The 57,671-nt window shown below is 67.4% G+C and carries 49 protein-coding genes (2 of these 49 only partly in view); 37 read left to right on the top strand and 12 right to left on the bottom strand.

Annotation, left to right across the window (positions count from 1 at the left end; genetic code table 11):
- A protein-coding gene (locus C9412_RS06425; protein WP_107230859.1) for a DNA repair protein crosses the window boundary here: on the top strand, positions 1-69 show its 3' portion. It extends 2,850 nt beyond the left edge of the window; the window shows 69 of its 2,919 coding nt (coding positions 2,851-2,919); its start codon lies beyond the left edge, outside the window; its stop codon occupies positions 67-69.
- A 61-nt stretch (positions 70-130) separates the two neighbouring features.
- On the opposite strand, the gene C9412_RS06420 is transcribed toward C9412_RS06425, so the two are convergent.
- A complete protein-coding gene (locus C9412_RS06420; protein ID WP_258190045.1) occupies positions 131-1,042 on the bottom strand; it encodes a formylglycine-generating enzyme family protein in 912 nt (303 codons plus the stop codon).
- A gap of 709 nt (positions 1,043-1,751) precedes the next feature.
- Here C9412_RS06420 and C9412_RS06410 point away from each other — a divergent pair.
- Complete coding sequence (locus C9412_RS06410) at positions 1,752-2,801, top strand: DUF6708 domain-containing protein (protein ID WP_107230857.1); 1,050 nt, start codon at positions 1,752-1,754, stop codon at positions 2,799-2,801.
- Positions 2,802-3,002: 201 nt separating this feature from the next.
- Here the strand turns inward: C9412_RS06410 and C9412_RS06405 are convergent, their stop codons facing one another.
- Positions 3,003-3,914, bottom strand: coding sequence for an SUMF1/EgtB/PvdO family nonheme iron enzyme (locus tag C9412_RS06405; RefSeq protein ID WP_181358746.1), 912 nt, complete (start codon positions 3,912-3,914; stop codon positions 3,003-3,005).
- 206 nt (positions 3,915-4,120) lie between these two features.
- Positions 4,121-4,795, bottom strand: a complete 675-nt coding sequence (locus C9412_RS06400) for a hypothetical protein (RefSeq protein ID WP_146160176.1) — start codon at positions 4,793-4,795, stop codon at positions 4,121-4,123.
- Between the two features lie 293 nt (positions 4,796-5,088).
- On the opposite strand from C9412_RS06400, the gene C9412_RS06395 reads away from it, so the two are divergent.
- The 6 genes from C9412_RS06395 to C9412_RS06370 all read left to right on the top strand — a co-directional run bounded on the left by C9412_RS06395 (position 5,089) and on the right by C9412_RS06370 (position 13,321).
- Complete coding sequence (locus tag C9412_RS06395; protein WP_258190042.1) at positions 5,089-5,970, top strand: M15 family metallopeptidase; 882 nt, start codon at positions 5,089-5,091, stop codon at positions 5,968-5,970.
- A 102-nt stretch (positions 5,971-6,072) separates the two neighbouring features.
- Positions 6,073-6,333, top strand: coding sequence for a PAAR domain-containing protein (locus C9412_RS06390; RefSeq protein ID WP_107230853.1), 261 nt, complete (start codon positions 6,073-6,075; stop codon positions 6,331-6,333).
- Positions 6,334-6,375: 42 nt separating this feature from the next.
- Positions 6,376-7,812, top strand: coding sequence for a hypothetical protein (locus C9412_RS06385; RefSeq protein WP_107230852.1), 1,437 nt, complete (start codon positions 6,376-6,378; stop codon positions 7,810-7,812).
- 15 nt (positions 7,813-7,827) lie between these two features.
- Positions 7,828-11,547 (top strand): type VI secretion system membrane subunit TssM, encoded by a 3,720-nt coding sequence (gene tssM, locus C9412_RS06380; protein WP_107230851.1) that lies wholly within the window; start codon positions 7,828-7,830, stop codon positions 11,545-11,547.
- Positions 11,544-12,527, top strand: a complete 984-nt coding sequence (gene tagF / locus C9412_RS06375) for a type VI secretion system-associated protein TagF (protein ID WP_107230850.1) — start codon at positions 11,544-11,546, stop codon at positions 12,525-12,527. Before tssM ends, tagF begins: the two co-directional genes overlap by 4 nt.
- Positions 12,528-12,529: 2 nt before the next feature.
- Complete coding sequence (locus C9412_RS06370) at positions 12,530-13,321, top strand: OmpA family protein (protein ID WP_107230849.1); 792 nt, start codon at positions 12,530-12,532, stop codon at positions 13,319-13,321.
- A gap of 51 nt (positions 13,322-13,372) precedes the next feature.
- Here C9412_RS06370 and tssA read toward each other — a convergent pair whose 3' ends face one another.
- Positions 13,373-14,431 carry a type VI secretion system protein TssA gene (gene tssA / locus C9412_RS06365; RefSeq protein ID WP_107230848.1) on the bottom strand — a complete coding sequence of 353 codons (1,059 nt, stop codon included), beginning with the start codon at positions 14,429-14,431 and terminating at the stop codon, positions 13,373-13,375.
- Between the two features lie 234 nt (positions 14,432-14,665).
- Here tssA and C9412_RS06360 point away from each other — a divergent pair, with 234 nt between their 5' ends.
- From C9412_RS06360 to C9412_RS06305, 12 genes are all read left to right on the top strand, one after another.
- Entirely contained in the window at positions 14,666-17,449 is a 2,784-nt protein-coding gene (locus C9412_RS06360; protein ID WP_258190040.1) for a type VI secretion system Vgr family protein, read from the top strand.
- The gene (locus tag C9412_RS06355; RefSeq protein ID WP_258190039.1) at positions 17,446-18,330 is read left to right on the top strand and encodes a DUF4123 domain-containing protein; all 885 of its coding nucleotides are present in this window, start codon (positions 17,446-17,448) and stop codon (positions 18,328-18,330) included. Before C9412_RS06360 ends, C9412_RS06355 begins: the two co-directional genes overlap by 4 nt.
- A 4-nt stretch (positions 18,331-18,334) precedes the next feature.
- Positions 18,335-18,826: a DUF3304 domain-containing protein gene (locus tag C9412_RS06350; protein ID WP_258190038.1), complete on the top strand. Its 492-nt coding sequence runs from the start codon at positions 18,335-18,337 to the stop codon at positions 18,824-18,826.
- A complete protein-coding gene (locus C9412_RS06345) occupies positions 18,823-19,308 on the top strand; it encodes a DUF3304 domain-containing protein (protein ID WP_258190037.1) in 486 nt (161 codons plus the stop codon). The genes C9412_RS06350 and C9412_RS06345 overlap by 4 nt, the downstream gene beginning before the upstream one ends.
- A 72-nt stretch (positions 19,309-19,380) precedes the next feature.
- A complete protein-coding gene (locus tag C9412_RS06340; RefSeq protein ID WP_258190036.1) occupies positions 19,381-21,213 on the top strand; it encodes a DUF2235 domain-containing protein in 1,833 nt (610 codons plus the stop codon).
- A 2-nt stretch (positions 21,214-21,215) separates the two neighbouring features.
- Positions 21,216-21,830: a hypothetical protein gene (locus C9412_RS06335; RefSeq protein ID WP_146161736.1), complete on the top strand. Its 615-nt coding sequence runs from the start codon at positions 21,216-21,218 to the stop codon at positions 21,828-21,830.
- A 121-nt stretch (positions 21,831-21,951) separates the two neighbouring features.
- Entirely contained in the window at positions 21,952-22,569 is a 618-nt protein-coding gene (locus C9412_RS06330; RefSeq protein ID WP_107230892.1) for a decarboxylase, read from the top strand.
- Between the two features lie 122 nt (positions 22,570-22,691).
- Positions 22,692-25,466, top strand: coding sequence for a type VI secretion system Vgr family protein (locus C9412_RS06325; protein WP_107230846.1), 2,775 nt, complete (start codon positions 22,692-22,694; stop codon positions 25,464-25,466).
- A gap of 2 nt (positions 25,467-25,468) precedes the next feature.
- Entirely contained in the window at positions 25,469-26,332 is an 864-nt protein-coding gene (locus tag C9412_RS06320) for a DUF4123 domain-containing protein (RefSeq protein WP_107230845.1), read from the top strand.
- Positions 26,268-26,849, top strand: a complete 582-nt coding sequence (locus tag C9412_RS06315; RefSeq protein ID WP_146160177.1) for a DUF3304 domain-containing protein — start codon at positions 26,268-26,270, stop codon at positions 26,847-26,849. Before C9412_RS06320 ends, C9412_RS06315 begins: the two co-directional genes overlap by 65 nt.
- Positions 26,836-28,533, top strand: a complete 1,698-nt coding sequence (locus tag C9412_RS06310; protein ID WP_181358747.1) for a DUF2235 domain-containing protein — start codon at positions 26,836-26,838, stop codon at positions 28,531-28,533. Before C9412_RS06315 ends, C9412_RS06310 begins: the two co-directional genes overlap by 14 nt.
- Positions 28,534-28,589: 56 nt before the next feature.
- The gene (locus tag C9412_RS06305) at positions 28,590-29,369 is read left to right on the top strand and encodes a CDP-diacylglycerol diphosphatase (RefSeq protein WP_107230891.1); all 780 of its coding nucleotides are present in this window, start codon (positions 28,590-28,592) and stop codon (positions 29,367-29,369) included.
- Here the strand turns inward: C9412_RS06305 and C9412_RS06300 are convergent.
- Positions 29,366-29,965 (bottom strand): GNAT family protein, encoded by a 600-nt coding sequence (locus C9412_RS06300; protein ID WP_107230842.1) that lies wholly within the window; start codon positions 29,963-29,965, stop codon positions 29,366-29,368. The two genes, C9412_RS06305 and C9412_RS06300, sit on opposite strands and share 4 nt — an antisense overlap.
- Before the next feature lie 216 nt (positions 29,966-30,181).
- Between C9412_RS06300 and C9412_RS06295 the strand changes: the two genes are divergently transcribed.
- On the top strand, positions 30,182-32,908 hold the full coding sequence (locus tag C9412_RS06295) for a TonB-dependent receptor (protein WP_107230841.1): 2,727 nt from the start codon (positions 30,182-30,184) through the stop codon (positions 32,906-32,908).
- A gap of 109 nt (positions 32,909-33,017) precedes the next feature.
- Positions 33,018-33,650: a hypothetical protein gene (locus C9412_RS06290; protein ID WP_107230840.1), complete on the top strand. Its 633-nt coding sequence runs from the start codon at positions 33,018-33,020 to the stop codon at positions 33,648-33,650.
- 7 nt (positions 33,651-33,657) lie between these two features.
- Here C9412_RS06290 and C9412_RS06285 read toward each other — a convergent pair whose 3' ends face one another.
- The gene (locus C9412_RS06285; protein ID WP_107230839.1) at positions 33,658-34,302 is read right to left on the bottom strand and encodes a hypothetical protein; all 645 of its coding nucleotides are present in this window, start codon (positions 34,300-34,302) and stop codon (positions 33,658-33,660) included.
- 187 nt (positions 34,303-34,489) lie between these two features.
- On the opposite strand from C9412_RS06285, the gene C9412_RS06280 reads away from it, so the two are divergent.
- Positions 34,490-35,650: an amidohydrolase family protein gene (locus C9412_RS06280; RefSeq protein WP_107230838.1), complete on the top strand. Its 1,161-nt coding sequence runs from the start codon at positions 34,490-34,492 to the stop codon at positions 35,648-35,650.
- A 70-nt stretch (positions 35,651-35,720) separates the two neighbouring features.
- Here C9412_RS06280 and C9412_RS06275 read toward each other — a convergent pair whose 3' ends face one another.
- Positions 35,721-36,602, bottom strand: a complete 882-nt coding sequence (locus C9412_RS06275) for a LysR substrate-binding domain-containing protein (protein ID WP_107230837.1) — start codon at positions 36,600-36,602, stop codon at positions 35,721-35,723.
- A 112-nt stretch (positions 36,603-36,714) separates the two neighbouring features.
- On the opposite strand from C9412_RS06275, the gene C9412_RS06270 reads away from it, so the two are divergent.
- The 5 genes from C9412_RS06270 (at position 36,715) to C9412_RS06250 (ending at position 42,263) form a co-directional block, all read left to right on the top strand.
- A complete protein-coding gene (locus C9412_RS06270; RefSeq protein ID WP_107230836.1) occupies positions 36,715-37,416 on the top strand; it encodes an ankyrin repeat domain-containing protein in 702 nt (233 codons plus the stop codon).
- 52 nt (positions 37,417-37,468) lie between these two features.
- Positions 37,469-38,926: an amidohydrolase family protein gene (locus C9412_RS06265; protein ID WP_107230835.1), complete on the top strand. Its 1,458-nt coding sequence runs from the start codon at positions 37,469-37,471 to the stop codon at positions 38,924-38,926.
- 133 nt (positions 38,927-39,059) lie between these two features.
- Positions 39,060-40,115 carry a histidine kinase gene (locus C9412_RS06260; RefSeq protein ID WP_258190033.1) on the top strand — a complete coding sequence of 352 codons (1,056 nt, stop codon included), beginning with the start codon at positions 39,060-39,062 and terminating at the stop codon, positions 40,113-40,115.
- Positions 40,112-40,843 carry a LytTR family DNA-binding domain-containing protein gene (locus C9412_RS06255; protein ID WP_107230833.1) on the top strand — a complete coding sequence of 244 codons (732 nt, stop codon included), beginning with the start codon at positions 40,112-40,114 and terminating at the stop codon, positions 40,841-40,843. Before C9412_RS06260 ends, C9412_RS06255 begins: the two co-directional genes overlap by 4 nt.
- Positions 40,844-40,940: 97 nt before the next feature.
- Positions 40,941-42,263 (top strand): acyl-CoA thioesterase/bile acid-CoA:amino acid N-acyltransferase family protein, encoded by a 1,323-nt coding sequence (locus tag C9412_RS06250; RefSeq protein WP_107230832.1) that lies wholly within the window; start codon positions 40,941-40,943, stop codon positions 42,261-42,263.
- Positions 42,264-42,270: 7 nt separating this feature from the next.
- Here C9412_RS06250 and C9412_RS06245 read toward each other — a convergent pair whose 3' ends face one another.
- The gene (locus tag C9412_RS06245; protein WP_107230831.1) at positions 42,271-43,200 is read right to left on the bottom strand and encodes a LysR family transcriptional regulator; all 930 of its coding nucleotides are present in this window, start codon (positions 43,198-43,200) and stop codon (positions 42,271-42,273) included.
- 93 nt (positions 43,201-43,293) lie between these two features.
- Between C9412_RS06245 and C9412_RS06240 the strand changes: the two genes are divergently transcribed.
- Positions 43,294-44,487: an MFS transporter gene (locus C9412_RS06240; RefSeq protein WP_107230830.1), complete on the top strand. Its 1,194-nt coding sequence runs from the start codon at positions 43,294-43,296 to the stop codon at positions 44,485-44,487.
- A gap of 315 nt (positions 44,488-44,802) precedes the next feature.
- Here the strand turns inward: C9412_RS06240 and C9412_RS06235 are convergent, their stop codons facing one another.
- Together C9412_RS06235 and C9412_RS06230 are read right to left on the bottom strand one after the other, a co-directional pair.
- Complete coding sequence (locus C9412_RS06235) at positions 44,803-45,456, bottom strand: response regulator transcription factor (protein ID WP_107230829.1); 654 nt, start codon at positions 45,454-45,456, stop codon at positions 44,803-44,805.
- Positions 45,449-48,478: a sensor histidine kinase gene (locus C9412_RS06230; RefSeq protein ID WP_107230828.1), complete on the bottom strand. Its 3,030-nt coding sequence runs from the start codon at positions 48,476-48,478 to the stop codon at positions 45,449-45,451. Before C9412_RS06230 ends, C9412_RS06235 begins: the two co-directional genes overlap by 8 nt.
- Positions 48,479-48,574: 96 nt before the next feature.
- Here C9412_RS06230 and C9412_RS06225 point away from each other — a divergent pair, with 96 nt between their 5' ends.
- The 7 genes from C9412_RS06225 (at position 48,575) to C9412_RS06195 (ending at position 55,354) form a co-directional block, all read left to right on the top strand.
- Positions 48,575-48,907, top strand: coding sequence for a hypothetical protein (locus C9412_RS06225; RefSeq protein WP_107230827.1), 333 nt, complete (start codon positions 48,575-48,577; stop codon positions 48,905-48,907).
- 50 nt (positions 48,908-48,957) lie between these two features.
- Positions 48,958-49,401 (top strand): AraC family transcriptional regulator, encoded by a 444-nt coding sequence (locus tag C9412_RS06220; protein WP_107230826.1) that lies wholly within the window; start codon positions 48,958-48,960, stop codon positions 49,399-49,401.
- Positions 49,398-50,054: a hydrolase gene (locus C9412_RS06215; protein WP_107230825.1), complete on the top strand. Its 657-nt coding sequence runs from the start codon at positions 49,398-49,400 to the stop codon at positions 50,052-50,054. The genes C9412_RS06220 and C9412_RS06215 overlap by 4 nt, the downstream gene beginning before the upstream one ends.
- A 2-nt stretch (positions 50,055-50,056) precedes the next feature.
- On the top strand, positions 50,057-50,482 hold the full coding sequence (locus C9412_RS06210) for a DoxX family protein (protein ID WP_107230824.1): 426 nt from the start codon (positions 50,057-50,059) through the stop codon (positions 50,480-50,482).
- Between the two features lie 119 nt (positions 50,483-50,601).
- Entirely contained in the window at positions 50,602-52,449 is a 1,848-nt protein-coding gene (locus tag C9412_RS06205) for an amidohydrolase (RefSeq protein WP_181358750.1), read from the top strand.
- Entirely contained in the window at positions 52,428-53,711 is a 1,284-nt protein-coding gene (locus C9412_RS06200) for an alginate export family protein (protein ID WP_107230822.1), read from the top strand. The genes C9412_RS06205 and C9412_RS06200 overlap by 22 nt, the downstream gene beginning before the upstream one ends.
- A complete protein-coding gene (locus tag C9412_RS06195) occupies positions 53,705-55,354 on the top strand; it encodes an MFS transporter (protein ID WP_107230821.1) in 1,650 nt (549 codons plus the stop codon). The genes C9412_RS06200 and C9412_RS06195 overlap by 7 nt, the downstream gene beginning before the upstream one ends.
- Positions 55,355-55,936: 582 nt before the next feature.
- On the opposite strand, the gene C9412_RS06190 is transcribed toward C9412_RS06195, so the two are convergent.
- A complete protein-coding gene (locus C9412_RS06190) occupies positions 55,937-56,761 on the bottom strand; it encodes an alpha/beta hydrolase (RefSeq protein ID WP_107230820.1) in 825 nt (274 codons plus the stop codon).
- 186 nt (positions 56,762-56,947) lie between these two features.
- Between C9412_RS06190 and C9412_RS06185 the strand changes: the two genes are divergently transcribed.
- Positions 56,948-57,334, top strand: coding sequence for a hypothetical protein (locus tag C9412_RS06185; RefSeq protein ID WP_107230819.1), 387 nt, complete (start codon positions 56,948-56,950; stop codon positions 57,332-57,334).
- 74 nt (positions 57,335-57,408) lie between these two features.
- On the opposite strand, the gene C9412_RS06180 is transcribed toward C9412_RS06185, so the two are convergent.
- Positions 57,409-57,671, bottom strand: the final stretch of a protein-coding gene (locus tag C9412_RS06180; RefSeq protein WP_107230818.1) for a DUF2968 domain-containing protein. 448 nt of this gene lie beyond the right edge of the window; 263 of the gene's 711 nt are visible here — the last part of the coding sequence; its start codon lies off the right edge, out of view; its stop codon occupies positions 57,409-57,411.

The following is a 57,671-nucleotide window of genomic DNA, read 5'->3' as shown; positions in this document are numbered from 1 at the left end:
CCGACGTTCGCGATGATGGATCCCCCGGGACTCTGGCTGGACCGGGACGATCAGACCATGCTTGCATGAGCACTGGAGGGCGGCAGAACTTTGCCGCCCGCCTAACGCCTCCGATGGGTGTGCCTAGGCCTCAGTTCTGGGAGACACAGCGAAACCCGTGGCTCCTGTTCTGATTGGAATCGATCTCACTGCCATCGATATCCTTATTCTTCGGGGGATCCGGAAGGCGATGATCGCGAGTAAAGGTCATTGAAAGCAAGGCGAGCGAATCACCACCGCGATTGCTATTCCCTCGGATGACCTTCTCTGTGCCGCTCTTTGGGCCGGAAGGATTTCTGGAGTCGCCGCCAGAGTAAGCCTCCTCATACCAATCTTGGACCCATTCGTAGCCGTGATCAATCATGTCGTACAGTCCAGCGGGATTGGGAGGAAACCTGCCCAGGGCGACTCCGCTACCATCCTGGTGCTGGGAATAGCTTGCGACATTGCGACCATCTTCGACTGTGCCTGTATCGGTCGGATACACAACCATCTTTCCGCCTGAGCGCGCTGCGAATTCCCACTGCGCCTCGGTGGGAAGTGTCAGCTTCCGGCCAGATGCCGCTCCGGCCCACGTGCAGAAGTCCACAGCGTCCTGCCATTTCACTCCTGCAGCGGCTTTGAGGTCAGCGCGATATCGCCTTGCGTCGAGATCGGAGGTGCCCACCCTGGAGCGGCCAGTCGCGTCCGTAAAAGCATCAAAATCCTCAATCGATACTTTGTGGGCCATGATCGAAAAGCCGTCCAGCGTGATATTACGGAGGACGTCATCATTCATTGCTCCGCTGTAGGGCAGTTTGTCCTCGTTGTGTACGGGGCCAAAATCGCCCATGAGGAACGTGCCGCCCTTGATCTGAACCAGGTCCGAAATGATCTTCTGCTGCGTTTCAGCACCTGAGCCGCGTTCTGCCTGGGGGGATGACCTTTCCTCCTTGGCGCACGCCGAGGTAGTGAACGGTAGGATGGCTAACAGGACAGCTGTCCGAAGCGAGAACATAGACATGAAGGATTCCTTTGGCCGAGGCTCGCATATTAGCAACGGTCACATTGCCGTGAGTGAACGCTGTGCCGGGGCAATGGGTCCTTCTGTGACGGGCGTCTTCAGGATCGCCGCATCTTGCCCGTGAGGGCGAGTGCAGAAACGGGAATGGGCAGAAACGTCATGGCTGCGAATGCAAGCGAATCCCGCCGCGACTGTCGTTTCCTCGAATGACCTTCCCCGTTCCTTTCTTCGATCCGAGAGGGTTGCTTGCATCTCCTGCGGTGAAGCCTTCCTCATACCAGTCTTGGACCCATTCGTAGCCATGGTCGGTCATGTTGTAGAGTCCAGCCAGATTGGCAGGGAGCCTGCCCAAAGCGGTCCCGCTTCCGTCTTGGGCTTCACCTCATCGCACGCCTGCCTTTCAGCTTCATCGCTATCGGGCGTTGGGTGGCAATGTCCACCTGCCGTATTCCTACATGGCCGAACGAGATCGGGCATGATGATGCAGCTACTGAAAAGGATCGCTCGTACCGGAGTTGGCGGGACAATCCCAAGCTTGGCTTCCTGAAGAGAACATGGCCACTGATCTGTACCGCGCTTGGCGTTGGGGTGGGCCTCTATATCATCTACTTGAACGAGCGATTGTTGGGATGAGTGTTCGTCAACACGGGATTGATCACCGGGTGCCGTCCCGGTGCAAATTTGCTTTCACGCACATGGAAGATTGGCGATGAGCCAGTTCGCAGGTTGGCTTGCGCAGCGATATCGCAACAATCGTCCATTGACGGAGTACGAGGTCGCCGCAGACGTTCGTAGATTCGATTCGTCAATCATGACGCCGCTGGACCAAGGCATCATCTGCCTCGACGACGAGTGTATTGAGTACGTGGATCGCCATTTCCTGTATCGCGGCTGGGCTGCAATGTGGGGCGGGGTAATTTTCGGTCTTGTACTCGCATTCGTTCTGGCGATCGTGTATGCAACCTTGGAAATGCATGCCGAAGGAAAGTCCGTAAGTCAGGAGATGACGATCACGGTCGGTGTGCTTGGCGTACTCATGTTCGGTTTCGTCGTCTTTAATCATTGGATGCTTCTCGGCAGAGACATCTTCAGATATCAGTATTACCCGGTCCGATTCGATCGGCGTGAGATGATGGTCCACATCTTTACTGGCGGGAGGGAAGGTATCGTTTCGGCGCCGTGGTCAGATGTCCACTTCGTCATCGGGAGGGACAAGTCCGCGGGGCCTGATGATGCGGCAACTTATGACCTTCGGGGCCTGGTCATGGATGGAGACAATGTGGTCCACACCTTTGCAGTCGGCTCGGATAGCGGCAGCAACCCAGGCATCACTCTCGCACACTGGGAAATGATCAGGCGCTTCATGGAGGAAGGCCGCTCCGCGCTTCCGTTCCCGCCGTTGCAGCTCTACACCTCCGTGGTGCCGAGCTTCCGCAATGCCTTCATCATTCATGTCTCTTCTGCGGGCGCAGGGTTGATGTGGATTGCGCTGCCGCTCACCTTGCCCTGGGCGCTGTTCCGCTTCCTGGCGATGAAGCTGTGCAGGAAGCCGGTCTGGCCAGCGTCTGTGCTCGGACGTGGAGCATCTTCGACTTCCGGAATGCCCCCGCTCCGCGCACCTGCTGTCTATGGGCGCGTGAATCGGGAAGGAGGGCGGGCGGACGAGATGGAGCGCTTCTGGAAAGAGTCGATTGCGGCCGCGAAGGCTCGCAATGACGAGGTGCGGAGGCAACTCCAGCAGGAGTCAATCAGCGCCTGAGATATGACCATGGCGAAGTCGTGGCATCCAGGACCGGGTCCAACTCGGCTGCGTCGGATGGTACTTAGCTGCCGACGTTCGCAGTGATGGACACCTCAGGACTCTGGCTGGACCGGTACGCTCAGACCCTACTTGCGTGAACACTGGAGGGCGGCAGCAATCTGTTGCCCGCCAGATGCATCCGACAGGATCGCTCAGCCCTCAATCCAGAGTGGCGCAGCGGAACCCATGGCTCACATTCTGATTCGCATCGATATCACTTCCGTGGGCATTCTTGAACTTGGGTGGGTTCGGAAGTCGACGATCACGCGCAAACGTCATTGAAGTGTGTACGAGAGAGTCGCCGCCCCGCTTGCTGCTCCCACGCAAGACCTTCTCGACGCCATTCCTGGGGCCGGCAGGATTACGGCTATCACCCCCGGAGTACTCTTCCTCATACCAATCCTGTACCCATTCATAGCCGTGGTCTATCATGTCGTACAGTCCGGCCGGGTTGGGAGGGAACTTACCCAGAGAGGTTCCGCTGCCGTCATCGTACTGGGGATAGCTCGCGACATTGCGACCATCATCGATACTGCCTGTATCGGTCGCAAATACAGCCATTTTGCCTCCCGAGCGCGCCGCAAATTCCCACTGCGCCTCGGTTGGGAGCGTAAGCTTCCGGCCTGATCCCTTTCCGGCCCACGTGCAGAAGTCCATGGCGTCCTGCCACTTCACTCCGGCGGCAGCCTTGAGGTCAGCACGATACAGATCAGCGTCGATTTTTGACGTCCCTACTTTGGGGCGGCCGGTTGCGTCCGTGAAGGCATCGAAATCCTCAATCGATACCTTGTGGGCCATGATCGAAAAGTCGTCCAGCGTGATCCTGCGGAGAACGTCATCATTCATTGCTCCGCTGTAGGGCAGTTTGTCCTCGTTGTGCACGGGGCCAAAATCGCCCATGAGGAACGTGCCACCCTTGATCGCAACCAGGTCCGAAATGATCTTCTGCTGCGTTTCAGCACCGGAGCCGCGCTTCGCCTGGGTGGGGGATGTTTCCACCTGGGCGGATGTGGACGTGGTGAATGAAAGGATGGCCAACAGCACTGCAGTGCGGAGGGTGGGCGTGGACATGAAGGATTCCTTTGGTCGGGCCATGCTCGCTGGAAGTGGATGCAGCGCGCCAAACGACCGCCGCGCTGCGGTGCGAGTACGCGCAGGCGATCACCTTGATGTTGGGTTGCCGCTGGGCACGGACTCGCTTGTGAGATCCCACGCAGGCTGCGTTTATGCGATCGGAATGAGCCGAGTCGAGCATGGCTCGACTCTACCCGTACGCGTCACATCGCCGGGCAGGCCGGGTCCTTGCCGCTCACCGCTGCACAGATCCTGCGGCGGCAATCCACCCCCTTCAACGAAGCAGGGCTCGGGCAGGCGCGCAACTGGGCCTGGATGTTCGATTCGGTGGAGGCGGACTTCTTGCTGGCCACGCGCTCGAAGGCCGCGCGCTCGTCTTCGGTGCGCTTGCGCTGGTCGGCCTCGATCTGCGCGATCAGGTCGTCCATGTTCTGCGGTTGGCTCTTGGCCTTCGCCTTGGTCTTGTCTTCTTCCTTGATGATGCCCAGCAGTGTGCCGAGCAGGTTTTCATCCTGCTTGCCCTTGCTGCCGGCCGCTGGAGCAGAGCTGCGGCTGCTGCTGCGCGCTGCCGGCGCCGCGCCACGTGAAGACGCCGCGGGCGCTGCGGCAGCGGTCGAGGCACCGGCAGCGGCCGTCGCGGCAGCAGCTTCGGCCGGAGCGGTCGCGTTCTCCATCGGTGCAGGTGCGGGCAACGCCGGATCACCCGCAGCGGCCGGTGCATCGACGATCATCGCGGCGCCATCACGGGGCGTACCTGCCGGAATATCCGGATGGCCGGTGGCATGGGGCGTTTCCGGGGCCAGGGAATACTCGCCGGGCTCGCGATAGTCATCGCTGCCGGACATGCCCCAGACGGTCAGCCCGGCGATGACCGCCACGGTCCCTGCGATGGCCAGCCATAGGCCGAGGCGACGGTTGCCGCCTGACGATGCGCGCGCAGCACGGGGCGACGCGGTTGCCTGCCGGCCCTCCATGTCTGCCAGAATACGGCCCGAATTCGGGGCCTGGCCTTTTGCCTGCGCTCCCCCTGAGAGCAGACTTGGCCGATTGATTCCGCCATTATTCAAGTGCATCCAGCCCTTGGTTTGAGTCGGCATCTGCCGAAGCGAATTTCCGCATTCTTAGTGAAAGGCGGTGGGGCGTCAACCAGATTACGTGTCAGGGAGGACCGGTGTTGCCAATCGTGGTTGCTGCCATTGCCGCTGTAGTGCTTGTAGCCGTGGTGTGCTGGGTGTTGTTGTTTCCCGAAACGGTGGAATCGCTGCGCCAAGCGCTGGCGCGCCGGCTGGGTGGATTCCGTCGCAGGGCGGGCCGGGTGGGGGATAAAGTCGGTCACGGCGTGACCCGGGTGCGCAGTGGGGTTCGTGAAGAAGCCGGTGCCGCACACAGTGCCCTTCGCCGCCATTGGCCGATTATCGCGATCGCGGCCGCAGCGCTGTTGATTCCGCCAACTGTGATATTGATCACACGTCAGACGGTGGTGCTCGAAGATTTTCGCGGCGATGATTTAGCGGAGTCGAGTTCGATGGTGGCGCAGTTGCTGCGGGGCGAGCGTCTGACCCCGCCGCCACCGCCGCCGCCGGAAGTATTCACCACCGCCGAGGTGCGTCGTCTGCGGCCCGAAATCGTGACGGCGGATCGCAAGTGGGACCAGATCGATGCCGATCTGCAGCAGCGCGTGCTGGCCATCTACGAGGTAATGCGCCGCCAGTATGGCTATGAAATGGTGTTGATCGAAGGCTATCGCAGCCCGCAGCGGCAGGCCGAGCTGATGGCCGGGGGCAAGGCGACACGCGCTGGCGCATGGCAGAGCTGCCACCAGTACGGGCTCGGTGTGGACAGTGCGCCGATCCGCGATGGCAAGCTGCAGTGGGACATGAACGACGAATGGACCAAGCGCGGTTACTTCCTCTACGGCGAGCTGGCTGAACAGGCTGGGCTGGACTGGGGTGGAAACTGGCGCAGCATCAAGGATTATGTTCACGTGGAAATGACATCGCGTTGCCGCGCGGCGCGTGCGGCCAAGCGTGAAGAACTGTCACGCCAAGGGTGATAACCACCGGGCGGTACTGGTATGGTTACGGCGATGATCTGGGTCGCCGGGGAACAGGGGGCGATGGAGCGCCAGGTCACACAGGATCAAGGAGCATGATGGATGGCACGACCGTTTATCGTCGTCGGTGACAAGCTCAGCCACGGAGGCAGCGTGGTGGCAGGCACCGGCCAGACCGACATCAATGGCAAGCCGGTGGCCCGGGTGGGCGACCGCGCCGTGTGCGCCGTGCATGGCGCGACCACGATCGTCAGTGGCGATGCCACGGTGATGATCGACGGTCAGCCGGTGGCGCGCGATGGCGACCGCACCGCGTGCGGGGCGACATTGATGGCCTCACAGGTCACTACCGGCCTGCGCTGAACGACGCGGTCGACGGGAGCAGCGCATGGAGCACGGCAACTGATGGCGGGATGGCTGGGCAAGGCAGCGTCGGTGGTGATGGTCTTCATCGCCACCTGGGGCGCAACGATTCTTTATTGGCGCAACAGCGGCACGGTACCGACCGGCATGCAGATGCTGGCCTATCTGGGCCTGCTGCCGGTAGGCCTGAGTGGCGCCGGCTTCATGCTGCGCAGTGCGGCGCGGCGTGGTGCCGATGCAGCACTGGCCAAGGCCGGCGATGACGCGCCCGGTCCGGTAACGAGCGCGACCCGTCACGCGGCAGAGCCTGCGCAGCAGGTGCCGGCCGTTGCGCTGCTGGCCGGCGAACTGAAGCTGGGCGTCGACCTCGACCCGCAGGCGCTGCTGGCGGTCGCGGCAGCGCCGCCACGTCCCGCCCTCGATGGCCGCTTCCGCGACAACTACAACCTGCCGCTACGGATGAGCGCTGCGCCGGGCCTGGACGAATTCGAGGTGCTGCAGGTGCGCCAGGACGGTATCGATACCGCCGCGCACGAGCGACGGGCGCTGGCGCTGCTGCAGCCGGTGCTGGAGCGCCTGCTGGAGGTCGCCTTCACGGCGCTGCCGGAGATCGAAGCCTCCGAAGAAGTGGTGGTGGCCGGCCTGCGCCGCCGCGATGAGCAGCGTGTGGAAAATGTGCTCACCCTCGAATTGCTGGTGCCGGGCAGCTGGTCCGATGCGCTGCGGCCGTGGGTGCAGGACTGGCTGCTGCAACAGGCGCGCGCGGCAGGCCTGGATGCGCGCCGCTTCGACGTATGCGTCACCACGCTGGACGGTACGCGCGAAGTCTGGCCGCACGTGCAGCGGGTGATCGACGCGCTGCATGCGTCGTCCACGCCGCGTTGGCATCTGCTGCTGGCGGCGGCGTCGAGCATCGATCCGGGCATCGTCTCGGCCTGGGAGGCCAGCGGTGTGCTGGCGACGGCCAAGGATCCTGACGGGCGCGTGCCGGGTGAGGGCGCCTCGGGTGTCCTGCTGGCCAGCACGCACGCCGCGCGCGAGGGGGATGGCCGCCTGTGGCGGCCGCAGCTGGTGCGCGCCGAACAGATTGAAGGCCAGCGCCCGGCCGAGCAGCGCCGCCAGCTGGCGGCGTTGGCAAGCCAGTGGCATGCGGCGCTGGGCGCTGACAGCGGCCAGGCCCGGTTCGTGCTGCACGACGCCGATCATCGCGGCGACCTGATGGTGGATGCCGCCGCCATCGCCGCAACCCTGGCCCCCGATCTCGATTTCAGTCCGCAGAGCCTGGCCCTGGCGCTCAGCGCCGGCGAGCTGGGCCCGGTGCTGCCGGTGGCCCAGCTGGCGCTGGCCCACGCACAACTGCAACGCCAGAGCGAACCGGTGCTGCTGCTCGGCGTGGCCGACAACCAGCAACGCCTGTTCGGCCTGGTCGACCCACTTCCTTCCCCGACGCTGGCGGCCGATGCGCCGTCGGCCTCCTGACCCCTGGATCCCTGCATGAGTTTGAGCAATTTCAGCTACTACCTGCGCGATTACCGTCTGTGGATGGTGATCGGCCTGGTCGGTGCCGCTGCGCTGGCCCACTACGGTGAGGCCGAGGCGCGGCAGATCGGCATCTGGGTGGCCATCGTGCTGGCCGGCCTGCTGGTGCTGGCACTTCTGGTCTGGATCATCAAGCGGATCCTCGCCCGGCGCGCGGCCAAGCGCGTGGAGGCGATGGTCAAGGATGAGGCGGACAAGGCGGTAGCCGGTGCCCAGCCGGCGCAGCGCGCCGATACCGAGGCGCTGCGCTCGCGGATGATGGATGCGGTCAAGCAGATCAAGTCCTCGCGGATGGGCGTGCTGAAGGGCAACGCCGCGCTGTACGAGCTGCCGTGGTACGTGATCATCGGCAACCCGGCGGCCGGCAAGAGCACCGCCATCCTCAACTCCGGGCTGCAGTTCCCGTTCGAGGACAACCGCGGCAACGTGGTGCAGGGCATCGGCGGTACCCGTAACTGTGACTGGTACTTCACCACCAACGGCATCGTGCTCGATACCGCCGGCCGCTACTCGGTCAGCGTCGAGGACCGCATGGAGTGGCTGACCTTCCTTGGCCTGCTGAAGAAGAACCGCCCGCGTGCGCCGATCAATGGCGTGATCATCGCCGCCAGCCTGGCCGAGCTGTCCGGCAGCAAGCCGGAATTTGCCATCGAGCTGGCCAAGAACCTGCGCCAGCGCGTGCAGGAAATCACCGAGCGCCTGGAAGTGTTCGCGCCGGTGTATGTGCTGTTCACCAAGGCCGACCTGATCGCCGGTTTCAGCGAGTTCTTCCGCAACCTCGATCCGGGCGAGCGCGAGCACGTGTGGGGCGCCACGCTGCCGTTCGATGTGCAGCAGCAGGGTGACGCGCTGGCCGCGTTCGACAGCCATTTCGATGAGCTGGCCGAAGGCATCAAGGAGATGAGCCTGACCCACATGGCGATGCAGCGTGGCCGTGAAGTGTCGCCGGGCCTGCTGTCGCTGCCGCTGGAGTTCGTCGGCATCAAGCCGGCGCTGCGCACCTTCATCGCCACCCTGTTCGAGGACAACCCCTACCAGTTCAAGCCGGTGTTCCGCGGCTTCTACTTCTCCAGCGCGCTGCAGGAAGGGCGCTCGGTGCATCACGCCTCCGAACGCGTCGGCCGCCAGTTCAACCTGGAGCGTGGCTCCAACGTGGACGAGGCACCGACCGGGCACACCGCGTTCTTCCTGAAGGACCTGTTCCGCAAGGTGATCTTTGCCGACAAGGAGCTGGTGCGGCAGTACTCCAGTCCGCACCAGAACCGCCTGCGCTATGGCGTGTTCCTCGGCGCGGTGGGCGTACTGGCGTTGGCACTGGGCCTGTGGACGTGGTCCTACACCACCAACGCGCAGCTGGTGGCCAATGCCACCAAGGATCTGGACCAGGCCGTGCGCGTGCAGAAGGACCGCATGGACCTGAAGTCGCGCATCGATGCGTTGCTGCTGCTGCAGGACCGCATGGAACAGCTGGACCGCTACGGCAAGGACGGTGGCATCACCACCCGCCTGGGCCTGTACCAGGGCTCGGCGATCCGCGACAAGCTGCTGCGCGAGTACAACCACGGCATGCAGCAGGTGATGCTGGCGCCGACCGTGGCCAACCTGGAGAACTACCTGGGCCAGGTGGTGGCCGAGCGTGACAAGCTGGGCCAGGGCAACAGCACCGCCGCCGAAAGTGAGGTGCTGTACCAGAACGCCTCGCCGACCAGCACCAACGACGCCTACAACGCGCTCAAGACCTACCTGATGCTGGGCAATCCCAAGTATGTGGAAGGCGCGCACCTGTCGCAGCAGCTGACGCTGTTCTGGCGCACCTGGCTGGAAGCCAACCGTGGCCAGATGAGCCGCGAGGAAATGGTCCGTGCCGCCGAGAAGCTGATGACCTTCTACGTGGCACAGGCCGACGCGCCGAGCTGGCCGCAGGTGCAGAACAAGGTCACCCTGGTCTCCGACACCCGCCAGGCGCTGGGCCAGGTGATGAAGGGCCAGCCGGCGATGGAGCGGGTGTATGCGCAGATCAAGGCGCGCGCCGGTGCACGCTTCACCACCACCACGGTCGACAACCTGATCGGTGTCGAGCGCAATGGCCGGATGATCAACGGCAACTACGCGATCTCCGGTGCGTTCTCGCGCAAGGCGTGGGAAGACTATGTGCAGGACGCGATCAAGGAGGCGGCCAACACCCAGCTCAGCACCACCGACTGGGTACTGGGCACCACCGAGCAGAGTGACCTTTCGCTGGCCGGCAGTCCGGAGCACGTCTCGCGTGAGCTGGTCAACATGTACAAGAACGACTACGCACGCGAGTGGAGCAAGTTCGTGCAGGGCCTGAGCGTGGCCGAGTTCAGCACCTTCGATGAGGCCGTGGCGCGCATCAACAAGCTGGGCGACGCCAGCAATTCGCCGCTGCGCATCCTGCTTGAGCGCATCAACGAAGAGACGGTGTGGGACAACCCGCAGGCGCTGGCGCGTTCGAGCAAGGCGCGCAAGGGCTTCGTGGCCTGGTTCCAGCGCACCATCCTGCGCAAGGACCCGGCTGCAACAGCGGCGGCCCAGCCGGTGGGACCGATCGGCAAGGCCTTCGAGGGCATCGCCCGCCTGACCAGCGAGCGTGGCGACCAGCCGGCGGTGATGACCGCCTACTTTGAAACGCTGGCCAAGCTGCGCGCGCGCCTGAACGCGATCAAGAGCCAGGGCGAGATCGGTGTGGGTACCCGCAAGCTGATGCAGGACACCTTCAGCAACGAGGGCTCCGAGCTGAGCGTGGGCCTGGCACTGGTCGACGAGCAGGTGCTGACCGGGCTGGACGAGAAGCAGCGCGAAGCCCTGCGCCCGCTGCTGCTGCGCCCGCTGACCCAGACCTTCAGCGCGTTGATCCCGCCGACCGAGGCGGAGGTCAACAAGACCTGGAAGGCGCAGGTCTACGATCCGTTCAAGGCGCGCATCGGCCAGCAGTACCCGTTCAACCTGAGCTCCGATGTGGACGCGGCACCGAGCGACATCGCCGGCATCTTCGGTGCCAGCGGCAGCATCGCTGCGTTCAACAAGGAAGCCCTGGGTACGTTGGTGATCCAGCGCGGCCCGCTGCTGGAGACCCGGCGCTGGGCCGGGCAGGGCGTGAACCTGTCGGCCGAGCTGGTGGCCAACTATGGCAACTGGGTCAGCGGTTCGGCGGCCGGTGCCGCGCAGGACACCACCATCTTCGAGATGCTGCCTTCGCCGGCGGCCGGTGCGCTGGAATACACCATCGAGATCGACGGTCAGGTGCTGCGTTACCGCAACACGCCGCCGCAGTGGACGACCATGCAGTACCCGAACGTCGGCCAGGTGCCGGGTGTGAAGATCACCGCAGTGACCGGCGACGGGCGTACCGTCGAAGTGTTCAGTGCGCCAGGCTCCAATGGTGTCAACCGCCTGATGTCGGCCGGCCAGGTCGAGCGCCTGGATGATTCGAGCCGGATCACCTGGACCGGCAATGGCGTGTCGGTCCCGGTGGAAATGCGCATCGTGCGCCGCGCCGGCGAAGCGGCACAGGGCGGCGGCGACTGGCAGCGCGGGCTGCAGTTGCCCGAGCGTGTGGCAGGTGGCGAGCCTGCTGCGCCGCAGGCGCCGGCTGCCGGGACGCCGGCTACGGCCCCCGCCGCACCGGCCCCGGCCGCAGGAGGTGCGCGATGAGCCGGGTGGTCAGTGCCGGGGTCTCTTACTTCGGCAAGGTGCCGTCGCGCGGCGATTTCGTCCGTGCGGCCGACAATCACCAGCTGCTGGGCTGGCTCGATCGCTGGGCCGGTGAGAGCCTGGAGTTGCTGAGCCAGAGCCCGGACTGGAAGCAGCGCTACGACGAGGCGCCGGAGATCCACTACGCCTTCCTCGGTTCACGCAGCAAGATGGTGCTGTGCGGCCACTTCCTGGCCAGCCGCGATGCGTCCGAACGGCGCTTCCCGCTGCTGTCGGCGCTGCGCCTGGATGCGCCCGAGCCGTTGCCGTTCATCGGCCGCAGTCCGTTGGCGATGTCCAACGCCTGGTCGGGCCTGGCCCGGCTGGCGCGCCAGGCTTACCAGGACAGCGATGCAGCGCAGGCGCTGGCGCAGCTGGCCGATGCCCGCTTCAGCATCAGCACCGACCCGGGCGACTACAACGGCAGCTTCCAGGACTTCCTGGAAAGCACCACCGTGGCCGACCTCGAACAGCGGCTGCGCGACTCCGGCCATGGCGACGTGGCCCTGCGCCAGGTCCTGCCTGCCCTGGGCCTGCTGCTGCAGCCGGTACTCAGTGGTGGTGACGTCAACATCGACAAGGCCCTGGTGTTCCCGCTCGTGCGCGAGCCGGCCTACCGCCCGTTGGTGGCCGCGTTCTGGCTGGATCTGCTGTCCAGTTTCGTCGCCCGCGGCGATTTCGAGCTGGCCGTGCTGATCCGCAACGACGCCGCACCGAGCATGATCGTCGGTTTCAACGGCGCCGATCGGCAGGTGCTGCGTGCGGTGCTGGACCCGGCTGAAGCCGGCGATTTCCTTATCCGCATCCAGCATTCGGAGTGGGTGGACGACTACCTGCGCGGCGACTACAACCTCAACCGCTTCGGCAGCTTCCTCGATCGTGACGACCTGGCGCTGGCCACCGCACGCAAGCTGTTTGGCGAGACTTTCCTGGGAACCTGACGATGCGCCTGTGCAATTCTTTCCATCTCGTGCTGCCGCTGCTGCTGGCCGCCGCACCACTGGCTGCCCAGAACGCGCCGGCTGCGGCAGCTGCAACGGCGGCCGGCGAACGGCCGGTGGTGATCGAGGGCGTGGTGCCCGATCAGGCGACCAAGGCCAAGCTGCTCAACAACCTGCGGGCGGTGTACGGGGCCGAGCGGGTGGTCGACCGTATCCAGGTGGAAACCATCGCCACCCCCCCGAACTGGGGTGACTATGTTGCCGGCATGATCAACCCGGGTCTGAAGCGGGTATCGCCGGGCAAGCTGGAGGTCAATGGCCAGGCCGTGCGCATCACCGGTGAAGTGGGCAACGAGGCCCTGCGCCAGCAGGTTGCCAGTGACCTCAGCCTGGCCAGCAACACCAGCTACACGGTGACCAATGCGCTGAAGGTGGGCTCGCAGCAGAATGTGCTGGACCAGACCCTGGCCAACCGCATCATCGAGTTCCAGAGTGGCAGCGCACGCCTGACGCCCTTCGGCATGAGCATCCTTGATGAGATGGTGGCCAAGATGGCGCAGATGCCGGACAGCCGCTTCCTGATCATCGGCCATACCGACAATGTCGGTCAGCGCGAGTCGAACCTGACCCTGAGCCACGCACGCGCGTTGGCGGTGAAGAACTACATGATGGCCAAGGGCATCCCGGGCAGCCACATGGACGTGCTGGGCAAGGGCCCGGACGAGCCGGTGGCCGACAACACCAGCAACGATGGCCGCGCACGCAACCGTCGTATCGAGTTCAAGATCCAGTAATGGCAGTGGGGAGCGGGGCAGGCCCGCTCCCTTGCTGAAAGCGCCGCCGGCTCAATCGTCCGGATTGACGTCCAGCATCTCTTCCATCTGCTCCAGCGTGCCGTGGTCCTTGATGACCCGCTTGAGCCAGACGTGCAGCGGCATCTCGCCCCAGCGCGCGGCCTTTTCGGCCAGATAGGCCACCGGGCTGTGCGGTTCGGTGCGGCGGAAGAATTCGGCGACCTGGCGCAGCTGCTGCAGCGCTTCCTTGCGTGAGCCGGGCGCGCCTGCAGGACCGCGCACCGCAGTGGCCGGCGGCGTGTCGAAGCTGATCGGCGCCTCGGCAAAGCCGGTGTCACCGGCGCCATCGGGCGCGGCTTCGGTCTCGCCGTCCAGCAGTACACCGGCATCGCGGGCGAAGCGCTGCACGGTGCGCTGCAGGTGCTCGAGCTGCTCGCGTACCGCGCTGAAGCTGGGGCCGTCCAGGCCCAGCCGGTTGTCCACTGCGGCCTGCAGTTCGGCCAGCGCCTGGCTGCAATCGGGCAGGTCATCGGCCAGCTGGCGGTAGAAGCCGTGCTGGGTATCGCGGCGGGCGGCATTGAGGATGTCCAGGCCGGGCCGGCCATCGTCATCCTCGCCACTGTTGGCGCGCGCGTGCGCATGCTCGAAATCGGTCAGGCTGAAGCGCCCCTGCGGCGCGGCGATGATCGGCACCGCACGCAGCCACTGCAGCGAGTTGGTCAGCAACCAGCTGAGGTTGCCGATGCGTTCCTCGAAGTCACCATCCGGTGCCTGCGGATGCACCGACTCCCAGTAGCGATCGCACAGGCCGGCAGTGACCCGGTATCCCGCCGCCAGCCCCTGGAATCCTTCCAGCTGGGTGGCCGCTTCGCTCAGCCAGCCGGCCAGGCGCAGATCCTTGGTACGGGTCTGCAGCAGGTCGTTGGACTCGCGCAGCACGCTGCTCCAGTCGGCGTACTTGATGTCGGTCTGCCACGCACCCTGGTCCAGGGTCGGGTCGTCGGCGCGACGGTTTTCGATGATCCGATCGAACTCCGCCGAGAACGACAGGTCTTCACCGGTCGGGGCGTGGTCCGAAATCGGGGCCAGCAGGGCTTCCTGATCCAGCATGGCAGGTCTCGTTGGGGACTGCCGATGATTCTAGCCGTTGAATGTGAATGCCGTTGCGGGTTCGGGGAAAGTCCCAATGCCTGAATACGGCTTCCCGGCGGTTATGTGACGGAAAGCGCAGTTTATCGCGTCATTCTGCGTCGTGATTTTGACGAACACCTCGATCTGGTAGATTTGAAGGCTGGAAACCGGCGCCGTGTACCCAGAGTCTGGCGTCTCCACTCTGGAAATGGCATGGATCAGCTGAATTACCTGATGACGCAGGCCGCCGATCTTGGTGACGGCCAGCGCTTGTATCGTCTGCAGTCCGGTGCGTTTACCGCATGCACCGTGGAACGCTGGCGTGGACGTGACGCGCTGGGCGAGGACGCATGGACCGAGGTCGATGTGCTGGCCACCGACGCGGGTGTGGCATTGGCTGCGCTGCCGGCCACGCGCGCCACCCTGGTCACCCAGCTCGCCGACGGCGGGCAATGGCAGCGCAGCGGCCTGGTGGCTGATGCCGCCCGGCTCGGCGGCGATGGCGGGCTGGTGCGTTACCGGCTGCGCCTGGTGTCCTGGACCTGGTGGTTGCAGCATGCACGCCACAGCCGCGTGTTCCAGGAGCAGAGTGTTCGCGCCATTGTCGACACCGTGCTGGCCGGGCACGCCGATATCGCACGCTGGCGTTGGGCCGAAGGCGTTGACGCCTTCCTCGGTACGCGTGTGCGCAGTTACTGCGTGCAGTACCGCGAAAGTGATCGCGATTTCCTGCAACGGGTGCTGGCCGAAGAGGGACTGGGCTGGCGGCTGTATGCCGACGAAGAGGCGCCCTGCGGTAATGCCATGGAGATCTTCGCCGACAGCGTCGCGCTGCCCGAAGATGCTACCAGTGCGGGAATCGGCGTGCGTTTCCATCGCAGTGATGCCACCGAAACCAGCGACAGCGTGCAGGCCGTTGGCCTGTGCCGGCGCCTGGCCAGCACCTCCGTCAGTGTGCAGAGTGACGATTACCGCCAGGTCCGTGCGCTGGCAGGGCAGTCGCCGATGGACGGGGGTGGCAGCGAGTCGGCGCGCGAAGATTTCGATGCCGTCGGCGCCTATGCCTTCAGTGACAGTGCTGCCGCCTCGCGCCAGGCCCGGTTGCTGGCACAGGCGCGCGAAGCGCACAGCCGGCACTGGCAGGGGCACGGCACGGTGCGCGGCCTGCACTCGGGCAGCTGGCTGCGCCTGCAGCAGGCCCCCGGTGCCACACCGCCGGAATTGTTGCTGGTCAGTGTCGATCACGCCGGCATCAACAACCTGCCTACCGACCTGCGGCGCAGCCTGGAGGATGCGCTGGGCGTGGCGCCGGCCGAGGGCGAGGACGCCGCGCTCTGGCAGCAGGCCGAAGCGGTGGGCTATGGCAACCGCTTCGATGCGGTCGAGCGCAGCCTGCCGTGGCGGCCACGGTTGCTCGATGGCACCGGCGCGCGACTGAATCCACGCCCGACCGTGCCCGGCTACCAGACCGCCGTGGTGGTGGCTGGCCAGGGCAGCACCGGCAAGGACCTGCATGCCGACAGCCACGGCCGCGTGCGCGTGCGCTTCCATTTCCAGCAGGGGCAGGGCGATGGCGCCCATGACAGCGCCTGGCTGCGTGTAGCGCAGCGCTATGCGGGCCCGGGGGTCGGCAGTCAGTTCCTGCCGCGCATCGGCCAGGAGGTGCTGGTGGGCTTCCTCGACGGTGATATCGATCGGCCCCTGGTGCTGGGCGCGCTCTACAACGGCCGCGGCGAAGCAGGTGTGGCGCCTACGCCTGCCGGAGCCAGCACCGAAGGCGACGTGTCGGCCTACGCCCAGGCCGCCGATGCACGCAACAGCGCGCAGGCCAATCTCAGTGGCGGCCAGGCGCCGGCCTGGCATGCCGGCGGTGCCGGTGACCAGGCGCATCGCCAGGGCGGCGCGCTATGGGGTATCCGCTCGCGCGAATGGGACGGTGGTGAAGGCAGCAACCATCTGCTGTTCGACGATTCCAACCAGCAGCTGCGTACGCAGCTGGCCAGCAGCCAGCAGGTTTCGCAACTGACGCTGGGCCACCTGCGCCACCAGGCCGACAACTACGTTGGCAGTGTGCGTGGCACCGGCTTCGAACTGCGCAGTGACGCGTGGGGCGCGGTGCGGGCGCCGGCGGGCGCGTGGTTCAGCGCCTATGGCCGGCGCCCGAACGCACCGGCGGGTGAAGCGGTGCAACCCTCTGCGCTGCTTGCCCAGCTGCAGACGCTGGGCGAGCGTTTCACCCGCGCCGCACGCACGCATGTGACCAGCCCGCTGGCGATGCAGGAGGGTGCAAAGGCGGCCGGGCAATCCCGCCTGGTGGCCGACCAGTCGCCGGTTCCGGCAATGCTGGCCAGCGTGCGCACTACCACTGGCGGCGATGAATTCGAGACCGGGAAAAGCGGCGCGAGCGAGCGCAGGCCTGACCCGGGCCAGGGCAGGGTGCCGCATCCAGGCGACCCGCTTCTGGGCCTGGCGGCACCGCAGGGACTGGCGCAGGTGGCGGGACAAACCCTGCATTGGAGCAGTGGTGAGGGCTTGCTGCTGGCCAGCGGTGCTGAAAGCGAAGCGGTGGTGATGGGGCAGGCGCGGCTTCATGCGGGGCAGGCCATCGGCGTGCTGGCCTGCGTCGTCGAGGGGGCCGGCGCCGGATCGACCGCGCTGGATGTGGTGGCCGGCAGTGAAATGCTCGACATGCAGGCGCACGCAGATCAGATCCGGATCCAGTCGCGCGCTGCGCTGCGGGGTGCCAGCGCGCAGGCGCCTGTCGAGCTGGCCGCTGCCACGGTGCTGCGTGTGGCGACGTCCGGCGGTGCCAGCCTGACCATCGCAGGCGGCAACATCACCATCGACTGCCCCGGAACCATCACCGTGCATGCGGCCAGCAAGTCGTTCGTCGGGCCGGCGCAGCAGGGGTATCCACTGCCGCAGTTCCCGCGCAGCAGCTGCAAGAGCTGCATTCTCGACGCGATGCGCCAGGGAACGCCGGGAGTGCTGGTGTGATCCATCGCTATGCCGTGATCGACAGCGCACAGAGACCGCATTTCCATGCGCGGCTGGAGCGCCTGGGCGCGCGCTATCGGTCGTTGTTCGAGGGCACGGCCGAAGCGGGCCTGCTGGATATCGCGCCGTTGCTGGTGGCCTGGCCGGAGGCGGCGCACACGCCGCTGGACACGGAGATCGGGCAGATGGGGGCGCAGAGGCCGGGTGTCAGCCTGCTGTGGAGCGCGCTGGAACTGGATGAACTGGCGCAGCAGCTGCGCGCTTTCCATCTGGCCAGGGTGCCCGAGAAGGGCGGCCGCGAAATGCTGCTGCGCTGGTATGACACGCGCATCCTGCCGGCCCTGCTTGACCTGTTGCGGCCTGATCAACGTGCCGCCCTGCTGGAAAACGTGCAGCGTCTGCAGTACTTCGATCGCTTCGGCGAACTGCAGCAATGGCCACTGGACGCAATGAGCGAGGCGGGGCTGCCGGCACTGCCACCTTTGCGCCTGGACGAGCATCAGTACGCGCGTCTGCTGGATGCGTGCGAGCCGGATGTGGCGATCGCGCAGCTCCGCCGGGTGATTCCCGATGAGATGAAAAAGGTGCCGTACCGATCGCTGTATCCGTTCATCGTCGACCACCTGCAGGACACGGTTGCCCACGGCGTGGACCAGGTGGACGATCACGTGCAGTACCTGCTGCTGGCGCTGTATACCTCCGGCGCCTGCCGCGCGCATCCTGCCGTGCAGGCACGGTTGGCGCAGCACGCAGGAACCTGCGAGGTTCCTTTCGCGGACTGGGCATCGGCCCTGCCGGAAGACATCTGGTTGACCGGCGTTCCGCTGTGGGACGCCACCCGCGTTGCGTCGCGTGCCGTTGCAGCACCCTCCAGGACCTGAAGAAATGATTCTGCACAAGATGCGTATTCCGCTGCTGTCCGCCCTGGTTGTACTGCTTCTGCTGCCGGTACTGGCCGCCTGCAAAGGGCAGCCTGCGTCCACACCGGTGGGAGTGCGGGGCTACAACCACACCGACCATTCCATTGCGCAGTTCCAGGTGAATGGTGGAAGCGGAGGGTCGGCTCGACGTCACTCGGCAGGCGGCACGGTCTGCTGCGCCGTCGTTCCTGACCGATGGACTCCAGATCTGAAGGTGGAGATCGAGTGGACTACGGACCTTGAGACCTACCAGAAGGCGACGGTATCCATCCCCAGGTACAACGAGGTTGGCAGTCTCGCGGTTCACTTCCTGCGCAATGGTCAGGTCAAGGTATTCGTGACCAATCTGATACTGGGGCACCCGGACTATCCGTTGACGGGACCGGAGGCGCCGCTGCGTGAGGGTGAGAATCCCGTGTGGGAGCACCTTCGGCGGCCGCCGGGGGCTGATCAATGATTGTGCACAAGAGGCGTATTCCGCTGCTGTCCGCCCTGGTTGCACTGCTTCTGCTGCCGGTACTGGCCGCCTGCAAGGGCCAGCCTGCGTCTACACCGGTGGGAGTGCGGGGCTACAACCACACCGACAACCACGTTGCGCAGTTCCTTGTGAACGGAGGGAGTGGTGGATCGGCGTGGCCCCACTCTGAAGGTGGAACTGTCTGCTGCGCAGTGCTGCCGGATCGATGGACTCCAGATCTGAAGGTGGAGATCGAATGGACAACCGACCTGGAAACCTTCCAGAAGGCGATGGTATCCATCCCCAGGTACAACGAGGTTGGCAGTCTCGCGGTTCACTTCCTGCGCAATGGTCAGGTCAAGGTATTCGTGACCAATCTGATACTGGGGCACCCGGACTATCCGTTGACGGGACCGGAGGCGCCGCTGCGTGAGGGTGAGAATCCCGTGTGGGAGCACCTTCGGCGGCCGCCCACCAGTTGAGTGGCGGTCGGGTGGGATCGACGGGGACAAGGAACCGGGCAGGGATGGATATCGGAACCAGGAGGCAAGGACATGAATGAACGCACGGCGACTGGCGCGCAGCCCATGCCCGCCAATGGACAGCGCGCATTGAGCGGCGCTGAGGCACAACGACGGGCGAAGGCGATGGCATGCCTGCGCGAGAAGGGGTCGCAGTGCCAGGGCCAGGTGCATGTGAGCATCTACTTCGATGGCACCGGCAACAACCGTGAGTGGGCAGGTACCTTCGTGACCGGCAAGACACGCGCCACCCGCACCCAGCTTGCGCGCAACGGCCACAGCAATGTGGCACGCCTGTACGACGCCAGCCTGGCCGAGCCGGAGAACGGCTTCTTCAGCGTCTATGTGCCTGGCGTGGGAACGCCATTTTCCGAGGTGGGCGATACCAACCAGGATGGCGACACGCTGGGCGGCGGTGCCGCGCGCTATGGCGCCGATCGCATCCATTGGGCGATCCTGCAGGTCATCAATTCGGTGCATCAGTACCTCAAATCCAGTGATCTGATCACGCCGGCTGAAGCCAAGATCCTGGTCGGTTCGATGAGCGAAACGCGCCTGCTGGAAGGGATGACGCGCCGCGCCATGCTGACCGGAATCGCGCAACGCCTGGAGCAGGTGGTGAAAAGCCACCAGCGTCGCGTCACCTCCGTTCACGTGTCGGTGTTCGGCTTCTCGCGCGGTGCCGCGCAGGCGCGGGCGTTCGTGCATCGGTTGTATGAAACCGCCGAGGCCTGGGGCAGCGGCTGTGGCTACAACATCGCCGGTGTTCCGCTCTACCTCAATTTCATGGGCATCTTCGACACCGTGGCTTCGGTGGGTGTTGCTGCCATGAGCCGGGTGTCAAAGGGCAAATGGGACTGGGCCGCCGGTGACATGATGAGCATTCACCCCGAGGCACGGCAATGCGTGCATTTCGCTGCCCTGCATGAGCAGCGCATCAACTTCCCGCTGGATCTGGCTACCAGCGGGCGAGAAGTGCTTTACCCCGGCATGCATTCCGATGTCGGTGGTGGCTACTCGCCCGGCGGCCAGGGCAAGGACTTCGTGTCCGGCGCAGCGAACGGCAAGGCCAAACTGTCACAGATTCCGCTGATCGACATGCATCACGAAGCCATCAAGGCGGGCGTCATGATGGAGACGATCACCGAGCTCAACCAGGACCCGGCCTATGCCACGCATTTCGGCTGCCATCCGCAGTTGATCCGGGACTACAACGCCTGGCTGACCGGCCATGGGGTGCCCGCAGGCGCGCACATCCAGCAGATCACCGGTCATTGCCGGCAGTACGTGGCCTGGAAGGGCAAGCGCCTGCCCAACGGCCCACAGAGCCTGCTGCAGCAGCCGTTCTTCAAGCAGTCCGATGCAGAGGACCAGGTGGATCTGGCCAACGCGCAGCGCGACTTCGCCAATCTGGTCACCGAGCTGGCGCAGGGCAAGAGCGACATGGCGGCCTACCGCGGTCAGCTCAATGAAAGCCAGAAGCGCATCGACGCCGGGCGCAAGGCCGGGCGTCCGGTGTTCGAGCCGACGCCGCGAGCGTCCGCCGCGGCCTACACCTACGCCGGCATTCCCGCCGAGACCAGTACGCTGCTGGACCTCGTGCTCAACGCGACGCCGGTGCCGGATGTCAGCACCACGCTGTTCGACAATTACATGCACGATTCGCTGGCCGGCTTCTACATGATGAAGTGGACGGAGCTGAACATCCCGCGCCTCAACACCTATGGCTATCTGCGCTATCGCGAAGTGTTCAGTGTGGCCGGCAAGCGGGCCCAGGAATGCCGCGATCCGGCGACCCTGCCACCGGCGAATGTTCCGTCCATCGACGGCGCGTTCCAGCAACTTGGAACGGCAATGGGAGGCTGAGCATGCGCAGTTGCGCGGTCACGCGCGTCACCCCGGGGAGACGGGCCGTGTGCCCGCTGCTGCTGGCCTGCCTGCTGCCATTGGCAGCGTGCAGGCAGGCACCGGCGCAGACGGTCGAACAGGCCGACGCCGCACGCTCCGCGCAGGCCGCCATCGAGGCGCAGATGGCCGCCGACGCGCATGCCGCGCAGGCAGCGCCGCCGTTGCCGGGCGATCCGGACCGCACCGAAACCCTCTTTGATGGATTGCTCACCTGCCAGCCCAAGGGCTGGTATCTGAGTGCAGAGTCCGGGCGGCCGGCCAATCCCTATCTGGCCCGCCACGCGCCGCAGCCCTGTGAGCGCGATGAGGCCTTCGGGATCGCCTACTTCTGCGTCAATGCCGATTTCCACGGTCTGCCGGTCTACAGGGTGGTGACCCACCTCGGCACCGCGCCCACACCCATCGGTCTGCTGATCGATCTGCCCGTGGAGCAGGCGCGCAGGCGTGCACGGAAGGCGCTGGGCACCGGGTTCCCGCGCAATGCACGGAGCGCGCGCGGTGAGCGGCCGCAGCTGAGCCCGCAGGGTGACAATCCACAGAAGTCGCAGTTGTTGTGCACGCCGGACTGGGCGTAGGCCGAGATCGGTGCGGCCTTGCCCTGGCCTGGCTACCGCCGGGGGATGGCATGGCAACGGCGTCATCTTCATGGCATCCTCACGAAACTGATTGGCCAGGTGCCATCGACGGATGAACGACATGCAGAACTGGATCGGACGCTCGGCCGGCGGGCTCGCGCTGGCACTGTGCCTGGCGGCGCCGCTGGCACAGGCGGGCGAGCCGGTCTTCGGTGGCTGGCGCAACCTGGACTCCCGCGACGGCGCCGAGCCGGCGTTGCGTGACATCCCGTTCGCGGTGCTGCCGGCCGCCGTGGCCAGCGATGCGCGCTTCGCGATCTACGACCGCGAGAGCAAGCGGCTGGTGTGCTGCCTGCAGGTGGCCAGCGCCGAACTGGACGACACCGCGCTGCGCAAGGTCTATCAGCTGCCCGAGCAGTGGGTGACCGACCTGCGCAATGGCCGCAGTGCGGCGCGGCCCTGGCCGACGCGGGTCTACGAGATGCGCCGTATCGGCGAGCTGGTCGACTATGGTTTCAGTGATGCGCCCGAGGCCTACAGCGACCTGGGCGGGCTGCTGCTGCCCGCCGACGCGCGTCTGCTGCCCGATGGCAGCGTGAAGGCGGGTGCAACCTATCGCCTGCAGTTCCGCAGCACGCCGCTGGGCGATGACAGCAGCGCGCTGGACCGCTTCACCCTGCAACCGGCGCAGGGTGCCGGCAAGCCGGTGGTGGTCGAAGTCTCCTACGGAACCTATTGATCCAGCGCGTCATTCGGGTGTGACGGCGTGCGCGTGCACCGCCGTAGTCCATCTGCTACCGTCGCCCTACAGGGGAAGGACCTGCCCGCCGCCGCCGCGCGGGCAGCAACGGTGGGGACGCCATGGAAGCGATTCGCAACCTCATGGTGCAGGCAGCCGGCCTTGATGCCGACAGCCGCCTGTATCGGTTGGAGCTACCCGGCCTGCCAGCGGTCGTTGTCGATCACTGGCATGGCCATGACGCCCTCTCGCAGGGGCGGCATCTGACGATTGATGTACTGGCACTGGACGCTTCGCTGCCGCTGGCCGACTGGCTGGGGCAGCCCGCGTGCCTGCATGTGCGGTTGGCCGACGGCCAGCCGTGGCCGCGCCACGGCGTCATTGCCGATGCGCACTGCACCGGCAGTGATGGAGGCCTGGCACGCTACCGGATCACCCTGCGCGACTGGACCTGGTGGATGGACCAGGCACGGCGCAGCCGTGTGTTCCAGGAGCAGAGCGTGCGCGAAATCGTCGACGCCGTGCTGCAGGGGCATGCGCCGTTGGCGCACTGGCGCTGGACCGACGAGGTCGATGCGTTCCTGGCTGCGTCGCGGCCTCGCAGCTTCTGCGTGCAGTACCGCGAATCGGACCTGGCCTTCGTGCAGCGCCTGCTGGCCGAGGAAGGGCTGGGCTGGTGCGTGCAGGAAGCGGAGGATGCCGCTGCGGGGCATGGCATGCTGCTGTTCGCTGATTCGACGGTGCTGCCTGAATCGCAGGAGTCAAGCAGTGGCGGCGGGATCCGCTTCCACCGCGCCGATGCCAGCGAACGCAGCGACGGCGTGCAGCGGCTTGGGCAACACCGACGACTGCACAGTACGCGGGTGCAGCTGCACAGCAGCGATTACCGCAGCGTCCGCTCGCTGGCGGGGCAGCTGCCGTTGCAGGGCGACAGCCAGGCGCCGCGCGAGGACTACGATGCCATCGGCGCACATGCCTTCGCCGATGCCGCCGAGCTGCAGCACCATGCCCACCGGGTGGTCGAGGCCATGGAGGCGCAGGCGCTGCAATGGCAGGGCCGTGGCAGCGTGCGCAGCGCCGATGCCGGCCAGGTGTGGGTGCTGACCGGCCTGCCGGGCGAGCGGCCGGCGGAGCTGATGCTGGTGAGCGTGGAGCATGCCGGTGTCAACAATCTGCCGGTTGATCTGCGCCAGGCATTGACGGCACCCGAAGCCGTCAGCGCAGAGCGCGACACGCTCGCAGCCCAGGCGCGTGCACACGGTTACAGCCAGGCATTCACCGCCCTTGCGCGTGACCGCCACTGGCGGCCGGTACTGCGCGATGGCACCGGTGCGCGGCGCAATCCACGCCCGCTGGCCCCCGGGTACCAGACGGCGATCGTGGTGGCCGGGCAGGGCAGTGCCAGCGACGAAGTGCATGCCGACGCGCTGGGACGGGTGCGTGTGCGGTTTCATTTCCAGGACGGCGCGGAGGGCGCCGACAGCGCCTGGTTGCGGGTGGCGCAGCGCTATGCCGGGCCCGGGGTCGGCAGCCAGTTCCTGCCGCGGATCGGTCAGGAAGTGCTGGTCGGATTCCTCGAAGGAGACATCGATCGGCCACTGGTGCTGGGCGCGCTCTACAACGGGCGTGGCGAGGCCGGGGTGGCGCCGACGCCGGCAGGCGCCAGTGCCGAAGCCGATACCACGCCGTTTGCCCAGGCCCGCGATGGTGCGGGCAGTGCGCAGGCCAATCTCGGTGGTGGCCAGGCACCGGCCTGGCATGCGGCCGCTGGCGGCGAGCAGGCGCACCGCCATCCTGGTGCGCTGTGGGGCGTGCAGTCGCGCGAGTGGCAGGGACAGGGCTGGAACCGGCTGCTGTTCGACGACAGCGACCAGCAGCTGCGCACCCAGCTGGCCAGCAGCCAGCAGCACTCGGCACTGAGCCTGGGTCACCTGCGGCATCAGGCCGACAATCATCGCGGCAGCCTGCGTGGCAGCGGCTTTGAACTGCGCAGCGATGCGTGGGGCAGCGTGCGCGGGCAGCGTGGGTTGTGGCTGGATGCCTACGCCCATCGCGACCCGCAACCGGCCGGGTCTGCGGCACAGCCGGCGGCACTGCTTCAGCAGGTGGCGACGCTGGTGCAACAGCAGGCAAACGCGGCGCGCACCCACCTGACCGTACAACCGGCCTCGCATCTGGGCGTGCAGTCGCCGCAGCGCTCCAGGCTCGACAGTACGCGTGCGCCGGTGCCGGTGCTGCTGGCCAGTGTGCGCAGCACGGTGCCGGGGGCGGATCTGCAGGAGGCCGCTGGCGCCGCCGCGCAGCGCAGCGGCGATGCAGGCGACGGTCGCGTGCCGCATACCGGCGACGCGCTGATGGGCCTGGCCGCGCCGGAGGGCGTGGTGATGGTGGCGGGCCAGGGTCTGCATTGGGCCCAGGGTGAAACCCTGGTGCTGGGCAGCGGCCAGCACAGTGATGCGACGGTGATGGGACAGGCGCGCTGGCACGGGCGGCAGGCGATCGGTGTGCTGGCGGCCGCCATGACCGGTGCCGATACCCGTACGCCGGCGCTGACCCTTGCCAGCGCCACGCAGCAGCTGGACATCCTGGCGCAGCAGGACCGGGTGGCGGTGCAGGCCCAGCAGTCGCTGCATGCGGCCAGTGCACAGGCCGCTGTCGAACTTGGCGCCGGGCGCACGCTGCAGATCTCCACCGCGGGCGGCGCCAGCGTCACCCTCAGTGCAGGCAACATCGTCTTCAATGCGCCGGGGCGCATCACCGTGCACGCCGGGCGCAAGTCGTTCCTTCCCGGCGGCGGCGGTCGCTACCCGCTGCCGGTGTTCCCGCAGTCGGTGTGCAAGGAGTGCCTGCTGCTGGCGGCGCAGCGAGCCTCACCGCTGACCCCGAAGGGAGGCTGAGCATGCGCAGGGACTGGCATTTTCCTCCACTTGCGCTGCCGCCACTGGACGCGGACGCGCAGCGTTTCGTGCTGCTCGATGGCGCGCAGTGCGATCAGCCGTTGCAGCTGCTGCGTGCGCTGCCGTGGGCACCGATACGATTGTTTGACGGCCTGCTGGCCGACGGCACCGATGATGCCAGCGTGTTCCTGGCGCGGCTGCCGGCAGACATCGACATCGACCGCTTCCTGCAGCGGGCAGCGGCGCAGGCGCGTTCGCCGGGCCTGCTCAGCGTGATCGAAACCACATTGACCGGTGAGGCGCTGCAGCAGCGCCTGCAACGGCGCCTGGATGCCTGCTACCCCAATGGCAAGGAGTTCCTGGCACGCTTCTTCGATGCGCGTGTACTGCCCTGGTGGGTGCAGGTGCTGGATGAGGCGCAGTGCCGTGCCTTCCTGGCCCTGGGCGAATGCTGGTGGTATCTACGCCATGACCTGCAATGGGCGCGGCTGGAACTGGCCGATGTCGTGCCGGATCCGCATGACCCGCCGTGGGTGCTGGAGGCGCTGCAGCGGCGTGCGCTGATCGACGCCAGCTACCCCTATACCCTGATCGACCATTTCCAGCTGACCGACCCCGAGCTGTTGGCGCGCCTGCCACGCGCGCGCTGGTACACCTTCTTCCGGCGCGTGGTGGCGACGGCCGCGGCGGCCGGCATTGACGACAGCCGCCGTGTGGTGATGGTGGCGACCTGGGCGCTGCTGGCCGGCATCGATCTCGGCGAGGATCCGGCCTGGCAGCTGCGCCTGCAGGATTTCGCCAGTGGCCGGCGCAGTGCGGCCGATATCGGCGATGAAGTCTGGCCTCTCGAAGAAAGCTGGGATTGAACGGAGCGAGATCGCGATGATGAGCAACAAGTATCTGTGGTGGAGCGCGCTGGCGGTGATCGCGCTGCTGTTGGTGGGTGTCGGCTGCAGCCGGGCGATGGCGCGCGGCAAGACGCCGATCATGTCGTTGTTCGCGTTCAACTACAGCCCGTATTACCTGGCCGATGTGCGCGTCGATGGGCAGTTTCTGGGCGGCTTGGACGGCTACACCAATGGCGGCTCCGGGATGGGGCCGCGTGCGCCGCGCGGCAAGGGGCCGGACAGCGTTCGGGTGCGTTGGATCGAGGCCAACCGCTACGATTTGGCCACCAACCGCTACCTGAGCGAAGGGCACCGCGTGCCGCGCGAGGCGGTGGTGCCGCTGAAGACGCCGTATCCGCCCAACCCGGCGACCTTGCTGCTGCATTTCTACGCCGACGGCCATGTCGAGGCGGAGCTGCTGGACAAGGGCGTGAACAAATGGGATGTGCGACGCATGCCGGTGCCGAAGGAGCACAAGGACCATGACCAGTACTGATCCGACCGCGATTCCGGGGCAGGTGGATCTCGAACCCGGTACCCCCGATCCGATCGCGCAGGCAGAGGGCACGGCGCGCACGGCGCGGCTGGCGCGCGGAACGCGTCCGTTGAGTGATGCCGAGCGTCGCCGCCGCCAGGAGGCGATGTGCGGCACGGTGCCCGACAAGGAAACGGCCACCACTGGCTGCACCCAGAGTCTGCATCTGAGCGTGTTCTTCGACGGCACGGGAAACAATCGCGAAGAGGAGCTGGCCAAGGATGTGGGGGAGCGGGCGCTTTCCAACATCGCCCGGCTCTACGACGCGCATGTAAAGGATCGTCGCAACAGCAAACGCCAGTATCTGGCCGGCGTCGGCACGCCCTGCCCGGAAGTCGGCGACAGCGGCGGCCTGCTCGGGCTGTCGATCGGCAAGGGCGGTGGCGAGCGCATCGACTTCGCGCTGCAGGCGCTGGACGAGCTGATCGATACCCAGCCCGAGCCGATGCGTATCCTGGTGGTCAGCGTGTCGGTGCTGGGCTTTTCGCGCGGGGCGGCATCGGCACGCGCGTTCGCCCGCGACCTGGCCGCGCGCTGCCGGCGCCAGGCCGATGGCACCTGGCTGTACCGCGAGCGCATTCCGCTGCGGATCGGTTTCATGGGCGTGTTCGATACGGTGTGCTCGGTGTGGCCGAACCTGGCCGCCGCCGCGGTGAACTACCGCAATGGGCATACCGGATGGGCCGAAGGCATGGTGGTTCCGGAAATCGTGGAGCAGTCGGTGCACATGACCGCCGCCCATGAGCTGCGTGGCCAGTTCCCGCTGGATTCAACGCGGGAGCACGCGCTCTACCCCGCCAACACGGTGGAAATCTGGTTCCCGGGCGTGCACTCGGATGTGGGCGGCGGCTATGACCCGCAACACCAGGGGCGCCAGAACAGCATCGCGCGCTTTGCCCTCAACGAGATGTACGACATGGCGCAGGCCGGTGGCGTGCTGCTCAACCCGATCAGCCTTCTGGAAGATCACGTCAAGGCCGAGTTCGACAAGCAGGATCCGGAGCTGCAGGCGGTGTTCAACGCCTATCTGCAGGCGGTGCGGGTCAAGCGCGGGCGCATGGAGGACGTGCAGGCCTCGCACATGGAGCTGCTGTACCGATGGCTGCGGGTACGCGTGGCGCGCGGTGACAAGCTGCCATCGATGCAGCGGCTGGCGGCGCGCGAGGACGCGCTGCGCGAGCAGGTGCGGACCCTGCGCCGTCGCCAGTCGCAGCTGCCTTCGCCGTGGGGCAATGACAACCTGCATCTGGCCGGCCAGGGCAATGCGGACAAGACGGCCGAATGGAACCGGGTATCCGACGAACTGAAGGCGCGGGACGATGAGCTGTCGGCGGTGCGCAAGCAGCGCCGCGGCCTGGAGAAGGAAAACGACACGATGCTGGGCAAGATCGTCAGCCTGCGCCGCCGCCGCGAGCGGGGCGCGACGCTGACGATGGCCGAGCGGGTGACCCTGGAGTCGTGGGACAACACCACGCTGTTGCCGCCGGAGGTGGAGGCCTTCTTCGACGGCTACGGCCACGACTCGGTGGCGCACTGGTTCATCGGCAACCTGAGCCAGTGGCGGGTGCTGTACTTCGGTGCCACCAAGTACACGCCGGGCAAGGTGGAGGAGAAGGCCGAAGCCACCGAGGCGGTGCCTGGCTGAGAGGGCGGGCTACACTACGCGCCGCGGCCGTGGGCCGAGCCATCGATGTGAGTGCCGTGCCCCGTCTGCCGTTGCTGTTGTCCTTGTCCCTGCCGGTGCTGGCCGGCTGTGCCAGTGCGCCCCCGCCGCCGGCCCATTCCGACGCGCTGTGGCGACTGATCGAACGGGACTGCCGGGGCGCCGAGGGCCCGCGCGGTGACTGCCTGCGGGTGGAGAGCGCGGCCGACCGTCGTGACGTGCTGGTCAAGGACGCGCATGGCGACTACCAGTTCCTGCTGATGCCGCTGGACAAGGTCAGCGGGATCGAGAACCGCCGCCTGTACCAGCGCGGCGCGCCGAACTACTTCGCCGCGGCCTGGCAGGCGCGCAGCCATACCGAACAGGCGCTGGGGCGGCCGCTGCCGCGTGCGGTGGCCAGCCTGGCGCTGAACTCGCCGCATGGCCGTTCGCAGCACCAGCTGCACATCCATGTCGACTGCCTGCGCGCCGACGTGCTGCAGGCTCTGGATGCGCAGGCCGGCACCCTGGGCCAGAGCTGGGCGCCCTTGGCCACGCCGTTGCGCGGCCACCGCTACCAGGCCCGGCTGCTGCCGGGCGATGCGCTGACCGCCAACCCGCTGAATCTGCTGGCCTACGATCTCAGCGGGGTAGCCGATGTTGGCCAATGGAGTCTGGTCGTGGCTGGACGTGATGACGTACAGGGCGGGCCGGGCTTCATCCTGCTGGCCACGCGGGTGGACGCCGCCAGCGGCAATGACGCCAGTGGCGAGGAACTGCAGGACCACGCCTGCGCCGCCGTAACCGGCGCAGGGCAGGCGCTGGAGCGGGTGCGCTAACGGATCGCCTGCTGGCGATTGCGCCATCCGGGCGCGGTCAATGCCAGCAGCTGGCGATCCTGCCAGCCTGCGGCGTCCAGGTGCTGATCGCGCAGCACGCCTTCGCATTCGAAGCCGGTGGCACGCAGGGCGTCGGCGAACGGCGAGGTGCATGACGGCGGCAGCAGCACGTAGATGCGATGCAGGCCGACGTTCTCGAACAGGAACGTGCACAGAGCCTGCAGTGCCGCCTGCGGATAGGCGTGCCGATGCTGCAGTGACTGGATTTCCGCGCAACGCGCATACGCGGACTGCAGGCGCACGTGCACCTGGTCCAGCAGGGTGCCGTGCACGTCGTCGAACACACCCAGCTGCAGCTGATCGTGGTCGTACTCCAGGCTTGAGCGGTGCATGCCCGCCAGGAAGCGGGCTTCTTCATCGACGCCAGGCACATGCGCGTGGCCACGCCGCCGGCTGTCATCGAAGATGCGCCAGCGGGGCAGGTCGGTGCGCAGGAAGGAACGCAGGGTCACCGGTGCGGCCTGCAGGTGCAGCAGGTGGCGGCGCCGGACCGGGTGCAGGGGCGGGAGGCAGGAAGGTTGGGCACTGTTGTTCATGCCCCGCACGATGCGAGGACGCCCGCCACGGCACCATTCAATTCGTTGCAAAAGCCGCTTGGCAGGGTCGTCAGGTCTGATTCGGTTCAGGCATAAGCCCATCAGGGCTGATCATTTCCACTGAAACTGCCCATTCAGGACACTTTCGTTACGGGATCGTTATGCGCCGCACCGGTGGCTGTCCTCCCGTACCACCCCATCGTCCCCAGGAAGCCCATGTCCGCCTCTCCCAAGGCGCTGCGCCCGCGTCCGCTGGTGCTCGCGCTGTCGTCCCTGATGCTGGTCTCGCTGCCGGCCCTCGCGCAGGAAAGCGCACCCACCTCATTGCAGGAAGTAAAGGTCACCGGCTCGCGTATTCCGCGCGCCAGCGTCGAAGGACCGTCGCCGGTAACGGTGATCAGCCGCGAGCAGATTGACGCGCAGGGCTACCGCAATGCCTTCGATGCGCTCAGTGCGTTGACCGAGAACACCGGCAACGTGCAGGGCGAGGACTTCGGCAATACCTTCACGCCGGCCGCCAACACCATCAACCTTCGCGGCCTGGGGCCCAACCGCACACTGGTGCTGGTCAACGGTCGCCGCCAGTCCGACTACCCGCTGGCCTACGAAGGCTCGGTGAACGTGGTCAACCTGGCCAACATTCCCAGCGCGCTGATCGAGCGCATCGAGGTGCTGGCCGCCGGTGCGTCGGCGGTGTACGGCTCCGACGCCATCGCCGGCGTGGTCAACATCATCCTCAAGGACCGCTTCGACGGTGTGGAGATCAACGCGCGTGCCGGCGGTACCCAGCGCGGCGGCGGCGACAACCAGCGCGTGCAGGTGGTTGGCGGCGGTTCCGGCGAGCGCTGGGAAGGCGTGTTCGGCTTCGAGTTCGATGTGCGCAAGGCGATCCATGCGCATCAGCGCGACTTCATGGACTCGCTCGACGATGACCCCACCGGCAAAGCGCCGCAGGCCACTGCGATCGCCTATCGCCGCAATGCCGCCACCGGGCGCAACATCGATCCGGGCGTGAACGGGTGCGACGCTGCCTCGGCCATCTATGGCGGCAGCGTGTTCCGTGCCAACAACCCACGCCAGGGCGCGTACTGCGGCAGCAATGAAGCGGCCGCCAGCTATTGGACCGTGCAGACCCAGAAGCGCAATCTCAATGGCTACGGCCTGCTGACCTTCCACCTGGATGAGCGCACCGATCTGTTCGCCGATCTGGCCGTGGGCAGTGCGCAGATCTACAACAATACGCGCGCGCCCACCTGGACCTCGGCACGCAATTACTTCTACAACCAGACCACCGGCAACCTGGAAAGCTGGTACCGCCGTTTCGCACCGGAGGAGATCGGCGGTCTGCCGCGCAATGCCAATCGCTTCCTGGAAAATTCGTGGTCGTTCAACGTCGGCGCACGTGGCCAGTTCGGCGACAGTGGCTGGGACTACGAGGCGGTCTACAGCCGCTCGCGCTACGAGAACCGTACCCGTCGCCCGGTGCTGCTGGCCGGCATCAACGAGTACCTGCTCGGCCCCAGGCTGGGCGTGCGCAACGGCGTGGAGGTCTATGCGCCGGATCCGGCGCGCCTGTTCCAACCCTTGACCCCGGACGAATACCAAGGCTTGTCCGGTTATCAGGAGAGCCGCAATGCGGCGTGGCTGCAGACCTTCAGTGCCAGCATCAACGGCCGCCTGTTCGCGCTGCCCGGTGGTGACGCCGCGCTGGCGGCGGTGGTCGAGGCCGGCAGCCAGGGCTACCGCAACCGCCCGGACCCGCGCCTGGGCACCGGCGAGTTCTGGAACACCAGCGCCGGCATCGGCGCCGGTGGTGAGCGCGATCGCTACGCGGCGGGCGTTGAACTGCAACTGCCGTTGCTGCAGTCGCTGACCACCACCGTGGCCGGTCGCTATGACCAGTACCGGGCAGGCGGCGAACACATCGGCAAGGCGACCTGGAGCGTCGGCGTCGAGTTCCGCCCGGTGGAAAGCCTGCTGATCCGCGGTTCGGCCGCCACCAGTTTCCGTGCGCCGGACATGAACTACGTGTTCGCCACCGAGACCCGCGGCTACAACCCGGGCATGACCGACTACTGGCGCTGCCGTACCGCCGGCCAGTCGTATGACAACTGCGACTACAACGGCCTGTCGATCGACTACAGCAACCGCGCCAATCCGCAGTTGCAGCCGGAGACCGCCAAGTCCTATGGGTTCGGCGTGGTCTGGTCGCCGTTGGCCGGGCTGGATTTCAGTGCTGACTACTACGACATCCGCATCGACAACGAGGTGACCAGCCTCGATACCAGCCGCATCCTGCGTGACGAGGCCGATTGCCGGCTGGGCCGCACGCTGGGCGGCGAGACGCGTGACCTCGGTTCGCCGCTGTGCCAGGACGCGCTGTCACGGGTGATCCGCAATCCGTCCAACGCGACGGTGCAGCCGGACCAGGTGACCCGCGTGCTGATCAACCCGATCAACGCGGCATCCGAATCGGTGCGCGGCCTGGACCTGAAGGGCAACTGGCGCTTCGACGCAGGTCGCTATGGGCGCTTCACCACGCGTCTGGCCTATACGGTGGTGCTGGACCACACCTACAGGCAGTTTGCCGATGACCCCGAGCGTGACATCCGCAACTCGCTCGACAACTGGCAGTGGCGCAGCAAAGCCAATGGCAGCATCACCTGGAGCCAGGGTGACTGGACCACCACCCTGTACGGCAATCGCTTCGGCTCGTTGCCCAAGAGTGATGGCAGTGGCCGCATCGCGCCGTACATGACCTACAACGCCAGCGTGTTCCGCCAGTTTGGCGAGAACCTGTCGCTGGGCGTGATCGTCAACAACCTGCGCGACAGCCGCCCGCCGGCGGACAGGAATGGCGGTGGTTGGCCGTTCTATCCGGTCGGCAATTACGACCCGTACGGCCGCCAGTACTGGGTGCAGCTGGACTACCGGTTCCGCTGATCCGGTGGCAAGCGAAAGGCCCGGCATTGCCGGGCTTTTCTTTGTGCGTTGCACCGGCCTGGCGAAAACGAGCGTGGCATGCTGTTGCGCTACACGGAGGAGCAGGCGCATGGATGTCAGGGTGTGGAGTGTGATGGCAGTGGTGGTCCTGGCCGGCTGCAGCGGCAGCCAGGCGGGCAGCGTGGACGAGGCGACGGAGGTGGTCGATGCGGCGGCGGTGCGATCCCGGTCCGTCGCAGCCAGCGATGCTGGATCGCCGCGCGCGGCATCGGCAACGGCAACGGCGGGCGCGACGGCTGCCCACGGGCCCGCGAACGTGGAGGGTCACTTCCTCGAGGGTGAGCGCCTGCTGATGGCCGATGGCGGGGTGTCTGCGCAGAAGAGCGAGGCGGTGTTGGTTTCGGACAAGGCGTTTGCACAGGCAATCGGCCAGTTCGAGCGCGATGCGTCCAGCCGCCCGGAAGTGCAGGACCTGACGGGTCTCTACAAGGACGCTGCGACCCGCCTCATCGGCAGGGACGGCACGCTGGTGTCCTTTGCCTGCGGCTACAGCCTGTGCGTCGGCGAGATCCGCAGCCGTACCGGGGAGGATTTCAGCGCCTGGTCCGAGGCGTTCGGCCTGGACAAGGCGAGCCCGGTCTACAGCCTGACCACGGCGCCGATGACGTGGGGCAGGGACCAGCACGGCGGGCGTTTCGTGTTTTCGGTGGACCCGGCCGCCAACGCAATCACGGGTCAGTAGCGGCGCGTTACGGCAGCGCCTGCACCAGATACGACTCGATGACGTAACTGAAGGGCTGCTGCTGGCGGTCGCGCAACAGGGCGCGCACTTCCAGGATGACGCCGTGGTCGCCCTCACCGCGCGGTGGCCAGAAGGTCTGGTCGGTGAGGGTCTGGCGCTGGAAGCCCAGCGGGCCGACCACGCGGCCGAACGGTTCGTCGGTGCTGTCCAGCACCTGGTTCATGGCCGGGCTGAGGTGACCGGGCAGGTACCAGTTGTCGGCCTCGGACAGCACGCGGCTGCCGCACACCAGCTGCACGCGGCGGTAGCGCAAGGGCATATCCGGCTGCGTTGCGCCCAGTGCCTGCAGGACATCGGCCGGGGCCGGCTTGTCCTGGCCATGCACCCGCACCGCGCGCACGCGTGCCTGCTCGGCCAGGCCGTGTTCGGCGCACCAGTGCTCCAGAGTGGCCGTTGCACTCTGCCCGGACAGCACGCGTTGGTGCAGCCGCTCGACCAGCGCGGCCGGCGCGATGCGCTGTTGGCCCGGCGGCGCCTGCAGCGGTGCCGTGGCCGCAGCATCGGTGGCGGACAGGCTGGCGATCGGGGCAGCAGCGAGCAGCGACGCGGCCTGCCAGCGGCGGAGACGATCGTGGCGGTCGGACGGGCCCATGCGGCATCACAGCGGAAACAGGCGCCTATGGTACCCGTTCAGCGGTGTCCGGGGCGTAGCTGCGATCGGCGGCGGCGGAAGCATTCAGTGTTCCTTCGAATGCGTGGCATCCATATATTTCGTTGGCCGATGGCCGCCGTGGCGCGCACGATAACGGCCATTGCCTTGGCTTTCCCGGGAGTTCCCGATGACCCTGCAGTTCGTCCACGGAGCCGTCGACCGCGATGGCGCACCGCTGCATTTCCATATCCGTGATGGCCGCATCCGCGATCTCAATGGTGCGGCGCGCGCCTCCGAAGGTGCGGAATGCGTCGATCTGACCGGCTTCAGCGTCCTGCCCGGGCTGGTCGATGGCCATATCCACCTGGACAAGAGCTTTGTCGGTGACCGTTGGCATTCGCATCAACCGGTCAACACGCTGCGCGAGCGGCTGGCGGTGGAAAAGGCTGCACTGGCCACCGCCGCACCGATGGCCGATCGCGCCGAAGCCCTGATCCGCCAGTGCAGCGGCTTCGGCACGGTGGCCATGCGCTGCCACGTCGATGTCGATGGCAGCACCGGCCTGGACCATCTGCAGGCGGTGCGCGAGGCGGCACTGCGCTGCGCCGACATCATGCGGATCCAGCTGGTGGCGTTCCCGCAGGCCGGGGTGATGTCCCGTGCGGGTACGGCGGCGGTACTGGAACAGGCGCTGGCGGCGGGCGTGGAAGTGCTCGGTGGCATCGACCCGACCACGCTGGACGGCGACGCCGAAGGCCAGCTGGCACTGCTGTTCGGGCTGGCCGAGCGCTATGGGGTGCAGCTGGACATCCATCTGCATGAGCCAGGTGAGACCGGACTGGCCCAACTGCTGCGCATCGCCGCGCGTACCCGTGCCGCCGGCCTGCAGGGGCGTGTGGCGGTCAGCCATGCGTACGCACTCGGCGAGGTGCCGTTGGCGCGCGCGCTGCAGGTGGGCGAGGCACTGGCCTCGGCCGGCGTCGCGATCATGAGCAATGCACCGGGTGACCATCCGTTCCCTCCGCTGCGCGCGCTGCATGACGCCGGCGTGCGCGTGTTCGCCGGCAACGACAACATCCGCGACTGCTGGTGGCCGTATGGCAATGGCGATCTGCTGCAGCGGGCGATGCTGCTCGGTTACCGCTCCGGGTTCTACACCGACACCGACCTGATGCTGGCGCTGGACATGGTCAGCACCCATGCCGCGCAGGTGATCGGGCTGCCACAGCATGGCGTGGCCGAGGGCCTGCCGGCGACCTTCGTGGCGGTACGCGCCGATCATGGTCCAGCGGCGGTGGCAGGGGTGCCGGTGGAACGCCGCGTGGTGGTCGACGGCCGCTGGCAGTAGCTCCACGCCATGCGTGGATGCGCATGGTCGCGGGGTGGCCGCATCCACGCATGGCGTGGATCTATCGCGATCAATCCGGTTCGCGCTGCACCTGGCGCCACAGCTCGCTGGCCAGGGCACGCACCGCGTCGTCGGCGTCGGCGCGATGCAGCAGGCCGATCTCGTAGTTGTCGATCACCGGCAGGTCGCGTTCTCCATCGATGATGCGGTGCTCGCGGCTGACTGCGCGGCGCGGCAACAGGCTGATGCCGATGCCATCGGCCACCGCGCCCTGGATGCCGCTGAGCGAGGAGCTGGTGAAGGCGATGCGCCAGCGCAGGCCCAGCGCTTCCACCGCGTGGATCATCTCGTCGCGGTACAGCCCGCGCGGCGGGAAGGTGACCAGCGGCAGCGGGTCCTGCAGCAGGCAGCTGCTGCGCAGGCTGTCGATCCAGTGCATCGGCTCGCGCCGGCAATGCACGGCCTGGCGGCTGTTGCGGCGCTGCTTGACCAGCACCAGGTCCAGTTCGCCATGGTCGAAGCCGTGGGCCAGGTCGCGGCTGAGGCCGCTGCTGATTTCCAGCTTGACCTGCGGGTGGCGGCGGCTGAAGGCCGCCAGCATCCGCGTGGTCTGCGCGTTGACGAAGTCCTCCGGCACGCCGATGCGGACGGCGGTTTCCACGGTGGCGCCGGCCAGCGCCTGGGCCATTTCCTCGTTCAGGTCGAGCATGCGCCGCGCGTAGCCGAGCAGGGTGTGGCCGGCGTCGGTCGGGTGCACGTCGCGGTGGCCGCGTTCGAGCAGGCGATGCCCGGCCAGTTCCTCCAACCGCCGCACCTTCTGGCTGACCGTGGACTGGGTCGAATGCAGGCGCGTGGCGGCTGTGGTGAAGCTGCCGCAGTCGGCCACCATCACCAGTGCCCGCAGCAGGTCCAGCTCGAACAGGGTTCTATTCGATTTGGCACTGTCTGGCATTTGAACATTTCACTTCTGGATACCCGGGGCGACTTCTACCATGCGGGACAACGACCGGCAATGCCCGGCCATCGCGCGCGCCGCGCGGTACCGGACAGGAGGAGACACCGACATGCGCTTTCATCGTTGCCCTGCCTGGCTGGCGCCGTTGCCGCGCGTGCTGCTGGTGTGCCTGCTGGCGCTGGTGACTCCCGCCTGCACCGCCACCTCCAGGGCCGAGGCCGATGGCCATCTGCGCGATGCCGCCAGCCGCGGCGATGCCGAGGCCGTGCGCGAGGCGATCGCGCAGGGCGCTGATCTGGAGGCCCGCGACGGGCAGGGGCGCACCGCACTGCTGCTGGCCACCCATGGCAACAACGTGGATGCCGCGCGCGAACTGATCGAGGCCGGGGCCGACGTCAATGCCAAGGACGCGTTGCAGGACAGCGCCTACCTGTATGCCGGCGCGCGTGGCCTCGATGAGATCCTGGCGATGACCCTGGCGCACGGCGCCGACCTGCGCAGCACCAACCGCTATGGCGGCACCGCGCTGATTCCGGCCGCCGAGCGCGGCCACGTCGCCACCGTGCGCACGTTGCTGCGCGCAGGCGTGGCGGTAGATCACGTCAACCGCCTGCACTGGACCGCACTGCTGGAAGCGATCCTGCTGGGCGATGGCGGGCCGCGTCATGTGCAGATCGTGCAGCTGCTGCTGGACGCCGGCGCCGACCCCGAGCTGGCCGATGGCGATGGCGTGACCCCATTGGCCCACGCGCGTCAGCGTGGCTACTCGCAGATTGAAACCCTGCTGCGCCAGCACGGCGCGGCACGCTGAAGCCCGACCCCTTCCACCCCGCACGCTGCGCGTGCCCACCAGGATGCTGTCCATGTTCCGTTCCCGTCCGCTGTCCTTCGCCATTCTTCTTGCCGTTGCACCGCTGTCGGCCGCAGCGGCCGAGCGCGCCGACCTGCTGATCCGCAATGCCACCGTGGTCGATGTCGAGCACGCCCGCAGCCTGGCGGGGCAGAGCGTGGTGATCCGTGGCGAGGACATCGTCGCGGTCGGCCCGGACGCGCAGCTGCTTACCCAGTGGAAGACCACCCGGCAGATCGATGCGCAGGGCAAGTACCTGATTCCCGGCCTGTGGGACATGCACGTGCACTTCGGCGGTGGCCCGGCGTTGATCGAAGAGAACAAGGCGTTGCTGCCGCTGTACATCGCCCATGGCATCACCACCGTCCGTGACTGCTCCGGCGACCTGCCCGAGCAGGTGCTGCAGTGGCGTGGCGAGATCGCCAGGGGCACCCTGTTCGGCCCGCGCCTGCTCAGCTCGGGTGCGAAGATCGAGGGCATCAAGCCGGTCTGGAAGGGCACCATCGAAGTGGGCAGCGAGGGCGATGTGGACAAGGCCATCACCCGCCTGCAGCGCGACAAGGTCGATTTCGTGAAGATCACCGACAGCACGCTGAAGCCGGAGCTGTTCCTGTACTCGGCCAGTGCCGCGCGCAAGGCGGGTTTCAAGGCCTCGGGCCATATTCCGATGGCACTGACCGTGGAGCAGGCGGTCGACGCCGGCCTGGCCTCGATCGAGCACCTGGATTATGCGTTCAAGGCCGGCAGCAAGGACGAGGCGCAGATCGCCGCCGACTTCGCTGCCGGCCGCATCGACCGTGCTGAAGCCAACCGCCGGCTCGACGCCAGTTTCGACCGCGACACCGCGATGCACGCCTATCGTGATTTCGCCAAGCGCGGTGTGTTCGTCACGCCCACGCTCAACGGTGGCCGCATCCTGGACTTCCTCGACCAGGATGACCATGCCGACGATCCGTACCTGGCCTACATCGGCCCGGGCCTGCGCGCGACCTACCAATGGCGCGTGGACCGCGCGGCCAAGGCCACGCCGGCACAGATCGAAGCCCGGCACGCGCAGTACCACCAGGTGGCGGCGGTGCTGCCGCTGCTGCAGGAGGCCGGTGTGACGATCATCGCCGGCACCGATGCCGGCTTCCTCAACTCGTACAATTTCCCGGGCATCGCTCTGCACCAGGAACTGCAGCTGTTCGTGAAGGAGGGCCTGAGCGCACCGCAGGCATTGTCGGCGGCAACCCGTTCCGGCCCGGCCTGGTTCGGCCAGATGGATCGCTACGGCGGCATCGCGCAGGGCAAGGCGGCCGACCTGGTGCTGCTGGCCGCCAATCCGCTGCAGGACATCGCCGCCACCGAAAAGATCGACAGCGTGATTCTGCGCGGCAACGTCTATGACCGTGCGGCGCTGGACAAGATGCTGGCCGATACCAAGGCCAAGGTGGCCGCCTGGAATGTTGAGGCTGCCAAGGCCAACTGAAGGCCCCGGGGTCGGATCCCTTTCCTTCGGAAAGGGATCCGACCCCTTCATCGATTGACGCCCTTGCTTCCGGCACGGGAAGGATCGGGCGCGGGCGCCTAGCATGGTGGCTGGTTCCCGTTCGACGCTGTGCATGTCCGTTGCCCCCGCCTGTGTGTTGCCTGCCCCCGAAGCACCGTTGTCGTTACCGCGCCCACGCGTGGTCATGCTGGGGTTGTGGGCGCTGCTGATCGCCACCGCAGTGCCGGCGGTGCACCTGAGTCAGCAACCGGGTGGCCTGGTGCCAGCGGCGCTGTTCATCGTCGGTGCCGAGCTGCCCTGGATGCTGGCGACGCCAGCGCTGTGGGCGGCCTGCCGGCGCTGGCCCTTGCCGGGGCGGCGCTCTCTGATCGGCTGGTTGTTGCTGGGCCTGTTGCTGACACCGGCATTGACTGCGCTGGGCTGGGGGCTGGGCCATCTGCTGCTGCAGCTGTGGCAGGCGCAGCCGCTGCCGTCGTCGCGCCAGGTGGCCCGAGCAATCGGCATCACCACGTTGTTTGCCTTTCCCACCTTCATCGCAGTGGCCGGTACCGGTCACGGCCTGGCCTGGTTGCAGCGGCTGAACGCGCAATCGCAGGCCCTGCGGCTGGCCCGCGAAGTCGCCCTGCGGCAGCACCTCCAGCACCATTTCCTGTTCAACGCACTCAATGCCATCGGTGGCCTGGCGCTGCTGCGTCCACTGGCGGCAGACGCGGCCCTGGTGCAGCTGTCCTCGTTGCTGCGCGACACCCTGCAATGCCCGGCGCAACGTCCGCTGGCAGATGAGCTGGGCGCTGCACAGGATTACGTGGCCCTGCAGTCGCTGTTGCATGACGAGGCGTTGCATCTGCACCTGCAGGCCAGCGCCGAGGCCCTGCACTGGCCCGTGCCGGGGCTGCTGCTGCAGCCGCTGATCGAGAACGCGGTGCTGCACAGTGGCTGGCAGGCGGGGGACCCGCTGCTGCAGATCGAACTGACAGCGGAGGTACAGGGCAGCGTGCTGGAGGTGGCCGTGTTCAATCCCTGCCTGCGTGCTGCGCGCAACGTAGGCCTCGGCAGTGGCCTGGCCACACTGCAGCGCCGGTTGACGATGATCGGTGGCCATCTGCAGGCCGGCCACAGCGGCAGCGGCTACAGGGTCTGCCTGTTCCTGCCGGGACAAGCGGCATGATGCGCCCGTTGAGCGTGCTGCTGGTGGATGACGTGGCATTGGCGCGTCACCGCCTGCGTGAGTTGCTGGCGCACATTCCGCAGGTCAGGGTCGATGCTGAAGCGGCCAGCCTGGACCAGGCGCGACAGCGGCTGCTGGGGCGACGCTTCGATCTGTTGCTGCTGGATCTGGTACTGCCCGATGGCCGCGGCTGGGAACTGCCGGCGCAGCAGCCTGCGCTGGCCGCGCACACCATATTCGTGACGGCGCTGCCACAGCATGCGCTGCAGGCCTTCGAGCTGGGGGTGGCCGACTATCTGCTCAAGCCGGTTGCGCTGCCACGACTCCAGGAAGCGATCATGCGGGTGCGTCGCCTGGCCGGGCTGCTCGACGATGAGCAGGCCAATGCGCAGGTTCTGGCCGTGCCGGCCGTGGGTGGAACGCAGTACGTACCGTTGGCGCAGATCGACTACATCGACATGGCCGGGCACTATGCGTGCGTCCACGTCGGGCAGCGCCTGCATCTGCTGCGCGAGACGATCGCGCGGTTGGCCGAGCGCCTGGCGCCGGGCGGCCTGCTGCGCGTGCATCGCTCGGTGCTGGTCAACCCGTTGCGCGTGCAGGGCGTGGTCGAGCGTCACAACGGCGATGCGCTGCTTGAGCTGGCCGGGGGCGTGCAGGTGCCGGTCAGTCGCAGCTATCGCACCGCCTTGGCCTCCGCCCTGGACGCGCGGCTGAAACACGGTTGAGGCCAGCCGTGGCACGGTTGGCACCATCGACGCCGGTTCCTGCGGTAGATGCCGCTCCCTCCGGGCACGCTCTCCCTTTTGCGGAAGAGGGCAGGACATGCGGAAACGAGCGGGGTGGGGATGGTTGCTGTGTGCGCTGGCGATCCCGGCGATGGCCGATGTCCGCGTTGAGGTTGATGACCAGCACGGGCGTGCTGATCGTATTCCGGTGATCAAGGTCGAGGGCCTTGCCGTTGCCGAGACGGTGCGCCTGCGCCTGTCGATGCAGGACAGCCGGGGCCAGCGCTGGCAGTCAGAGGCCGTGCTGCGTGCCGATCTGCGTGGCCAGGTTGATACCACCGGCAGCGGATCGGAGCAGGGAAGCTACCGGGGCATCGATGCGGGCGGACTGATCTGGTCGATGCAGCCGCAGCAGGGGCGCGCCAGTGCAATGCCGCTGCATTGGCAACGCGCGGCCGATGGCATGGGCTTCCTGCCGCAGACGTTCGAACTGGAAGTGGAGCAGGCTGGTTCGGTCGTTGCACGGCAGACCCTGCAGCGTCACCTGATGCTGCCTGGGGTGCGGGTGCAACGGGTTGATATCGGCGGGCGCGAGGCGCATCTGTACCTGCCAGCGGACAGGCCCGCCCGGACACGAGGGCCGGCGCTGGTGACGCTGGGTGGCGCGGAAGGCGGCTTCGAGGGCGGCGACCAGTACGCTGCCTGGTTGGCCAGCAACGGCTACATCGCCGTGTCGATTGCGTGGTATCGCGGGCCCGGTGTGCCCAAGGATCTGATTGACGTGCCGCTGGAGACCATCGGTGATGCGGTGCACTGGCTTCAGCGGCAGCCTGGCGTGGATCCGCAGCGGGTCGGTCTGCTGGGTGGTTCCTGGGGCGGGATCGCAACCATGGCCACCGCCGTCCATCTGCCCACGCTGCGCGCGGCGGTGTCCTGGGTTGGCAGTCCGGCCCCTTTCCGTGGCATTGCCCGCGACGTTGCCCCGGCCGATTTCAGGGCCGTGGATCGCTCACCCCTGAGTTGGCAGGGCAAACCGCTGGCGTGGCTGCCGTATCGGGAGGATGTGGATTGGGGACGGCCGGGGCCGCAGTGGGCGCCGGCATTGCAGGCGGCGATGCTGCCGATCGAAACGATCGCCGCACGGACATTGTGGGTGGGAGGCGGCGATGACCGCCTGGGCGACTCCGGCGTGATGATGGCCGTTGCCCAGCGTCGGTTGGCCGAAGCAGGGCGAGGTGATCGCGACCGGTTCCTCTACTACCCCGATGCGGGGCATCTGATCACACCGATTCTGCAGCCGAGCTCCCATCGCCATGACGTGGGTCCGTTCATTGAAGTCGGGGGCACCGCCGAAGGCCATGCGCGCGCCGACCGTGAAGTGGGCCCGGCCGTGCTGGCGTTCCTGGCCGAGGCGTTGTGAGCGGGCGCTAATGCGGTGCCGGCCGCATTCCGTGCAGCTGTGGCAGTGCGGCCTTCATCGCATTGATGAAGGCGCGCAGCCGTGGCGGCTGCTGGCGCGCGGCAGGAAACACGACGTGTACCGGCAGTGCCGGCGCCTGCCAGTCCGGCAGCAGCTGCACCAGGCGCCCTTGTGCCAGGTCCTCGGCGACCAGCCAGGCCGAGACCACGGCCGCGCCCAAGCCGGCGCGCGCGGCCTGCTGCACTACGAACAGGTTGTCGCTGAGCAGGCGTGGGCTGATTGAAAGGGTATGCGCACGCCCCTGTGCATCATGCAGCAGCAGGCGTTCGCGGTAGTAGGTGACCAGCGAGATCCACGGCAGGGACTGCGCCTGTTCTGGTGTGCTGATCGCGGCGGCCTGCACCAGCGAGGGCGCTGCCACGACGATGCGCGGCACTTCGGCGAGCGGCAGTGCGACCATGCGCGGTTCGTCGACCGGGCCCACCCGCACCGCGCAGTCGATGCCTTCTGCGATGAAATCCGGGCGGCGATCTTCCAGGATCCACTCCAGGCTCAGCTGTGGATGCCGGGCGAGGAAGGCCAGCATGGTCGGCAGCAGCTGCGCCTGACCGAACGCGTGCGGCACCATCACCCGCAGCCGTCCGCGCAGCGTTTCTGGTTCGCCCTGGAGTTCGGCCTGCAGCGACTCCCATTCGTCAACCACGCGTTGCGCATGGCGCTGGCAGCGCAGGCCATCTTCGGTCAGCTGCAGGCCGTGGGTGGAGCGCTGCAGCAGGCGCAGGCCCAGCTGCCGCTCCAGCGCCTGCAGGCGGCGGCTGACGGTGGGCTGGGTGGTTCCCAGCTGCACGGCCGCGGCCGACAGGCTGCCCGCATCGACGATGCGCAGGAAGGTACGCAGAAGGTCCAGGCGATCAGCGCCGGTGGCGAGGTCTGTCATGCGTATGGCGTATGAATGGTATGCGAATCAGCCTACTACAGACGTTGGATGAATATAGGCACGATACGCCCACTTCTCCCACGGGACTGCCCCATGTCTACCCCCTCGCTGTCCGTCGCCGCCGTGCCCGCAGCCGCCCCGTCCACCCCGCTGGTGTTGGCGATGGCGGCCGGCGCCGGCTTCTCGGTGGCCTCGCTCTACTACAGCCAACCGATGCTGGGCCTGATCGCCCAGGACCTTGGCGCGGGGGAGCGCGCGGCCGGCCTGGTGCCGACCCTGACCCAGCTGGGGTATGCGCTGGGGATCCTGCTGCTGGCACCGCTGGGTGACCGTTTCGACCGCCGCACCCTGATTCTGTTGAAGTCCGCGCTGCTGGCACTGGCATTGGGCGCGGCAGCGATGGCCGGGCACCTGCCGGGCCTGCTGATGGCCAGCCTGCTGGTGGGGCTGATGGCCACGCTGGCGCAGGACATCGTGCCGGCCGCTGCGGTGCTGGCGCCGGATGCGCAGCGCGGGCAGATCGTCGGCCGGGTGATGACCGGCCTGTTGCTCGGCATCCTGCTGTCACGGGTGGTCAGTGGCGTGGTGGCCGAGGCGTGGGGCTGGCGTACCCAGTTCGTGCTGGCTGCGCTGTCGGTGGCGGCGATGGGTGCGGTGATGGCACGCGCACTGCCGCGTTTCGCACCGACCACTACGTTGCGCTACCCGGCGCTGCTGGGTTCGTTGCTGGCGTTGTGGCGTGAGCAGCCGCAGCTGCGCCGCGCGGTGGCCAGCCAGTCGTTGCTGGCCGTGGGCTTCAGCGCGTTCTGGTCGACCCTGGCGCTGATGTTGCACGCCTGCCTGGGGCTGGGCAGCGCGGCGGCAGGTGCATTCGGCATTGCCGGAGCGGCCGGTGCGCTGGCCGCGCCGTTCGCCGGCCGCTTCGCCGATCGATTGGGGTGCCACGCGGTGGCACGGCTGGCGATCGCGGTGGCGCTGCTGGGTTTTGGCCTGCTGCTGGCCGAGACCTGGCTGCCGGCCGCCGCGCTGCTGCCGCTGCTGGTGGTGAGCGCGCTGCTGTTCGACTTCGGGTTCCAGTCGGCGCTGGTGGCACACCAGACGCTGGTCTACGGCCTGGTGCCGCCGGCACGCAGTCGCCTCAATGCGCTGCTGTTCACGGGCATGTTCATCGGCATGGCGGCCGGTGGCGCGCTGGGCAGCCTGGCGCTGGCGCAGTGGGGATGGCACGGCGTGGCCTGGCTGGCGGTGGTGTGTGCGGGCAGCAGTCTGCTGCTGCGTTTGAAGTAAAGGTTGTTTGGCAGGGCTTGCAGCCCTGCACCCCCGCAACCGGACCCACCCCGCCTTCGACAGATTCCTGCGGCCTGTTGGAACGGCTTTTGGGGTCAGATCCGTTTTTCGCAGGAAAACGGATCTGACCCCGGATGTACTTCGGTATCTGACAACGTTCATCCACGCATGGCGTGGATCTACCGTGTCGACCAAGGTCGACATCTACCAACAGCCATCGGAATCTGTCAGAGGTAGGGCGGTGTCGGAGTGCGGGGTGTCAGCCGCATGGATGTGGCCGTGGGTGCAGGGCTGCAAGCCCTGCCGAACACCCCCCTAATCGTGACCGCTGTCGTCCAGGCTGATGATGCCGCGCCGCAGTGCCTGGGTGACCGCATGCGTGCGGTCGCCGACGCCGAGCTTGTCCATCAGGCTCTTCATGTGCGCCTTCACGGTCTGCTCGGAAATCTGCATGCGCTCGCCGATGCGCTTGTTCGACAACCCGCCGGCCACGTGCCGCAGCACTTCGGTCTCGCGCGGGGACAACCGGTCTTCGACCACATGTGCGGCGATGCTGGCGGCTACCGCCGGTGGAATCGGCGCGCGGCGACCGCCCGCCACCATGCGGATCGTATCGACCAGCTCGTGGCGCAGCATGTCCTTCAGCAGATAGGCGCTGGCGCCGGCCTGCAGGGCGCGCACGGCGCGCACGTCACCGCGGTAGGTGGTCAGCACGATGATGCGCGCGCGTGGATCCATCGCACGGATCCGCACGATGGCTTCCACGCCATCCAGGCGCGGCATCTGCAGGTCCATCAACACCACATCCGGCTGCAGCTGCTGGTAGCGCGCGATGGCCTCTTCGCCATCGGCGGCTTCGCCCAGCAGGCGCAGGTCGGCGTGCGCGCCCAACAAGGCCGCCAGGCCGTCACGCAGCAACGGATGGTCATCCACCACCAGTACGCCGATCGGGGAAGGGGTCTCAGTCATGCTCAGGTCTGCTCCAGGGCCAGCGCCAACGCGGCGCGCGGCGGTGATACAAGCGTCGCGCCGGAACCGCCAGCGCCACTTCAGTGCCCAGCCCGGGGCGGGTCCACAACTGCAGCTCGGCGCCGAGCCGCTGCGCGCGCTCGCGCATGCCCTGCAGGCCCCAGTGGCCATGCGCGGCGTTCTCATCGGCAATACCGACGCCATCATCGCGCACATGCAGCAGGAAGCAGCGCGTGCCGTAGGACAGCTCCACTTCGATCGCGCTGGCATGGGCATGACGCAAGGCATTGCGGATGGCCTCGCGGCCGATCAGGAACACTTCCTCGGCGGCGTCGGCCTGCAACGATGGCAGTGCGCCTTCCACGGTCAGGCGCAGCGGATTGGTACCGTGCCCGGCGTACTCGGCATGCACATCGGCCAGTGCCGAGGCCAGGTCGCGACCGGCGAAGGGGCCGTCGCGCAGTGCATTGACCCGCTCGCGGCCCTCGGCCAGATTGCGTTCGGCCAGTTGCATCGCCGACTCCAGCTGGCTGCGCACCGGCTCGGGTGTCTGTGCTGATTGGCTGATCGCGTGCAGGCGCAGGATCAGGCCCTGGCTGCCCTGCAGCAGGGTGTCGTGCAGGTCGCGGGCGATGCGCTCGCGTTCGCCGTGGCGCTCCTGCAGCCGCGCGCGGAACAGTGCCGCCAACTGGCCACTGCGGATGCGTACGGCCATCACCAGCAGCGCCAGCACGGTGGCCGCGCACAACAGCTTGAACCACACGGTCTGCATGAAGGTGGGGGCGATGCGGAAGCTGCGCTGTGCCGGTGCCGTGCTCCAGATGCCGTCTTCGTTGGCCGCCTCCACTTCAAAGCGGTAACTGCCCGGCGCCAGGTTGGTGTAGTACGCGCGCGTGCTGCTGCCGGCGTCCTGCCAGCCATCATCGACGCCGGACAGGCGATAGCGGTAGCGGTTGCGCTCCGGTCGCGCCAGCGACAACGCCACGTAGTCGATCTGCAGCTGGCTGGTGCCGGCCGGCAGGCGCAGGCCGTCGTGCAAGGGCTGCTGCTCGCTGCCGTACAGCACGTCACCGATGCGCACGCTGGGGGCCATGGTGTTGACATGCGAACGGGTGGTGTCCAGCCACGCCAGCCCCTGGTTGGTGGCCAGCCACAGCAGGCCGTCCGCCGCCAACGCCGCGGTGGAGATCGGCCCACTCTGCAGCGCGATGCCGGGCATGCCGTCCACGGCATCGAACAGGCGCGGCGTCACCGGCAGCCCGGCACGCAGTGCACGACGCAGCTGCGCGCTCTCCAGCCGCACCAGACCGCGGCTGCCGTTGAGCCACAGATGCCCGCGCGCATCGGCGACCATGCCGGTGATGCCTTCGAGCACGCCGGCCATGTCGGTACGCACGGCAACGAATCGACCCTCGCCGACGCGCGCGGCCAGTCCGGCTTCGCCGGCCACCAGCAGCAGGTCCTGGTGCTGCAGCACGGCGGTCACCGGCCCTACCGAAAGACCCTGTGCGCTGCCGAAGGTCTCGATGGCCGTCGCGCCCATCCGACGCAGGCCACCATCGGCATAGCCCAGCAGCAGTTGCCCGTCGGCATCCAGGCCCAGCGAAGAGCAGGCCTGCTCGGGCAGGCGCCGCTCGCGCTGCCACTGGCCGCCCTGGTAGTGCAGCACGCCGCGCTCGCCGGTGCACACCCAGGCCTGCGCATCATCGGGAAACAGCAGCGCATGCAGGGGCTGCCCGGTGAACGGTGCGGGCAGCGGAATCAGTGTGGTACGGCCGCCCTGGGTGCGGGCGAGATTGATCCAGTCGAACTGCCAGATCGGTGTGGGCGCCTGCCGCGCGGCGGCCTGCAGCTGCGCGGCACTGCCTTGCAGCAGACTGCGGCGCAGGTCGTACGGTTTGAGATCTTCGCCGTAGCCGTACACCCGGCCGTCACTGGCGCGCACCAGCGAGCGGTAGGGATCGCTGGGGCCGACCGTGAGAGTGTGCACGCTGCGCGCGCGGAAGCGGTTGAGGCCCAGATTGGTGCCGACCCAGAGGTTGCCCTCGCGGTCGGCGATGATCGGTACGGCCGAGGTGGCAGTGAGCCCGTGCGGCGAATCGAAACGCTCCATGCGTACGGCCTGGGTGCCTTCGAAGGTGACCCGGGCCACGCCGCCATGCGGGCTCATCGTGGCCCACAGGGCGCCGTCGGCGGTGAACTGGAGACGGGCCGCGACCAGCTCCGGCAGGCGTCGCGCCTCGCGCTCGCGCTCGGGTAGCACGCCCTGCGCGTTGGCCAGCGGCGAGGTGCCGCGGATGCGGTCGGCCAGCCACACCTCACCGCTCGGGCTTTCCGCCAGCGTCGCCATCTGCGAGACCGCGATGCCGGTGTCGACGAAGGCCGCCTGCTGCGGCCCGCGCATCCAGATCCTGAGGTCGGCCAGGACCCAGAAGGTGCCGCGACTGTCGTGCAGCACCCATTGCACGCGGCGTTCCGGCAGGCCGGCACTGCTCGGCAGAGGCTGCCAGCGTTGGCCATCGAACCGGCGCAGTCCGCCGTTGATCGCGGCCCACAGCCGGCCATCGCGGTCCTGGCTGAAATGCGGCACCACCCCGACCGGCACGCCCTGTGCCCGGCCGTAGTTGTGCAGCTGGCCAGCGGCGAGCTGGCTGATGCCGGCCTGGAAGTAGCCGATCCACATCGTGTCATCGCGGCCGACGGCCAGGGTGACCATGTTGGTGGACGGGAAGCGGCTGCCCACGGGGGGCGACTGCCGCTCGAAGCGGCGCCCGTCGAAGCGGTACAGGCCCGAACCGGTGGCCAACCACAGCAGCCCATCGCGGTCCTGGGCGATGTCCCAGATGTCACCGGGCGCGCCCTGGCCGACCCGCCACGCAGTGTGCTCGTAGCCGGGCAGGCCACTGCCCGACAGCGGATGCTGCACGGCGAGCGCGGGCAGGGCAGTCAACAGCAGCAGGCACGTCAGCAGCGCCGGCAGGCGACGCAGGAACGGGAAGGGGCGGCCACGCATGAGGCGCATTCTGGCAGGTGCGGGGCAGGCCGGGGTGACCCTAACGGGGTAGGCGTGGTGCGTCTGCATCGGCTATCACGCCGGCATGCCCCATGGAGCGCGGCGATGCAGCGCCTGTTCGTGATGTTTCCCGACCGTGGCCCGGGCGTCGGCCTGCTGTGGTTGCGGTTGTGCGTGGCCGCCACCCTGTGCCTGCCTGGAACGCAGGACGGATGGCTGGCGCTGCTGTGCCTGCTGGCGGCGGCGATGCTGGTGCCGGGCGTGTTGACGCCGTTGGCGGCCGCGCTGGCTGTCCTCGGCCTGCAGGCGCAGGCGATGCCATGGCCGGTGGCGCTGCTGCCGCTGGCCCTGCTGCTGCTCGGGCCCGGTGCCTATTCGCTGGACGCGCGATGGTTCGGGCGCCGTGTGCTCGGCCGTCGGCCTCCCCCATTCGGGTAAGTGCCGGCCCCGACCGTCGGGGGTAGGGCGTCGAGCCGTCGCCACGCACCATGGGCCACCCCCTCGCGGCATCCCCGATGGCTATCGCTTCTCCACCGGTTTCGCCCGCCGTTGCCTTGGCTCCGCACCAGATGGCGGCACTGCAGCGTGCGCTGCGTTATGTCGATGAGCATCTGTCGCAGCCCCTGCGGGTGACCGAGCTGGCCGAAGCGGCCTGCGTCAGCCGTTTCCATCTGGTACGGCTGTTCCGCAGCGGCACTGGCGCCAGTCCGCTGCGCTATGTGCGGCGGCGGCGCATCGAGCGCGCCCGTCAGCTGCTTCCCTCCGCGCAGCTGCCGATGTGCAGCCTGGCGCAGCAGCTGGGCTTCTTCGACCAGAGCCATTTCGTACGCAGTTTCCGCGCCGAGACCGGCTGCAGCCCCGGTCAGTACCTGGCCGGCGATGCCGGATTGCGTCTTCCTACCGACCATGTTTCCAACGGAGTCCACCCATGAACCCTGCCACCGCCACGCCCGCCCCGTCCCTGTTGTCGCCGACCGACCATGCCCTGGTGCTGATCGACTTCCAGTCGCAGATGGCCTTTGCCACCCACACCATCGACATCTCCGCGCTGCGCAACAACGTCTCGCTGATCAGCAAGGGCGCCAAGGGTTTCAATGTTCCAGTGGTGTTGACCACCGTGGCCGAAGCCTCGTTCTCCGGCCCGATGTTCCCCGAGCTGCCGGCGATCTTCCCGGAGCAGCCGGTGTTCGACCGCACCTCGATGAACACCTGGGAAGACCAGCCGGTGATCGATGAGATCAACCGCATCGGCAAGCGTCGGCTGGTGATGGCCGGGCTGTGGACCAGTGTCTGCATCGTGGGCCCGGCCCTGTCGGCACTGGCGCAGGGCTTCGAGGTCTACGTGATCACCGATGCCTGCGGCGACGTCAGCGAGGAAGCGCACGAGCGCGCGATCACCCGCATGGTGCAGGCCGGTGCGGTGCCGATGACCAGTGTGCAGTACCTGCTGGAGCTGCAGCGCGACTGGGCGCGCGGTGAAACCTACGCGCTGACCACCGGCATCGCCGGTGACCACGCCGGCGGCTATGGCATCGGCATCCAGTACGCCAAGCGCATGTTCGGCGCGCAGGAAGGCGGGCACTGAGCATGATGGCCGGCCATGGCCTCGACCTGGCCCTGCTGATGCTGCGCGTGGCGGCGGGAGGCTTCCTGTTGCCGCACGCACTGGGCAAGCTGTTCGGCTGGTCGGGCGGCCCGGGCCTGGCCGGCTTCGCCGCCGAGCTGCGCGGCTTCGGGCTGCCGGCCATGGCACCGCTGCCGCTGCTGCTGGCGTTGACACAGGTGTTGTCCGGCCTGGCGGTCCTGCTCGGCTGGCAGACCCGCATCGCCGCCTTGGTTGCCGCCGCCTTCATCGGCTTCACCGTACTGCTGGCCCTGCCCAAGGGCTGGTTCTGGATGCGCGGCGGCACGGAGTACCCGTTGATGTGGACGGCGGTACTGCTGGCCCTCGCGCTGACCGGCCCCGGCGCCTGGGCGCTGGACGGTCAACGCCTTCCGGGAGATTTCGCATGAGTCACGATCCACTCGACCACGGCCGCCGCAACGTGGTGCTGGCCAGCGGCGCTGCCGTGGCGCTGGGCCTGGCCGGCCGCGCCGGTGCTGCACTCGATTCCACTTCCAAGGAGCGTCGCATGAGCACGCTGGTCATCCGCAATGCCCGCATCACCACGCTTGATCCGCAGCAGCCGCATGCACAGGCGTTGGCCGTGCAGGAAGGGCGCATCGTCGCCGTCGGCAGCGACGCGGAGATCATGCGCGAGTGGGGCAACGAAGCGACCCTGATCGATGCGCAGGGCCGGCGCCTGCTGCCGGGGCTCAACGACAGCCACACCCACCTGATCCGTGGCGGCCTGAACTACAACCTGGAACTGCGCTGGGATGGCCTGCGTTCGCTGGCCGACGCGATGGCGATGCTGAAGGCCCAGGTCGATCGCACCCCGGCGCCGCAATGGGTGCGTGTGGTGGGAGGTTTCACCGCCGCGCAGTTCAACGAGAAGCGCTTGCCGACCCTGCAGGAGCTCAACGACATCGCGCCGGATACGCCGGTGTTCCTGCTGCACCTGTACGACCGTGCGCTGCTCAACCGCGCCGCACTGCGTGCGTGTGGTTACAGCAAGGACACCCCCGACCCGCCGGGTGGGCAGATCGTGCGTGATTCGCTCGGCAACCCGACCGGCCTGCTGCTGGCCAAGCCCAACGCGCTGATCCTGTACGCAACGCTGGCCAAGGGACCACGCCTGCCGATCGAGTACCAGGCCAATTCCACCCGCCACTTCATGCGCGAACTGAACCGGCTGGGCATCACCTCGGTGATCGATGCCGGCGGTGGTTTCCAGAACTATCCCGAGGACTACCAGGTCATCGAGCAGCTGCATCGCGATGACCAGCTGACCGTGCGCATCGCCTACAACCTGTTCACCCAGAACAAGGGCAAGGAAGTGGATGACTTCCGTGGTTGGAGCGAGATCCTGCAGCCGCGCCAGGGCGATGACCTGCTTCGCCACAATGGTGCGGGCGAGATGCTGGTGTTCTCGGCCGCCGACTTCGAGCTGTTCAATGAGCCACGTCCGGAGCTGCCGCCGGAGCTGGAGCCGCAGCTGCACGATGTGGTCAGGCTGCTGGTCGAGAAGCGCTGGCCGTTCCGTATCCACGCCACCTACGATGAGAGCATCAGCCGCATCCTCGACGTCTACGAGCAGGTCAACCGTGAAGTGCCGTTCGACGGCCTGCACTGGTTCATCGATCACGCCGAGACCATCACACCGCGCAACATCGAGCGCATCCGTGCGCTTGGCGGTGGCATCGCCGTGCAGCACCGCATGGCCTACCAGGGCGAGGCCTTCGTCGAGCGCTATGGTGTGCAGGCCGCGCGGCATACGCCACCGGTGAAGCGGATGTTGGCCGAGGGCGTGCCGGTCGGCGCCGGCACCGATGCCACCCGTGTGGCCAGCTACAACCCGTGGGTGGCGCTGTCGTGGCTGGTGACCGGGCGCACCGTCGGTGGCCTGGCCCTGTACGGCGATGAGAACCTGCTGGAGCGCGAACAGGCGCTGCGCCTGTGGACCCAAGGCAGTGCCTGGTTCTCCGGCGATGAGGCAGTGAAGGGCACCTTGAAGGCTGGCCAGCTGGCCGACTTCATCGTGCTGTCGGCTGACTTCTTCCGCGTCGACGACGCGCAGATCGCCGACATCACCAGCGTGCTGACGGTGGTCGGTGGTCGCATCGTGCACGCCGACGCTGACTATGCGGGCCTGGCCCCGCAGCTGCCGCCGGCGATGCCGGACTGGTCGCCGGTGAACCGCTTCGGTGGTTACCACGTTGGCGGCGCAGCCACCGGCCTGGCGGCGGCCCACCACCATCATCACGGCGTTGCCTGCAGCACCCACGGCGCGCACGGGCATGCGGCGCACCATGCCGCACCCACCGACGATCTGACCGCGTTCTGGGGCGCGATGGGATGCTCGTGCTTCGCGTTCTGAGTCTGGCGCTGCTGGTTGCGCCGACACTGGCGCTGGCCTGCGAAGGTGGCCGTTGCATCGAAGCAGGCGACGGCCAGCTGCAATGGGACGCGTCACTGCGCGTGCGCGGTCTGTACTACGACCCGACCCGGTTCGGCATCGGTGGCGCGGAAGATGGCTATGGCCTGCTGCGCGCGCTGGCTTCGGCCAGCTATGTGGAGGACACCTGGCAGGCGAAGCTGCAGCTGGGCGTGCACGGCGAGAATGGCAAGGCGGGCGGCCCGGGCCGGACTGACCGCAGTGCGCTGGATGTGCAGCAGGTGTACTGGCGCTGGCAGCGTGGCAGCTTCCACCTGCAGCTGGGTCGGCAGGAAGCGGGCTATGGCAGCTCGCGCCTGCTGTCGGTGCGCGATGGGCCGAACATCCGGCTGGCCTTCGATGGCGCCCGTGCAGGTTGGAAGGGACGGCTGGGTGCGCTGGATCTGATGGCGCTGCGACCGGTGCAGAACCGGCCGGGCGCGTTCGATGATCGCGGTGAGCCGGGGGCGCACCTGTGGGGCGCATATGCCACCACCGCGCGCGGCCGTTGGCCCGGTCAATGGGATCTGTACCTGCTGGACTACCGTCGCGAAGCTGCGCGCTTCGCCGCCGGTGCTGGCATCGAGCGTCGACAGACCGTCGGCGCGCGCTGGTTCGGCCAGGCCGGCGCACTGGACTGGAACAGCGAGCTGGTCGCGCAGGGCGGTGAACTGCGCACCGCCACCGGCGACCTCGACATCCGCGCGTGGACGCTGGCCACCGATACCGGTTGGCGCTGGAGCCGCCTGCCGCTGCAACCACGGCTGGGTCTGAAGGCCGACATCGCCAGCGGCGATGGCAACCTGCGCGATGGGCGGCTGGGCACGTTCAACGCGTTGTTCCCGAAATCGGCCTATTTCAGCGAGGCCAGCCTGCTGGCTCCGGCCAATCTGATGGACGTGCAGCCGACCCTGTCGCTGCGCCTGCACGACACGGTGACGACGGAGCTGGGCGTACAGATGGCCTGGAAGCAGCGTCGCGCCGACGCGGTGTACACCACGCCGGCACCGCTGGTGGCTTTGCCCGGCACTGCCGGAGGTGCACGCCGGATCGGCACCCAATACAAATCCGAAACCCGCTGGCAGGCCAGCGAACACTGGCAATGGCAGCTGCAGCTGGCCTGGGTCGACGCCGGACCTGCACTGACGCAGGCCGGCGGCCAGGACACGCTGTTCGCCTCGATCGTTGGAGCATGGCAATGGTGAACGCAAGCGCGTCGCAACCTCCCGCACAGGCCGCAGGTGCCTGGTCCCCGCTGAAGATCCGGATGTTCCGCTCGATCTGGCTGGCGATCCTGGCCAGCAACATCGGCACCTGGGTCAACGACGTCGCCGCCGCCTGGGTGATGGCCGAACGTACCGGTTCACCGTTGATGGTGGCGCTGGTGCAGTCGGCCACCACGGTACCGATCGTGCTGCTGGCGCTGGCGGCCGGCACGCTGGCCGACATCGTCGATCGCCGCCGGTACCTGCTGGCGACCCAGGGCTGGATGCTGCTGGTGGCGGCGGTGATGGCCGGTTTGACCGCAATGGATCTGCTGACCCCGCAGCTGCTGGTGCTGCTGACCTTCTGCATGGGCTGCGGCACGGCGATGGCGATGCCGGCGCAGGCAGCGATCGTGTCCGAGCTGGTGCCGCAGCCGATGCTGGCCTCGGCAGTGGCATTGAACTCGATCGGCATCAACATCGCGCGCTCGGTCGGCCCGGCCATCGGTGGCGTGATCGTCGCCCAGCTCGGTGCGGTGTGGGCGTTCGGATTCAACGCGATCACCTTTGCCGCGATGCTGTTCGTGGTGTGGGGCTGGAAGCGCGATCCGAAACAGTCCAGCCTGCCGCCGGAGGGCTTTGGCGCCGGCCTCAAGGCGGGCCTGCGTTACGCCAGCCGCGCCGGGCGGTTGCAGGCGGTGCTGATCAAGTCGGTCGGTTTCTTCTTCTTCGCCGCCGCGATGAACGCGCTGTTGCCGGTCGTGGTACGTGGGCAGATGCACGGTGGGGCGGGGCAGTACGGCATGCTGCTGGGCTGCATCGGGATCGGCGCGGTGGGGGGGGCGCTGCTGCTGCCGAAGCTGCGTGCGCGGCTGGACCGTGACCTGCTGGTGCTGCTGGCCACGCTTTCGCTGGCGTTGAGCCTGGTCGGCCTGGCGCTGACCCGCAGCTGGTATGTGCTGCCGCTGGTGATGCTGATCAACGGCTTCGCCTGGATCACCGTGCTGTCGTCGTTGCAGATTGCGGCGCAGACCGCGGTGCCAGCCTGGGTGCGCGCACGTGCGTTGGCGCTGTACATCGTGGTGTTCTCCGCAGGCATGGCCGCCGGTGGCCTGAGCTGGGGTGCGCTGGCGCAGCGCACCTCACCGGAACTGGCCTTGCTGGTGGCGGCGGCCGGCGCGGTGATCGGCGGGCTGCTGGTGTGGCGCGTACGCATCGCCGGCACCGAGGATCTGAACCTGCGCCCGGCCGGGCATTGGCCGGCGCCGGAGCTGTCGGTGCCGGTGTCGAATGATCGTGGCCCGGTGCTGGTGACCATCGAGTACCGCATCGAGGAGGGTGATCGCGCTGCATTCCAGGCGCAGATGCGCGCGCTGGGCACGATCCGTCGCCGCGACGGCGCGGTGGTCTGGGGCGTGGTCGAGGATGTGGCCAGCCCCGGCATCCACCTGGAGTATTTCGTGACCCCGTCATGGCTGGAGCACCTGCGCCAGCACGAGCGCATCACCGCCGATGACAAGGCGATCCAGGAAGTGCTGCGCGGGCTGCATCGCGGTGAACGCGCACCGGTGGTGCGCCATTTCGTCGGCGGCCACGACCCGCTGCCCAAGGCTGGGGTTCCGCACCACCACAACGACATCTGAGCGGCCCCGGGTAGAGCCGGCCGCTGGCCGGCTGTGCAGATTGCGATGGATTGATCGGGTTGCCGGCCAGCGGCCGGCACTACCGAAGGGGCGTCGGCACCACAACGACATCTGAGCTGCCCCGGGTAGAGCCGGCCGCTGGCCGGCTGCGCAGATTGCGATGGATTGATCGGGTTGCCGGCCAGCGGCCGGCACTACCGAAGAGGCGGCGGCACCACAACGATATCTGAGCGGCCCCGGGTAGAGCCGGCCGCTGGCCGGCTGCGCAGATTGCGATGGATTGATCGGGTTGCCGGCCAGCGGCCGGCACTACCGAACAGGCGGTGGCACCACAACGACATCTGAGCGGCCCCGGGTAGAGCCGGCCGCCGGCTGGCTGTGCAGATTGCGATGGATTGATCGGGTTGCCGGCCAGCGGCCGGCACTACCGAAGAGGCGGCGGCACCACAACGGCATCTGAGCGGCCCCGGGTAGAGCCGGCCGCTGGCCGGCTGTGCAGATTGCAATGGATTGATCGGGTTGCCGGCCAACGGCCGGCACTACCGAAGAGGCGGCGGCGCGGTGAGGCGCCGCCGCGGCATATCAACTGCGGGCGAACGCCAGCAGGTCGGCGTTGAACTGGTCGGCGTGGGTCACCGTCAGGCCGTGTGGGGCGCCGGCGTAGACCTTCAGTTCGGCATTGGCGATGATCTGCGAGGACAGCTTGGCCGAGGCATCGAACGGCACGATCTGGTCATCGTCGCCGTGTACCACCAGCGCCGGTACGTCGATCTTCTTCAGATCCTCGGTGTAGTCCACTTCTGAAAACTCGTGCACGCAGTCGTACTGGCCCTTGACGCCGCCCAGCATGCCCTGCAGCCAGAACGCATCGCGCATGCCCTGGGTGACGCTGTTGCCATCGCGGTTAGCACCAAAGAACGGCGTGGTCAGGTCCTTGAAGAACTGCGAGCGATCGCCGCCGGTGCCCTTGCGGATGCCGTCGAACACCTCCAGCGGGGTGCCCGCCGGATTGCCGGCGGTCTTGAGCATCAGCGGCGGCACGGCGCCGACCAGCACCACCTTGGCCACGCGCTTGCTGCCATGGCGGCCGATGTAGTGCGCCACTTCACCGCCACCGGTGGAATGGCCGACCAGGATGGCGTCCTTCAGGTTCAGCGCTTCGATCACCGCGGCCAGGTCGTCGGCGTAGGTGTCCATGTTGTTGCCGTCCCAGGTCTGGCTGGAGCGGCCGTGGCTGCGGCGGTCGTGGGCGATCACGCGGTAACCGTTCTGGCCCATGAACAGCATCTGCGGGTCCCAGGCATCGGCGGACAGCGGCCAGCCATGGGCGAACACGATCGGCTGGCCGGTTCCCCAGTCCTTGTAGAAGATACGAGTGCCATCGGCGACGGTGACGTAATTGCTCATTGCAGGTTCCTTGGCGGAAGGGAGGAGGGCGCCGGGCGGAGTGCCGGGCCCTGGGCAGTACAGCGCAGCACCGCGCGGGTGGCTTGCACCGGTGTGCCGGATTGCTGCCGGCATGACGCCTCTCGCTCTGGCGCACAGGCGGTCCGGCACCGACGATGGCGGCCGGGCCATCGGGGTGCGGATCGGATGCTGAAAACCTGCGCATTGCTGCTGCCGGGCCTGTTGCTGGTCGCGAACGTGCAGGCGCAGACCAACGTCTACAAGTGCGTGGACGGACCGCATCCGGTCTACCAGCAGACGCCCTGCCAGGGCCGGGCCGAGTGGCGTTGGGAGGTCGCGGCCGAACCCGGGCCATCGTCGGGTGCGGCGGTGACGGAGAGCAGGGAGAGCCGGCCGAAACCGGCTGCGATGCCGCCTCGGCGTGCACAGGCGGCGCTGATCGCGATCAGTTCCGATCCCGTCGCCTGTGATCGCGCTCGCCGGCAACGGCAGGCGGCGCTGGCCAGGCGCGCCCGGTTGGATCTGGTGCAACGGCGCCAGCTGGATGATGCGGTGTACGACGCCTGCCGCTGACCGGAACTGATCGGAGGCCAGAAACGACAACGGCGCCCTGGGGCGCCGTTGTGCGAGGGGGCGAAGACCGGCGCTCAGCGACCGTCGCTGGCCGCAGCCGGTGCCGGCACGCTGTCCGGCTTGGGCAGGCTCAACTCCGGGTTGCCCTGTTCGGCCTGCAGGATCTGGATGCGGCGCTGCAGGGCGTCCAGCTGGCTGTTGGTGCTCTGCACGTCGGTGCTGAGGCTGACCGCCTGCTGCTGGGCCTGCTGCAGCGCGGCGCTGACCTGTGCCGACTGCGCCTGCTGCTGTTCCATTTCCTGCTGCAGGGTGCGCAGGCGTGCCTCGTTGTAGGCCA

The organism is Stenotrophomonas sp. Nf1 (assembly GCF_003028475.1).
Lineage (GTDB): Bacteria > Pseudomonadota > Gammaproteobacteria > Xanthomonadales > Xanthomonadaceae > Stenotrophomonas.
This window is presented reverse-complemented; position numbering and strand designations above follow the sequence as displayed.

Bases quoted from the DNA above. Each gene is read 5' to 3' on its own strand.
- C9412_RS06420 (WP_258190045.1), bottom strand. From the start codon at position 1,042: ATGTCTATGTTCTCGCTTCGGACAGCTGTCCTGTTAGCCATCCTACCG.
- C9412_RS06410 (WP_107230857.1), top strand. From the start codon at position 1,752: ATGAGCCAGTTCGCAGGTTGGCTTGCGCAGCGATATCGCAACAATCGT.
- C9412_RS06405 (WP_181358746.1), bottom strand. From the start codon at position 3,914: ATGTCCACGCCCACCCTCCGCACTGCAGTGCTGTTGGCCATCCTTTCA.
- C9412_RS06390 (WP_107230853.1), top strand. From the start codon at position 6,073: ATGGCACGACCGTTTATCGTCGTCGGTGACAAGCTCAGCCACGGAGGC.
- C9412_RS06385 (WP_107230852.1), top strand. From the start codon at position 6,376: ATGGCGGGATGGCTGGGCAAGGCAGCGTCGGTGGTGATGGTCTTCATC.
- tssM (WP_107230851.1), top strand. From the start codon at position 7,828: ATGAGTTTGAGCAATTTCAGCTACTACCTGCGCGATTACCGTCTGTGG.
- tagF (WP_107230850.1), top strand. From the start codon at position 11,544: ATGAGCCGGGTGGTCAGTGCCGGGGTCTCTTACTTCGGCAAGGTGCCG.
- C9412_RS06370 (WP_107230849.1), top strand. From the start codon at position 12,530: ATGCGCCTGTGCAATTCTTTCCATCTCGTGCTGCCGCTGCTGCTGGCC.
- tssA (WP_107230848.1), bottom strand. From the start codon at position 14,431: ATGCTGGATCAGGAAGCCCTGCTGGCCCCGATTTCGGACCACGCCCCG.
- C9412_RS06360 (WP_258190040.1), top strand. From the start codon at position 14,666: ATGGATCAGCTGAATTACCTGATGACGCAGGCCGCCGATCTTGGTGAC.
- C9412_RS06350 (WP_258190038.1), top strand. From the start codon at position 18,335: ATGATTCTGCACAAGATGCGTATTCCGCTGCTGTCCGCCCTGGTTGTA.
- C9412_RS06345 (WP_258190037.1), top strand. From the start codon at position 18,823: ATGATTGTGCACAAGAGGCGTATTCCGCTGCTGTCCGCCCTGGTTGCA.
- C9412_RS06340 (WP_258190036.1), top strand. From the start codon at position 19,381: ATGAATGAACGCACGGCGACTGGCGCGCAGCCCATGCCCGCCAATGGA.
- C9412_RS06335 (WP_146161736.1), top strand. From the start codon at position 21,216: ATGCGCAGTTGCGCGGTCACGCGCGTCACCCCGGGGAGACGGGCCGTG.
- C9412_RS06330 (WP_107230892.1), top strand. From the start codon at position 21,952: ATGCAGAACTGGATCGGACGCTCGGCCGGCGGGCTCGCGCTGGCACTG.
- C9412_RS06325 (WP_107230846.1), top strand. From the start codon at position 22,692: ATGGAAGCGATTCGCAACCTCATGGTGCAGGCAGCCGGCCTTGATGCC.
- C9412_RS06320 (WP_107230845.1), top strand. From the start codon at position 25,469: ATGCGCAGGGACTGGCATTTTCCTCCACTTGCGCTGCCGCCACTGGAC.
- C9412_RS06310 (WP_181358747.1), top strand. From the start codon at position 26,836: ATGACCAGTACTGATCCGACCGCGATTCCGGGGCAGGTGGATCTCGAA.
- C9412_RS06300 (WP_107230842.1), bottom strand. From the start codon at position 29,965: ATGAACAACAGTGCCCAACCTTCCTGCCTCCCGCCCCTGCACCCGGTC.
- C9412_RS06295 (WP_107230841.1), top strand. From the start codon at position 30,182: ATGTCCGCCTCTCCCAAGGCGCTGCGCCCGCGTCCGCTGGTGCTCGCG.
- C9412_RS06290 (WP_107230840.1), top strand. From the start codon at position 33,018: ATGGATGTCAGGGTGTGGAGTGTGATGGCAGTGGTGGTCCTGGCCGGC.
- C9412_RS06285 (WP_107230839.1), bottom strand. From the start codon at position 34,302: ATGGGCCCGTCCGACCGCCACGATCGTCTCCGCCGCTGGCAGGCCGCG.
- C9412_RS06280 (WP_107230838.1), top strand. From the start codon at position 34,490: ATGACCCTGCAGTTCGTCCACGGAGCCGTCGACCGCGATGGCGCACCG.
- C9412_RS06275 (WP_107230837.1), bottom strand. From the start codon at position 36,602: ATGCCAGACAGTGCCAAATCGAATAGAACCCTGTTCGAGCTGGACCTG.
- C9412_RS06270 (WP_107230836.1), top strand. From the start codon at position 36,715: ATGCGCTTTCATCGTTGCCCTGCCTGGCTGGCGCCGTTGCCGCGCGTG.
- C9412_RS06265 (WP_107230835.1), top strand. From the start codon at position 37,469: ATGTTCCGTTCCCGTCCGCTGTCCTTCGCCATTCTTCTTGCCGTTGCA.
- C9412_RS06260 (WP_258190033.1), top strand. From the start codon at position 39,060: ATGTCCGTTGCCCCCGCCTGTGTGTTGCCTGCCCCCGAAGCACCGTTG.
- C9412_RS06255 (WP_107230833.1), top strand. From the start codon at position 40,112: ATGATGCGCCCGTTGAGCGTGCTGCTGGTGGATGACGTGGCATTGGCG.
- C9412_RS06250 (WP_107230832.1), top strand. From the start codon at position 40,941: ATGCGGAAACGAGCGGGGTGGGGATGGTTGCTGTGTGCGCTGGCGATC.
- C9412_RS06245 (WP_107230831.1), bottom strand. From the start codon at position 43,200: ATGACAGACCTCGCCACCGGCGCTGATCGCCTGGACCTTCTGCGTACC.
- C9412_RS06240 (WP_107230830.1), top strand. From the start codon at position 43,294: ATGTCTACCCCCTCGCTGTCCGTCGCCGCCGTGCCCGCAGCCGCCCCG.
- C9412_RS06235 (WP_107230829.1), bottom strand. From the start codon at position 45,456: ATGACTGAGACCCCTTCCCCGATCGGCGTACTGGTGGTGGATGACCAT.
- C9412_RS06230 (WP_107230828.1), bottom strand. From the start codon at position 48,478: ATGCGCCTCATGCGTGGCCGCCCCTTCCCGTTCCTGCGTCGCCTGCCG.
- C9412_RS06225 (WP_107230827.1), top strand. From the start codon at position 48,575: ATGCAGCGCCTGTTCGTGATGTTTCCCGACCGTGGCCCGGGCGTCGGC.
- C9412_RS06220 (WP_107230826.1), top strand. From the start codon at position 48,958: ATGGGCCACCCCCTCGCGGCATCCCCGATGGCTATCGCTTCTCCACCG.
- C9412_RS06215 (WP_107230825.1), top strand. From the start codon at position 49,398: ATGAACCCTGCCACCGCCACGCCCGCCCCGTCCCTGTTGTCGCCGACC.
- C9412_RS06210 (WP_107230824.1), top strand. From the start codon at position 50,057: ATGATGGCCGGCCATGGCCTCGACCTGGCCCTGCTGATGCTGCGCGTG.
- C9412_RS06205 (WP_181358750.1), top strand. From the start codon at position 50,602: ATGAGCACGCTGGTCATCCGCAATGCCCGCATCACCACGCTTGATCCG.
- C9412_RS06200 (WP_107230822.1), top strand. From the start codon at position 52,428: ATGCTCGTGCTTCGCGTTCTGAGTCTGGCGCTGCTGGTTGCGCCGACA.
- C9412_RS06195 (WP_107230821.1), top strand. From the start codon at position 53,705: ATGGTGAACGCAAGCGCGTCGCAACCTCCCGCACAGGCCGCAGGTGCC.
- C9412_RS06190 (WP_107230820.1), bottom strand. From the start codon at position 56,761: ATGAGCAATTACGTCACCGTCGCCGATGGCACTCGTATCTTCTACAAG.
- C9412_RS06185 (WP_107230819.1), top strand. From the start codon at position 56,948: ATGCTGAAAACCTGCGCATTGCTGCTGCCGGGCCTGTTGCTGGTCGCG.